The sequence below is a fragment of the Glutamicibacter sp. AOP38-B1-38 genome (assembly GCF_052377485.1).
In the GTDB taxonomy this organism is placed as follows: Bacteria; Actinomycetota; Actinomycetes; order Actinomycetales; family Micrococcaceae; genus Glutamicibacter.
Genome location: NZ_JBQSWU010000015.1, coordinates 57,137 through 105,650, shown reverse-complemented (window position 1 = coordinate 105,650; position 48,514 = coordinate 57,137). Strand labels below are relative to the sequence as shown.

47 protein-coding genes and 2 tRNA genes (1 of these 49 only partly in view) are annotated in these 48,514 nt (G+C 60.1%); 25 read left to right on the top strand and 24 right to left on the bottom strand.

What is annotated here, in order from left to right; translation table 11 throughout:
• Positions 1–142 precede the first annotated feature (142 nt).
• From ACT3TP_RS10735 to ACT3TP_RS10725, 3 genes are all read right to left on the bottom strand, one after another.
• Positions 143–216: transfer RNA gene (locus ACT3TP_RS10735), tRNA-Gly, on the bottom strand.
• 187 nt (positions 217–403) lie between these two features.
• Entirely contained in the window at positions 404–1,372 is a 969-nt protein-coding gene (locus ACT3TP_RS10730) for an Fpg/Nei family DNA glycosylase (RefSeq protein ID WP_444620576.1), read from the bottom strand.
• A 2-nt stretch (positions 1,373–1,374) separates the two neighbouring features.
• Positions 1,375–1,848 carry a ribose-5-phosphate isomerase gene (locus ACT3TP_RS10725; RefSeq protein ID WP_096285078.1) on the bottom strand — a complete coding sequence of 158 codons (474 nt, stop codon included), beginning with the start codon at positions 1,846–1,848 and terminating at the stop codon, positions 1,375–1,377.
• Between the two features lie 268 nt (positions 1,849–2,116).
• Here ACT3TP_RS10725 and pepN point away from each other — a divergent pair, with 268 nt between their 5' ends.
• The 3 genes from pepN to ACT3TP_RS10710 all read left to right on the top strand — a co-directional run bounded on the left by pepN (position 2,117) and on the right by ACT3TP_RS10710 (position 5,773).
• On the top strand, positions 2,117–4,663 hold the full coding sequence (gene pepN, locus ACT3TP_RS10720; RefSeq protein ID WP_444620578.1) for an aminopeptidase N: 2,547 nt from the start codon (positions 2,117–2,119) through the stop codon (positions 4,661–4,663).
• A gap of 125 nt (positions 4,664–4,788) precedes the next feature.
• Entirely contained in the window at positions 4,789–5,256 is a 468-nt protein-coding gene (locus tag ACT3TP_RS10715) for an OsmC family protein (protein ID WP_096285082.1), read from the top strand.
• Positions 5,257–5,272: 16 nt separating this feature from the next.
• Positions 5,273–5,773 (top strand): globin, encoded by a 501-nt coding sequence (locus ACT3TP_RS10710; protein ID WP_444620575.1) that lies wholly within the window; start codon positions 5,273–5,275, stop codon positions 5,771–5,773.
• Positions 5,774–5,821: 48 nt separating this feature from the next.
• Here ACT3TP_RS10710 and ACT3TP_RS10705 read toward each other — a convergent pair whose 3' ends face one another.
• Complete coding sequence (locus ACT3TP_RS10705; protein ID WP_444620574.1) at positions 5,822–6,139, bottom strand: hypothetical protein; 318 nt, start codon at positions 6,137–6,139, stop codon at positions 5,822–5,824.
• Positions 6,140–6,636: 497 nt separating this feature from the next.
• Here ACT3TP_RS10705 and ACT3TP_RS10700 point away from each other — a divergent pair, with 497 nt between their 5' ends.
• Positions 6,637–7,533, top strand: coding sequence for an acyl-CoA thioesterase (locus tag ACT3TP_RS10700; RefSeq protein WP_444620573.1), 897 nt, complete (start codon positions 6,637–6,639; stop codon positions 7,531–7,533).
• 173 nt (positions 7,534–7,706) lie between these two features.
• Here ACT3TP_RS10700 and soxR read toward each other — a convergent pair whose 3' ends face one another.
• Positions 7,707–8,183, bottom strand: coding sequence for a redox-sensitive transcriptional activator SoxR (gene soxR / locus ACT3TP_RS10695; RefSeq protein WP_444620572.1), 477 nt, complete (start codon positions 8,181–8,183; stop codon positions 7,707–7,709).
• 156 nt (positions 8,184–8,339) lie between these two features.
• Between soxR and ACT3TP_RS10690 the strand changes: the two genes are divergently transcribed.
• Complete coding sequence (locus tag ACT3TP_RS10690; protein WP_444620571.1) at positions 8,340–8,846, top strand: flavin reductase family protein; 507 nt, start codon at positions 8,340–8,342, stop codon at positions 8,844–8,846.
• An 86-nt stretch (positions 8,847–8,932) separates the two neighbouring features.
• Here ACT3TP_RS10690 and ettA read toward each other — a convergent pair whose 3' ends face one another.
• From ettA to ACT3TP_RS10675, 3 genes are all read right to left on the bottom strand, one after another.
• Entirely contained in the window at positions 8,933–10,615 is a 1,683-nt protein-coding gene (gene ettA / locus ACT3TP_RS10685; RefSeq protein ID WP_096285090.1) for an energy-dependent translational throttle protein EttA, read from the bottom strand.
• Positions 10,616–10,728: 113 nt separating this feature from the next.
• Positions 10,729–11,202 (bottom strand): single-stranded DNA-binding protein, encoded by a 474-nt coding sequence (locus ACT3TP_RS10680; protein WP_096285092.1) that lies wholly within the window; start codon positions 11,200–11,202, stop codon positions 10,729–10,731.
• A gap of 44 nt (positions 11,203–11,246) precedes the next feature.
• Positions 11,247–12,014, bottom strand: coding sequence for a CPBP family intramembrane glutamic endopeptidase (locus ACT3TP_RS10675; protein WP_217990358.1), 768 nt, complete (start codon positions 12,012–12,014; stop codon positions 11,247–11,249).
• Between the two features lie 278 nt (positions 12,015–12,292).
• On the opposite strand from ACT3TP_RS10675, the gene ACT3TP_RS10670 reads away from it, so the two are divergent.
• Positions 12,293–12,369 (top strand) — tRNA-Arg (locus ACT3TP_RS10670).
• A 542-nt stretch (positions 12,370–12,911) separates the two neighbouring features.
• Here the strand turns inward: ACT3TP_RS10670 and ACT3TP_RS10665 are convergent.
• Entirely contained in the window at positions 12,912–13,181 is a 270-nt protein-coding gene (locus ACT3TP_RS10665) for a hypothetical protein (protein ID WP_176484130.1), read from the bottom strand.
• 61 nt (positions 13,182–13,242) lie between these two features.
• Here ACT3TP_RS10665 and ACT3TP_RS10660 point away from each other — a divergent pair, with 61 nt between their 5' ends.
• Entirely contained in the window at positions 13,243–14,160 is a 918-nt protein-coding gene (locus ACT3TP_RS10660; protein WP_176484131.1) for an MFS transporter, read from the top strand.
• Here the strand turns inward: ACT3TP_RS10660 and ACT3TP_RS10655 are convergent.
• Positions 14,157–14,603 carry an Lrp/AsnC family transcriptional regulator gene (locus ACT3TP_RS10655; RefSeq protein ID WP_096285098.1) on the bottom strand — a complete coding sequence of 149 codons (447 nt, stop codon included), beginning with the start codon at positions 14,601–14,603 and terminating at the stop codon, positions 14,157–14,159. The genes ACT3TP_RS10660 and ACT3TP_RS10655 overlap by 4 nt on opposite strands.
• A 154-nt stretch (positions 14,604–14,757) precedes the next feature.
• Here ACT3TP_RS10655 and ACT3TP_RS10650 point away from each other — a divergent pair, with 154 nt between their 5' ends.
• From ACT3TP_RS10650 to ACT3TP_RS10625, 6 genes are all read left to right on the top strand, one after another.
• Complete coding sequence (locus tag ACT3TP_RS10650; RefSeq protein ID WP_096285100.1) at positions 14,758–15,486, top strand: LysE family translocator; 729 nt, start codon at positions 14,758–14,760, stop codon at positions 15,484–15,486.
• A gap of 148 nt (positions 15,487–15,634) precedes the next feature.
• Complete coding sequence (locus tag ACT3TP_RS10645; protein WP_096285102.1) at positions 15,635–16,324, top strand: energy-coupling factor ABC transporter ATP-binding protein; 690 nt, start codon at positions 15,635–15,637, stop codon at positions 16,322–16,324.
• Positions 16,321–16,926, top strand: coding sequence for an energy-coupling factor transporter transmembrane component T family protein (locus tag ACT3TP_RS10640; RefSeq protein WP_444620570.1), 606 nt, complete (start codon positions 16,321–16,323; stop codon positions 16,924–16,926). The genes ACT3TP_RS10645 and ACT3TP_RS10640 overlap by 4 nt, the downstream gene beginning before the upstream one ends.
• 43 nt (positions 16,927–16,969) lie before the next feature.
• Complete coding sequence (locus tag ACT3TP_RS10635; protein WP_444620569.1) at positions 16,970–17,545, top strand: biotin transporter BioY; 576 nt, start codon at positions 16,970–16,972, stop codon at positions 17,543–17,545.
• A 4-nt stretch (positions 17,546–17,549) separates the two neighbouring features.
• The gene (locus tag ACT3TP_RS10630; protein ID WP_444620568.1) at positions 17,550–19,019 is read left to right on the top strand and encodes a class I adenylate-forming enzyme family protein; all 1,470 of its coding nucleotides are present in this window, start codon (positions 17,550–17,552) and stop codon (positions 19,017–19,019) included.
• Complete coding sequence (locus ACT3TP_RS10625) at positions 19,016–20,188, top strand: thiolase family protein (RefSeq protein WP_444620567.1); 1,173 nt, start codon at positions 19,016–19,018, stop codon at positions 20,186–20,188. The genes ACT3TP_RS10630 and ACT3TP_RS10625 overlap by 4 nt, the downstream gene beginning before the upstream one ends.
• 115 nt (positions 20,189–20,303) lie before the next feature.
• Here the strand turns inward: ACT3TP_RS10625 and ACT3TP_RS10620 are convergent, their stop codons facing one another.
• The 5 genes from ACT3TP_RS10620 to ACT3TP_RS10600 are packed head-to-tail and all read right to left on the bottom strand — an operon-like array spanning position 20,304 to position 24,993.
• On the bottom strand, positions 20,304–20,648 hold the full coding sequence (locus tag ACT3TP_RS10620) for a metal-sulfur cluster assembly factor (RefSeq protein ID WP_096285112.1): 345 nt from the start codon (positions 20,646–20,648) through the stop codon (positions 20,304–20,306).
• 13 nt (positions 20,649–20,661) lie between these two features.
• On the bottom strand, positions 20,662–21,420 hold the full coding sequence (gene sufC / locus ACT3TP_RS10615) for a Fe-S cluster assembly ATPase SufC (RefSeq protein ID WP_096285114.1): 759 nt from the start codon (positions 21,418–21,420) through the stop codon (positions 20,662–20,664).
• 47 nt (positions 21,421–21,467) lie between these two features.
• The gene (sufD, locus tag ACT3TP_RS10610; RefSeq protein WP_444620566.1) at positions 21,468–22,748 is read right to left on the bottom strand and encodes a Fe-S cluster assembly protein SufD; all 1,281 of its coding nucleotides are present in this window, start codon (positions 22,746–22,748) and stop codon (positions 21,468–21,470) included.
• Between the two features lie 2 nt (positions 22,749–22,750).
• Entirely contained in the window at positions 22,751–24,211 is a 1,461-nt protein-coding gene (gene sufB, locus ACT3TP_RS10605) for a Fe-S cluster assembly protein SufB (RefSeq protein WP_096285118.1), read from the bottom strand.
• On the bottom strand, positions 24,208–24,993 hold the full coding sequence (locus ACT3TP_RS10600; RefSeq protein WP_444620565.1) for a helix-turn-helix transcriptional regulator: 786 nt from the start codon (positions 24,991–24,993) through the stop codon (positions 24,208–24,210). Before ACT3TP_RS10600 ends, sufB begins: the two co-directional genes overlap by 4 nt.
• 191 nt (positions 24,994–25,184) lie before the next feature.
• Between ACT3TP_RS10600 and ACT3TP_RS10595 the strand changes: the two genes are divergently transcribed.
• Genes ACT3TP_RS10595 through ACT3TP_RS10585 form a run of 3 tightly spaced genes read left to right on the top strand, consistent with a single transcriptional unit; the run spans position 25,185 to position 27,932 of the window.
• Complete coding sequence (locus ACT3TP_RS10595; protein WP_444620564.1) at positions 25,185–26,138, top strand: ABC transporter ATP-binding protein; 954 nt, start codon at positions 25,185–25,187, stop codon at positions 26,136–26,138.
• Positions 26,135–26,896, top strand: a complete 762-nt coding sequence (locus ACT3TP_RS10590) for an ABC transporter permease (RefSeq protein ID WP_444620563.1) — start codon at positions 26,135–26,137, stop codon at positions 26,894–26,896. Before ACT3TP_RS10595 ends, ACT3TP_RS10590 begins: the two co-directional genes overlap by 4 nt.
• Before the next feature lie 28 nt (positions 26,897–26,924).
• Positions 26,925–27,932: a COX15/CtaA family protein gene (locus ACT3TP_RS10585; protein WP_255248394.1), complete on the top strand. Its 1,008-nt coding sequence runs from the start codon at positions 26,925–26,927 to the stop codon at positions 27,930–27,932.
• Between the two features lie 371 nt (positions 27,933–28,303).
• On the opposite strand, the gene ACT3TP_RS10580 is transcribed toward ACT3TP_RS10585, so the two are convergent.
• Complete coding sequence (locus ACT3TP_RS10580; protein WP_444620562.1) at positions 28,304–29,281, bottom strand: heme o synthase; 978 nt, start codon at positions 29,279–29,281, stop codon at positions 28,304–28,306.
• Positions 29,282–29,980: 699 nt separating this feature from the next.
• Here ACT3TP_RS10580 and tkt point away from each other — a divergent pair.
• The 9 genes from tkt (at position 29,981) to ACT3TP_RS10535 (ending at position 41,299) form a co-directional block, all read left to right on the top strand.
• Entirely contained in the window at positions 29,981–32,083 is a 2,103-nt protein-coding gene (tkt, locus tag ACT3TP_RS10575; protein WP_096285130.1) for a transketolase, read from the top strand.
• Positions 32,084–32,100: 17 nt separating this feature from the next.
• Positions 32,101–33,204 carry a transaldolase gene (gene tal / locus ACT3TP_RS10570; RefSeq protein WP_444620561.1) on the top strand — a complete coding sequence of 368 codons (1,104 nt, stop codon included), beginning with the start codon at positions 32,101–32,103 and terminating at the stop codon, positions 33,202–33,204.
• On the top strand, positions 33,205–34,779 hold the full coding sequence (locus ACT3TP_RS10565) for a glucose-6-phosphate isomerase (protein ID WP_444620560.1): 1,575 nt from the start codon (positions 33,205–33,207) through the stop codon (positions 34,777–34,779).
• Between the two features lie 9 nt (positions 34,780–34,788).
• Entirely contained in the window at positions 34,789–36,309 is a 1,521-nt protein-coding gene (gene zwf, locus ACT3TP_RS10560; RefSeq protein WP_444620559.1) for a glucose-6-phosphate dehydrogenase, read from the top strand.
• Positions 36,306–37,247 carry a glucose-6-phosphate dehydrogenase assembly protein OpcA gene (locus tag ACT3TP_RS10555; RefSeq protein WP_105552303.1) on the top strand — a complete coding sequence of 314 codons (942 nt, stop codon included), beginning with the start codon at positions 36,306–36,308 and terminating at the stop codon, positions 37,245–37,247. Before zwf ends, ACT3TP_RS10555 begins: the two co-directional genes overlap by 4 nt.
• Positions 37,237–37,977, top strand: coding sequence for a 6-phosphogluconolactonase (gene pgl, locus ACT3TP_RS10550; RefSeq protein ID WP_444620558.1), 741 nt, complete (start codon positions 37,237–37,239; stop codon positions 37,975–37,977). The genes ACT3TP_RS10555 and pgl overlap by 11 nt, the downstream gene beginning before the upstream one ends.
• 73 nt (positions 37,978–38,050) lie before the next feature.
• Positions 38,051–39,031, top strand: coding sequence for an FAD-dependent oxidoreductase (locus ACT3TP_RS10545; RefSeq protein WP_444620557.1), 981 nt, complete (start codon positions 38,051–38,053; stop codon positions 39,029–39,031).
• Between the two features lie 212 nt (positions 39,032–39,243).
• Positions 39,244–40,611 carry a TrkH family potassium uptake protein gene (locus ACT3TP_RS10540; RefSeq protein ID WP_444620556.1) on the top strand — a complete coding sequence of 456 codons (1,368 nt, stop codon included), beginning with the start codon at positions 39,244–39,246 and terminating at the stop codon, positions 40,609–40,611.
• Positions 40,604–41,299 (top strand): potassium channel family protein, encoded by a 696-nt coding sequence (locus tag ACT3TP_RS10535; protein ID WP_217990360.1) that lies wholly within the window; start codon positions 40,604–40,606, stop codon positions 41,297–41,299. Before ACT3TP_RS10540 ends, ACT3TP_RS10535 begins: the two co-directional genes overlap by 8 nt.
• Before the next feature lie 72 nt (positions 41,300–41,371).
• Here the strand turns inward: ACT3TP_RS10535 and secG are convergent, their stop codons facing one another.
• The 8 genes from secG to rapZ all read right to left on the bottom strand — a co-directional run.
• Positions 41,372–41,623, bottom strand: a complete 252-nt coding sequence (secG, locus tag ACT3TP_RS10530) for a preprotein translocase subunit SecG (protein WP_096285146.1) — start codon at positions 41,621–41,623, stop codon at positions 41,372–41,374.
• A gap of 22 nt (positions 41,624–41,645) precedes the next feature.
• Positions 41,646–42,461, bottom strand: coding sequence for a triose-phosphate isomerase (gene tpiA, locus ACT3TP_RS10525; RefSeq protein WP_096285148.1), 816 nt, complete (start codon positions 42,459–42,461; stop codon positions 41,646–41,648).
• A gap of 4 nt (positions 42,462–42,465) precedes the next feature.
• The gene (locus tag ACT3TP_RS10520) at positions 42,466–43,692 is read right to left on the bottom strand and encodes a phosphoglycerate kinase (protein ID WP_444615310.1); all 1,227 of its coding nucleotides are present in this window, start codon (positions 43,690–43,692) and stop codon (positions 42,466–42,468) included.
• A 16-nt stretch (positions 43,693–43,708) separates the two neighbouring features.
• Positions 43,709–44,716, bottom strand: a complete 1,008-nt coding sequence (gap, locus tag ACT3TP_RS10515) for a type I glyceraldehyde-3-phosphate dehydrogenase (protein ID WP_096285152.1) — start codon at positions 44,714–44,716, stop codon at positions 43,709–43,711.
• 199 nt (positions 44,717–44,915) lie between these two features.
• Entirely contained in the window at positions 44,916–45,545 is a 630-nt protein-coding gene (locus tag ACT3TP_RS10510; RefSeq protein WP_096285154.1) for a superoxide dismutase, read from the bottom strand.
• 62 nt (positions 45,546–45,607) lie between these two features.
• Positions 45,608–46,588, bottom strand: a complete 981-nt coding sequence (gene whiA, locus ACT3TP_RS10505; protein ID WP_096285156.1) for a DNA-binding protein WhiA — start codon at positions 46,586–46,588, stop codon at positions 45,608–45,610.
• Between the two features lie 27 nt (positions 46,589–46,615).
• Positions 46,616–47,641, bottom strand: a complete 1,026-nt coding sequence (locus ACT3TP_RS10500; protein ID WP_096285158.1) for a gluconeogenesis factor YvcK family protein — start codon at positions 47,639–47,641, stop codon at positions 46,616–46,618.
• A gap of 6 nt (positions 47,642–47,647) precedes the next feature.
• A protein-coding gene (gene rapZ / locus ACT3TP_RS10495) for an RNase adapter RapZ (RefSeq protein ID WP_096285160.1) crosses the window boundary here: on the bottom strand, positions 47,648–48,514 show its 3' portion. 27 nt of this gene lie beyond the right edge of the window; the window shows 867 of its 894 coding nt (coding positions 28–894); the start codon falls outside the window, past its right edge; its stop codon occupies positions 47,648–47,650.

The window sequence follows — 48,514 nt, the reverse complement described above, 5'->3', positions numbered from 1 at the left end:
GTGAACTGGCGCGGCACTACATGAATGGTGAACTGGATCATGTGGTTCTTGCAGACCCCGAAGGAAATGAATTCTGCGTGGTTTAAGTAGCATTCGACCCTCGGCGCAAAAAAAGGTCCCGCATCAGCGGGACCTTTTTATTTGGAGGGGATGACGGGAATCGAACCCGCATCATTAGTTTGGAAGACTAAGGCTTTACCACTAAGCTACATCCCCACATTTCGTGACTTCATCGCCGCGAACAGAATTTAGTCTAGACCATAAATCTAGGTCCATGCAAATCGGCTGATTTGGGTTCCGACTTGGACGCATCCTCTATAGCACCACGTGGAGCCCGGTGGGGCGATAACGCGCCGAGGGGCCAGGATCTCCTGAGTGATTCCGCACCCACGCATCCAGATGCCTAGCGTGAAGCGTCTTTGCTGCGCGGCAACTTCTGGCACCGCGGACACCAGTACAGTTTCCGACCAGCCACTTCTTCGAGTCTTATGCTCCCTGGGCACTTGCGACAGCCCATCCCCTGACGCTGATAAACGTAGTAGGCGTTGTCCGGCCAGAGCACGCCTTCAGGATCACGATCCTCTTCGCGAGTGGTAATGATCTTTCCATCGCGGACCCCGTCCTCCATGATGGCGACAATATCCCACCACAATCTGTTGGCGGTTCGCCCGGAAAGCTGGTTGGACGGAAGGCTTGGGCAAACACGATTCCGGAATAGCGCCTCGGCGCGATAAATATTCCCAACACCGCTGATCAGGTTCTGATTCATCAACGCGACGCCGATGGGTGTGCTGGTGCGCGCGAGATTGACTCGAAACTCCCTGAGCCCTGCGTCCAAGTATCGCTGGTCTACGCCTGGTTCCACCTGCCACTTGGCAGCTTGAAAACGCGCGGATGCCCCCGCCAGCGGATCCGGCCCAAGCTTCGCTAGCTGCCGTTGCACCTGATCGATGTCCAAGACTTCGCATGCGGTAGGTCCACGTAGATCCGCCCAGCCATGCTTGGATACGATGCGAGCACGGACCGCTCCGATTGGAGCAGGCGGTCCGGAGTACGACGCAGTCTCCTGCATGCTGGCTTCGCGCTCGCCTATGCGTCGTGGAGCGCCGATGGACGATGCACCAGCGAATAGGCTGTCGCCGCCAAAGTCGAAAGCCCCATAGAGGCCTAAGTGCACCCGCAGATATAGGTCGTTGGAGAAGCGGCAAAACAGTTGCTTCCCTTTGGCGAAGGCGTGCTCTAGCTCGTGGCCGTCAATGCGAGCGGCATCCGATGCAAAGCGCCCTTGGGGCGAAGAAACCTGTACCGCCTGTCCACCAAAGACATCGTCGAATTGGCGGGACAGGCGATGCAGGGAATGTCCTTCAGGCACAGTTAGTCGATAACCTCGCCGGTTGTTTCATACGAGGCGATTTTGCCGATGCGGCGCACATGTCGTTCGGCGTCGCTAAAAGGTTCAGCCAGGAATGCTTCGATTAGCTCAGCGGCTTCCACCACCGAGTGCTGGCGTCCGCCAACGGCGATGACATTTGCATTGTTGTGCTCGCGAGCAAGCTTCGCGGTATCAAGGTTCCACGCTAGCGCTGCGCGCACGCCTTCCACCTTGTTCGCAGCAATCTGTTCGCCATTGCCCGATCCGCCGAGGACGATACCCAAGGCGTCTAGCCCCGCGCGCTGATCCGCAACGACAGCTTGGGCCGCGTTAATGCAGAAAGCTGGGTAATCATCTTCTGGATCATAGGCCTCCGGCCCGTGATTGACCATTTCGTACCCTCGGTCCGTGAGGTGCTTGACCAAGAAGTCGCTCAGTTCCAGACCTGCGTGGTCAGTGGCGATATGCACGCGCATGTTTTATTGCCTCATTCATTGGGAGGAAAGCCGGTTTAATGCTCCCTCAAGCTTAGCGACCCCCGGGACATAGAATCTAACTCTGCAATGTTTCGCAGTGTCTGTGACACCTCATATGAGCACGCACTATTTTGCCAGTCATAAAAAAATTTTGCGGTCAAGGACTTGCGTGCTCCCCCGTTGCCAGTGACACAATGGAGGAAGTTATTCAATATTCGTTTCAGAAACTGAGGCGATGTCACTTCATCGCCTGAAGACGGAGAGCCCAATGCCCGGAATGAACCTCACGCGCGCCGAAGCAACCGAGCGCGCGAATCTGATCAATGTCGACAGCTACGAGGTGAGTCTGGACCTAACCCAGGGCGACCGCGTATTCACTTCCCGCACTACCGTACGTTTCACCGCGAGCCCGGGAGCAAACAGCTTCATCGACGCGATCACCGACACCGTCCGTTCGGTGGTCCTCAACGGCACCGAGCTGGATCCAGCAGTCGTCTCCGACGGTGTACGGATCCAGCTTCCAGAACTCGCGGCACAGAACGTGCTGGTGATCGACGCCGATGCGCGCTATATGAACACTGGCGAGGGACTGCACCGATTTGTAGACCCAGTCGACCAGGAGGTATATCTCTACTCCCAGTTTGAGGTCGCCGACTGCCGCCGCATGTTCGCCGTATTCGAACAGCCGGACCTTAAAGCCACCTTCCAGTTCTCGGTGAAGGCCCCGACGAAGTGGAACGTTGTTTCAAACGCGCCAACACCTCAGCCAGTGGTCGATGGCCAGGCCTCACGTTGGGATTTCCCGGCCACTCAACGCATCTCTTGCTACATCACCGCACTGATCGCAGGACCCTACGAGGTTGCAAGGGATTCGCTGGTCTCGTCCGACGGCCGCACCATAGAGCTTGGAGTCTTTGCCCGCGCCTCGATGATGCAGTATTTGGATACCGAAGATATCGTCACCATCACCCGCCAGGGATTCGAATTCTACGAAAAGAACTTCGGAGTGGCATATCCGTTTGAAAAGTACGATCAGCTTTTCGTTCCGGAATTTAATGCCGGGGCCATGGAGAACGCCGGAGCCGTTACCTTCCTCGAAGAATATATCTTCCGCTCCCGTCCGACCCACGCCATGGTGGAACGCCGAGCGATCACCATCCTGCACGAACTGGCTCACATGTGGTTCGGCGACTTGGTCACCATGAAGTGGTGGAATGACCTATGGCTCAATGAATCCTTTGCGGAGTTCATGTCGACCCTTGCCGCGGCGCAGAATACCGAGTTCACCAGTTCTTGGACCACCTTCAACATCATGGAAAAGAACTGGGCCTACCGCCAGGACCAGCTTCCGAGCACCCATCCGATCGTTGCCGAGATCAACGATTTGGAAGATGTGGAAGTCAACTTCGACGGCATCACCTATGCCAAGGGCGCTTCGGTGCTGCGCCAGCTGGTGGCCTTCGTTGGCCAAGAAGAATTCATGGCCGGTGTGCGCGAGTATTTCAAAAAGCATGCATGGTCCAACACCGAGCTGCCAGACTTGCTGACCGAGCTTGAGTCGGCAAGCGGGCGTGATTTGAGCGATTGGGGCACCTCCTGGTTGGAGACGGCCGGCGTGAATACTTTGAAGGCGGACATTTCCACCGATGATTCCGGATGCATCACCGGATTCACCATTAACCAGTCGGCCATCGAACAGTTCCCAACACTGCGCAAGCACCGGCTGGCGGTAGGCTTCTACACCCTCGATGAGCAGGGCAAGCTCGTCCGTGTACACCGCGAGGAGCTCGATGTTGCTGGCCCGGCCACTGAAGTTCCAACGCTTGTAGGAATGCAGCGACCCGATCTGGTCTTGCTTAACGACGATGACCTGACCTACACCAAGATTCGTCTGGATGAGATCTCGCTGGCTACCGCCAGCGAGCATTTGAAGGACTTCACCGAGTCATTGCCGCGCACCTTGGTGTGGAGCGCAGCTTGGGATGCGGTGCGCGATGCTGAGACCCCGGCTAGCGCCTATGTGCAACTGCTGCTCAACAATATCGGACACGAAATTGATTCCTCGGTGATCATGGTGCTGTTGCGCCAGCTGAATACCGCAATGGATTACTACGTATCCGGCGACAAAGCCAAGGAGCTATCGGTGCAAGCCGCCGATCGCCTGTGGGAATTGGCGCAGCGGGCCGAAGCAGGTTCCGATGCCCAGCTTCAGTTCGCCAAGGCCTTTGCGCATCGTTCGCGCACCGCGGCCCAGCTCGACCAGGTGGCCGGCTTGCTCAATGGCACGGTTCTGTTGCAGGGCCTTACCCTCGACACCGATCTGCGCTGGTCCTTGGCGATCGCGTTGTCTGCCGGATCCCGCATGGATGAGAAAGCCCTCGACGCGATGCTCGCAAGCGATGACACCGCTAAGGGCAAGGCAAGCTGGTTCACCGCCCGGGCAGCTCGACCGACAGCCGAGGCGAAGGCCGAGGCCTTTGCCGCAGCGACCTCGGCGACACTATCCAATGATCAGCAAGGCGCGGTGATATCCGGATTCAATATTGCCCACGATAACTCGCTGCTCGAAAGCTATACCGAGGATTACTTTAATCTGCTGATTGATGCGTGGGAGAACTTTTCCCATGAAATGGCGAAGCAGATCGTGCTCGGTTTCTACCCTTCCTCTATGGTCTCCGTGCAGACCATCGAACGCACCGATGCGTTTTTGTCGGCGCTAGGTGAAAAGCATCCGGCCATGCGCCGACTGCTGGTTGAAAGCAAAGCAGATGTGGTTCGGGCGCTGGCCGCACAGGCCACGGACGCCGAAGCCTAACTTTTAGTTTGCACCGGTGGTGTGCGGTGTGGCTCGATGGGGTTATGGTACCTAGTAGGTACGGAAACCAGCCATTGTGCCACACCGCACACCACAAGCATTTTAAAGGGTGGGAGAATAGCAGCATGGACCTCTCGCAGCACAGCTATCGAGTCGACATAGAGTGGACAGGTAATCACGGAGCTGGCACCACCAGCTATCGTGACTACGGCCGTGAGCACATCATCCGCGCGGCCGGGCTACCCGACATCGCGGGCACGGCCGATCCGACTTTTCATGGCAGCCCCGATCGCTGGAACCCCGAACAGCTCTTGTTGGCGGCCTTGAGCCAATGCCATATGCTCTCCTATCTCCATGTAGCCGTGACCCATGGAGTTGTTGTCACCAGCTATCAGGACCAGGCTTCCGGTAGCTTGCGGTTGAACCGAGATAACAGTGGAGAATTTACCGAGGTGATTCTCCGCCCGCAGGTTCAGTTAGCCGATGAGTCCCAACGAGAACTCGCGGATTCTCTCCATCAGCAAGCCAATAAGGTATGTTTCATCGCTAGATCCGTGAATTTTCCGGTTCTCCATGAACCAGTTGCCGCTTAATTTCAGGAAAGTACCCATGAGCGATTTGAACCCACTGCCCCACACCGTGAAGCGGGATCCCATGACCAATCCGGTGGTTACCGGTCCGTCGAGTGAAGAATTCCTGCAATTGGCGCAGGCACCGGTGGATGCGTCCGACTACGCCGGAACCTTCTACGCGGAAGTAGGCGGCCGCGAAGTCTTTGCGCAGCTGAGCAAAAACTTCTACGCCTCCGTTGCAGAAGACGCGGAGTTCCGGGAAATGTATCCGGAGAAGGATCTCTTCCCCGCGCAAATTCGACTACAGCTGTTCCTTGAGCAGTACTGGGGCGGCCCGACATCCTACTCGCAGCACCGCGGGCATCCACGCCTGCGCATGCGCCACATGCCTTACCTCGTCAACCCGCATAATCGAGATGTTTGGCTCGGGCATATGAATAAGGCTATCGATCAGCTGGAGCTGCCAATGCTTCATGCCGAGACGCTGCGAGAATATTTTGATCGCGCGGCGCACTCCTTGCTCAACGCATCAAGCTAAAATCTCGATAGGCAGTCCGCGCCGGGACTACCGGCGCGGATTTCGCCTCTAGGCAAGCAGGGCCGAACGGCGCAGCAGCACATGTCCCAGGCCGTTGCTGAGTCGAATCCAGTTCCCCTGGCGCAGTACACGGCTTTCGCCGCCGGGGGTCAGGAATCCCAAGGCATGCATCGCGAATGCGGCGCCAAGGGGCAGAGGCGGCTCGGTGTTCTCCAGCTCGGAAGACCAAACCCGCTGGCGGATTTGCGCTACGACAGGTTTCCCCGGATTAGCAGGTAAAGCTTGGGCTACCGCGTCAATACCTGTCTGCGTGGCTGCGGATAGAACGTCATCAGGAACGCTCCCAGCATCTTCCCACCCAGACATTGGAACGGTAATACCTGCCCACCTGGGATTTTCTTCCACTGGCGGCAACACGAATTCGGTGGATGCATCGCCCATTCGCGCCAAGCGATCCTGAATTGCGGAGAAAGAATAGCAAGCATTTACCGCGCCCGCCACGGCTAACCGATGCACACGCATACCAAGAATGGTGTAATTGCCCTGGCCTAGCTCGGCCGGGACTAGAACCGGAACATAAACCGCAAGGGCAGTGCCTCTAGCGGTCAGCAAGGCTCCGTCATCTTCAATTGCCTTTGCCCTGCTCAGCAGGTTGGCTAAATCGCTTACTGAATTGGAATCTTCAAAAACAAGTGCGTCACTGACCATAGGCCAATCGTCTCATGACTTGATCCTAATCATCCGGTGCAAGCAAGCATTTTCGTCATATGCCGGCTCCGTCGTGCGGTGCTGTCGCGAGATTCTTGACACTTGTCACGATAGAGTTTTCAAAGTCATCGCAAGCACGTCAAGGAGTCATTATCGTGACAGAGGAACTAGGCACTACTCAGATCCTGCTAGATCTCTTGGATCTAGACGGAGACGACCGGGCGCGTACGGATGAAGATATCTTCATCGGCCATACTCCCAAACAGTCTCGAACCCGAGTCTTCGGTGGCCAGGTCCTGGCCCAATCCGTGGTTGCTGGATCACGCACCGTTCCCGAGGGACGGGCAATTCATTCAATGCATGGTTACTTCCTGCGTCCAGGTGATGCATCGCAGAACATCACCTTCGGTGTCCAGCGGCTGCGTGACGGGCGTTCATTCTCGGCGAGACGAGTCCATGCCTATCAAAACGGCGTGCCCATCCTGTCCATGATTGCTTCTTTCCAGGAACCTGCTTCCGGCCTGGATCATCACGATCCGGTGCCATTTGACGTGCCGGCTCCGGAGACTTTGCGCACAACGGCGGAGATTATCGGCAAGTTCGACCACCCGGTTGCTCGCGAATGGGCCTACGAGAGGCCTTTTGATATGCGTCACATCACCGAACCGGTTTATCTTCCCGGCTATGACCAGCACGAGGCCATGGCAGCGGTATGGATGCGCACCACCGCCCCGATGCCCGATGATCCGATGCTGCACCGCGCCGCTCTGGCCTACGCCAGCGACTACATGCTGCTTGAGCCGGTGCTTCGAGGACATGGAGTCAGTTGGATTCATCGTGGCCTGAGTATCGCCAGCTTGGACCATGCCATGTGGTGGCATCGTGAATTCCGGGCCGACGAGTGGTTGCTCTACGTACTGCGATCACCGAGCGCTTCTTCGGCTCGGGGCCTCGGCACGGGGCAAGTCTTCAATGCTGCCGGTGAACTGGTAGCAACCGTAGCTCAAGAGGGCATGGTGAGACTTCCAGAATTCTTGTCCGAAGACGAATAGCCTCGGTTCGCGCTCGTTCGCAATCAGTCCCCTGGTGCGGCACGCAACGATGGACAGGCTCTTTGGTTACTTGTTCTTTGGCGAGGAGAATCAGACGCGCCAGGAAACGGGCTAGGAATGGGCAGAAGTCGTCGCGTGGCTGTTAATGTCGGCAGAACACCTGAGCTCGTTGCTTAAATATCGCCCTCGGCTTCGCCGGTTTCCAGTCTTCGGGCGCCGGCTCCTTCTTGGGCGAGCGCGTCCTCTGGATTCAGCAGCAAGCATGCTTGCATCGAAAGGCACCCGCAACCGATGCAGCCCATGAGCCTGTCTTCTAATTCTTCGATTGCTCGCCGGCGGCGCTCGAGGACCCGCTTCCATTCGTTGGATGCGCGTTGCCAGTCCTTCTCGGAGGGAATTTTATCCATTGGCACCGGCTCAAGAGCGTGCCGGATGTCCGCCAGAGGAATGCCGAGCTTGCTGCCGACGGTAATCAGCGAAATGCGTCGAAGCATATGGCGTGGGTAACGTCGCTGATTGCCGGATGTTCTGGTCGAACAGATCAATCCAATTTCTTCATAGTAGTGCAGCGCTGATTTTGCCACGCCGGTGCGTTCGCTGACGTGTCCAATCCCGAGCAGCTCCTGGCCGGGTTCTACATGTTCCGCCATGTTTGCTTCCCTATGCCCCTCATCACTGTCCAGTAGCTTGACCTCAAGTTTACTTGAGGTTCTAGGCTAATGGGTAGATGGTGTCCATGCACACAGATACTTTTCGAATAGGAACCATGGATCGCGAAGATTCAGCAAGCGAAGGACTACTTACATATGAAGAATTTGTCGGCTGATTTCCGCGATGCATTTCGCGCACACCCTGCGGGTGTAGCCTTAATCACCGCAACGGTAGCTGGCATTCCCTACGGACTAACCATCTCCAGTCTGGCATCGCTGTCCATCGAGCCTGTAGCGGTTTCTTTTTCACTCACCAAAGAATCCGGAGCCGCAGGTGCGGTACTTTCCGCAAGCTCTTTCATGATTCACATGCTGGGCGAAGACCATTCGGAGCTTGCCGACAATTTCGCCCGCCCCGGCGCTCCTCGCTTCACACCCGAACAGGGTTGGTCCTATCTGCCAACCGGCGAGCCTCACTTCGACCAGGCGCCCGTGTCCATGCGTGCACAGATTCACTCGTCGATTAGCGTCGGCGGTTCGCGGCTGATAGCGGCAGAGATCCTTCAAGTCATCATGGGAGAGCCAGTCCAGCACCTGATGTACCAGAACCGCGAATACCTGAAGCTGCCTTCGCTGCTCGATGCATCGGCACCGCGTAAATAATCAAGGCTTGCGGCGGCAACGTTACTTAGATAGCCCAAAGGCCACCACGAAAATAATTCGTGGTGGCCTTTGGCTTCGACTCAGACTTAGTCGCGAGTCAGGCGACGGTGGGTCACGCGATGCGGCTTAGCTGCGTCGGCCCCCAACCGTTCAACCTTATTGTCTTCGTAAGACTGGAAGTTTCCTTCGAACCAGTACCAGTTCGATGGGTTTTCTTCCGTACCCTCGTAGGACAAGATATGGGTTGCGACCCGGTCCAGGAACCAACGGTCGTGCGAGACGACCACTGCGCAACCGGGGAACTCGAGAAGAGCATTTTCCAGTGACGAGAGAGTTTCAACGTCAAGGTCGTTTGTAGGCTCATCGAGGAGCAAGAGGTTTCCGCCCTGCTTCAGGGTCAATGCAAGGTTCAGACGGTTACGCTCACCACCGGAGAGGACACCGGCCTTCTTCTGCTGGTCTGGGCCCTTGAAGCCGAATGCCGAGACATAGGCACGCGATGGCATCTCAACCTGACCGACCTGAATGTAGTCCAGGCCTTCCGAAACTACTTCCCATAGGGACTTTGTCGGATCAATGTTTTCGCGGTTCTGGTCAACATAGGAAATCTTGACGGTATCACCGATCTTCAGCGTGCCCCCATCGAGTTCTTCCATGCCAACAATGGTCTTGAACAGAGTCGATTTACCAACACCGTTAGGACCGATCACACCGACGATGCCATTTCGAGGAAGTGAGAAGGACAGTCCGTCGATTAGCACACGTTCGCCGAAGCCCTTGTTCAAGTCCTGGGCTTCGATGACGACCTGACCCAAGCGTGGACCAGGTGGAATCTGGATCTCTTCGAAGTCAAGCTTGCGGGTGCGCTCGGCCTCCGCAGCCATTTCTTCATAGCGGGCCAGACGAGCCTTCGACTTCGTCTGGCGTCCCTTGGCGTTGGAGCGCACCCAGTCGAGCTCTTCGGCCAGACGCTTGGCAAGCTTCTGGTCCTTTTTGCCCTGTACCTCCATACGCTCGCGCTTCTTCTCCAGGTAGGTGGAGTAGTTGCCCTCGTATGGGTGCAGGCGACCGCGGTCAACTTCACAGATCCACTCTGCGACGTGATCCAGGAAGTAACGGTCGTGGGTTACGGCCAAAACCGCGCCCGGGTAGGCTGCCAGGTGCTGTTCGAGCCACAGTACGGACTCGGCGTCCAAGTGGTTAGTAGGCTCATCGAGGAGCAACAGGTCTGGCTTCTGCAGCAGCAATTTGCACAGCGCGACGCGTCGACGCTCACCACCGGAGAGGTGGGTGACCATTTCGTCGCCCGGCGGGCAACGCAGGGCATCCATTGCCTGTTCGAGCTGGTTGTCGATGTCCCAAGCATCGGCGGCGTCAATAGCCTCCTGGAGCTTGCCCATCTCTTCTAGCAAGGTGTCGAAATCGGCACCTTCCTGAGCCATCTCTTCTGAGATTTCGTTGAATCGGGTGATCTTTTCATAGATCTCACCGACGCCTTCCTGGACGTTGCCCAGGACGGTCTTTTCTTCGTTGAGGGGTGGTTCCTGCAGCAAGATGCCCACAGAGTAACCAGGTGAAAGACGTGCCTCACCATTGGACGGGGTATCGATTCCCGCCATAATCTTCAGGATCGTTGACTTACCAGCACCGTTAGGACCCACGACACCAATTTTGGCGCCCGGGTAGAAGGACATGCTGACATCGTCAAGGATGACTTTGTCACCAACGGCCTTGCGAGCCTTGGTCATTGTGTAAATAAATTCCGCCATGGTCTTAAGGCTAGTGCCTCAGAGGGTGCAAATCCGAATCCACACACCACTATTTTGCTCCAGTGGTGCCCGGTTTCACACGTTTTCCCGCGACACCACTGAATGCAGAGGATTTACGCTGCGTCGGTGTCCCTTTCAGGCCACGAGCCACCGGTATTCTCGCTCATGGGATGGTTGCGCGATTCGATTTGGGAGGGATGTGGCGAACGTTCAATGTCTCCCGAGGCGGTTCGCACTTTAGTGAAGTGCGAAGTCCCGAACTTCAGGTCATGGCCGAACGAGAAGGCCTCAATATCAGCGCTCGTTCCGCGCGATCCATCCGCCCGTTCGAACTGGCGAATTTGGAGCTTGCCGATGATGACAATGTGGTCGCCCTGCTCCAACGACTCCATCCCATTCTCGGCCAGCCCTCGGAAAGCACTGACGGAGAACCAGTTGGTTCCGGCATCGACCCATTGCCCGGTTTCAGGGTCCTTTTTGCGTTCGTGAGTCACCGCACGAAATTTGAGCACCGCAAGCCCCTGCGGGGTGATACTCAATTGTGGCTCTGTTCCAATTACTGCACGGATGGTCACAAGATCACTCATGACGTTCTTCTCCTTTGGTCCTGCCCCGGGAGCGGCCCCGGGCTTCAGTCCATGCTGAGCCCCTGCCCATTGGATCCAGTACTCTTCAGCTCATTCTGTGGATAACTTGGATCGGTTCTTGCCCGGAAGGCTCCGAATAGCACCATCACCAAAATCACCGCCCCAGGCAAGATCCAACCCGACCAGCCCAGGATTGAGGCCTTGGTCGAATCAAGCATTGACCCCATCATCATGAACAGCGATACCAACCCCACGCTGGCATTGAAGACGCCATGAGCAAATGCGGCAGGCCAGACGGAGCCACTGAACGTGCGCAGCCAGGCAAAAAATGCCCCTACAACGATGCACATTCCGCACATCGCGGCAAGGCCCCACGCGCCCTTGGCGAATGGGTAGTTGTATCCCAATAAGATCAATGGAGCATGCCAGATACCCCAAATAACACCTGAAATCAAAATTGCGGGCACCTGCCCTATTGGCTGCAGTTTTGGCCATAGCCATCCACGCCAACCGATCTCTTCACCCAGGGCAGGAATGAGGTTCATTAATCCGGCAACGAGGATGATTCCTGCCTGGCCAAGCAAATATCTGCCGGGTCCGTCGGTCCCCGCCACGAAGTTCAAGACCATGAACTGGTTCAAGTCTCCGGGGAAGACCCCTAGCCACGTTCCAATGATTGGCGCCTGAACTATCAGGACGATCGGCAATAGGTAGGCAAGCAGCACTGCGAGCAGAAATCGCGTGGGCTTGCCAAGCGGAAGCAGTCCGGATTCCTTCAAGAATTGTTTTCCGCGACGTTGAAGCAAGCTCATACACAGGGCAGCGACAGCGGGCGTCAGCATCATACCCATGGCGATCCACATGAATTGCGGATGATGAAGGCCCGAGCCTTGCCACAACGGCAAAGCGACGAGCCACGCGAGCCCTAAACTTATGGCCGTATAACAGGCGATGCTTTTCAGACCGCCAATTCTCCATCGCTGCATACAAAGATTCCCTACTCAACGCCCAACAAAGCGGTCCTACTACAACACTAGCGTCTCCGGTTAGAGATCTTGCTTGTCAATGGGCTAAACTAATTTTCGGTTACGCCTCCGTAGCTCAGCTGGATAGAGCAAGAGCCTTCTAATCTCTAGGTCGCCGGTTCGAATCCGGCCGGGGGTACCAAATTAAACCGTCGCTCTCTTGGTAAAACAAGTGAGCGGCGGTTTTTCTTTTCGAATCGAGAAAGAGGCCGCCTTAGCGGGCTTTGACCATAGTTTTGTTTTTCAGCCCCAAGCCATGGCATCTTTTCAGATTTGCGCATCACCAAATGAAGTATTCCTCAGACCAGGATTCAGGCCTGCAACAGTCCACCACGTTCGCGATCACATCATGTCGCTTCAGGGCTAATGCGCTTGCCCGCCGAGATTGCACTCCTGCCCGTGGATCGTCACTGGCAGTCCCGCAACAATTTGATTCGAAAACTCCTAGTTTCACCCCTGCCCCAGGCCGCATCGCTTGCATGGCGCCTTCGTGGCGCTTCGCCAATCGCTTTATTGCCGATAGAAATCCTCATGCTCAGCGGCTTAGAACGAACTCCGGCTAGCCGAACACCGGGACTAAAAGTATCCGATACTTAGAGTTTCATCGGAGCCCCCTAAAAGTGCGCTAGCAGTACTCGGAATCGCATAGATTTTAGTTTCAACTTTTTTGAAACTGGGATAAACTCAAGGTGCTGTACAAATCAGGAGGAACCGGTAAATGGCGCTCATCGCCCCCGCTCGAGCAAAGCCGGTATTCGGCGAACGCTTAAGCGTTAACCTGATCTTTTTGATTGCTGGTTTATCCTTTGCCTCCTGGGCGGGCCGACTTTCGATCTTCGCCATGATCTTTGATTTTTCTGGCTCTCGGCTCGGGGCTTTCCTCTTTTGCATGACCGCCGGAACACTGGCCGGCATCACGTTTGCACCGGCACTGAGCCGAAGAATCTCGGCCAAGAACTTGCTCTTGGTGTTGCCGATAATCCTTGCCCTAATACTTGTCGGGCTAGGAATGTCCGTGTCGATACTGCACAGCGAGGTCTTAGCATTCGTCGTGCTTTTCACCAATGGGCTGGTTTTTGGTTGCCTTGACATCACCATGAATGTCAATGGGGCCAAGGTTGAACGAAAACTTGGTAAGAGCATCATGCCTTCCCTGCATGGCTACTTCAGCCTTGGCTCCTTGCTTGGCGCAGGAATCGCGACGACCACCCTCAGCTTGGGCATCACTACGGCATGGCACTTTATTCTGGTCGCCGTCGTGATCATTGCATTGGCACTAGTAGCGCAGACTGGATTCAGGGATTGGAACTACAACTACTCCCGTCCACGAGAAAGCACCCAGCTGAAGGTTTCGGGAGCACGCTCCCACCGGGGCTTATTGCTCTTGCTCGGACTTATGGTGGCTGGACTGAGCTTCGCCGAGGGGGCGGCCAATGACTGGCTGGCAGTGGCCTCGGTTGACGGCCATGGTTTGGACCACCCAACCGGTGCCTTGATGTTCACCCTGTTCGCCGGAGCCATGACGATAGGCCGGTTCGCCGGTGGGCCGATCGTGGACCGCATCGGCACCAAGTGCTCGCTGATGATCATGGGAATGATCGGCCTAATCGGGATCGTGCTATTCATCCTGGGCGAAAACACTGCAACCCTAGGAGCGGGCGCCGTACTTTGGGGTCTTGGAAGTGCCCTTGGCTTCCCTGTTGGCATGTCGATCGCTGCCTCACGTAGCGATCACCTCGGCCCACGAGCCGTGAGCGTGATCAGCGCTTTCGGTTACGGTGCGATGCTCAGCGGACCTCCGGTAATCGGATTCGTAGCGGATGTCACCGGCTTACCGCAGGCGCTATGGATCATTGCGGGTATTTTGGTGATTTCGCTGCTCATTACACCTCGCGCCGCGCAGTCCGGCAACGCGGTTGAAGTCAACCATTAGACCGGCAGGATCGCCCGCTCTTTGATATTTCGCATCACGATCGTGCTATTTAGTTTTTCTACTCCTGGCAGCTCGACTAGCACGTCATCGTATAAGTGCTGATAATGCGTCAGGTCTTTGGCGTACACACGAAGCAGGAAATCCGGTTCGCCAAACAAGCGCTGCGCTTCGACGATGAGTTCGTCCTTCTCTACAGCCGCCTCAAAGGCCTTGAGTTGGGTTCGGTCTTTCAGTGTCACGAACACCAACGCTTCGAAGGCCAGCCCTACGCGCTCAGGGGTGACAACGGCTTGATATCCGGCGATAACCCCCGTGCGTTCGAGTTCGCGAATGCGACGGTGGCATGGCGCCACCGATAGTCCCACCTTGTTCGCCAAGGCGGTTGCACTCATCCGGCCGTCCAATTGCAGCTCAGCGATAATCGCACGATCCAACTTATCCATAGCGCCAGCATACTACGCAAAATAATTGCGCTAAGCGCGGCTATCTCGAATAAATTGCGCTCAAATTTCGTCATTTCAAGCAAAATCGGCAAACACTTTTCGATGAATATTTCCTACGCTTGCCCTAGTACTGCAAGAACCACGAGGAGACACCTTGGATATCGCTCAACTAACCGGATTCCTCCTTGTCTCCGTTACGCTTGCCTGCACTCCGGGTGCCGATTGGGCGTATATCATCTCTTCTGCCATTGGGCCCAAGGGGTATTGCGCAGCGGTTTGGGGGCTCCTCACCGGATATCTGTTTCATACCGTGCTACTGGTCTGCGGTGTGGCGGCACTTGTGGCTAGCTCGCCGCAACTCTTGTTGTGGCTCACCATGGCCGGATCCCTTTACCTTTTGTGGCTTGGCATCATCACCCTCGCGAGTTGGAGATCCGCGAAATTTTATAGCGGCTCATCAGCTACACCTTCCGCGTCCATGACTCCGGTGAGTTCTTCAAGCGATCCCACGGAGCTTCCATTCGCGGCTGCCGCCGTGCTTACCGAAAGCCGTCCGCTGCTGAAAACTGCCGGCCCATGGCGCGGCGCGTTTTTCAAGGGCCTGCTCACCAGCAGCACCAACCCGAAGGCTTTGCTTCTCTACCTTGCGCTCATCCCCCAATTCATTGACCATTCTGCCGCCTGGCCGCTATCGCTGCAGACCGGAGCCCTGGGGCTCACGCACTTCGCCGTTTCAGTCCTTGTGTATTTCTCGATTGCCTTCGCCTCGCGTCTTTTATTACGCTCACGTCCACTGGCCGCACGGATAGTGACTGCATGTTCAGGAATCATCATGATCGGTCTCTCACTAGTGCTTATCTACGAGCAGTTCCTCGGCTTCTAGAAATTTCTTGAACACCGATCAAGACAATTGAACAGTGATCAAGTATGCTCTTTTCTCAGTGGTTCAATCGACCACGAAGAACGCAGCCCTACCGCCAACTAGCCACTGGTGATTTACTGGGCGAACAAGTACGTCGCGATGGAGCATTGTGGAACTACCAGAGATCCAACTTGAGCATGTCACCGTCAGCTTCGAGGACCGGACGGTCTTAGCTGATATTAATCTGACGCTCAACGAACGTCGCATCGGAATCATCGGCGCCAACGGCGCCGGGAAAAGCACCCTGTCCCGATTGCTCAACGCTCTCGTTGTTCCCACCTACGGCACGGTGCATGTAGGCGATTTGAATACCTCCAAGCATGCAAAACAGATACGCCGCGATGTAGGTTTCGTCTTCCAAAACCCTGCAAACCAAATCATCATGCCGCTGGTGGCTGATGATATTGCGTTCGGCCTGAAGAACCTAGGGCTGTCAAAGGCCGACCGCAAGGTCCGGGTCGCGCAAACCCTAGACGAGTTGAACATCAAGCATCTAGCGGACCGGGAAAGCCATACCCTTTCAGGGGGCGAGCAGCAGATGGTCGCGCTGGCCGCCGTGATTGCAATGCAGCCACGCACGATCGTCTTCGACGAGCCAACGACCATGCTCGATCTGCGCAACCGGCTACGATTCCAAGGAGAAATTGCGCAGCTTCCACAGCGCGCGATCGTGATCACGCACGATCTGGAACTGCTCGAAGATTTCGATCGCGTACTGGTCGTCACCGACGGAACCATTGCATTTGACGGCCTTCCAGCGGACGCCATCGCTCACTACCGGCAGTGGAGCCACGTATGATCGCGGCACACAATACCTCTTATCTGGCCAAGCTTCCTGCCGGACTCAAGTTTGGCGCGCTCTTGGCAATCAGCATCGGGTTGTACCTGATCCCGAGTTGGCAAGTGCTCTTCGCGCTGCTCATTGGCAGCCTCCTGCTACTGTTCAGCGCGCGAGTGAAACTTCGGCAGTTGCGCACCGCGTTGATCACCTTGTTGCTGATCCTCGGCTTTGTCTTTATTTCACTGGGAATCCAGACCACTTGGGAAAACGCTTCGGTGTCTGTGCTTCGTTTGCTCACCATGTGCATGTTCGCCTATGCGGTCAGCCTGACCACGACCTTCGACGCCATGCTGGAACTATTTCAGCAGGTAGCCTCTCCCCTGCGTTATGTGGGCGCGAACCCAGCGCAAATTTCCTTGGGTCTATCCCTGGCCATTCGATTCATCCCAGAGCTCAAGCGCGTGTATCTAGAAGTACGCGAGGCGCAGCATGCTCGCGGACTGGCCAACAACCCTGTGGCTGTAGCGGTCCCGCTGGTGATTCGCTCGCTGCGAATTGCCGACGACACCGCCGAGGCATTGGAAGCTCGTGGATACGACTCCGCCGACAAAGACAAATAACCTCTCCCTCAGCTCTCGCAGCATCACTCGATAGGACCCTCCGATGGCAACTGCCACTTCCTCGCAAACCCGAAATACCGTCTACGTAGCTATTTTTGCTGCGATGATCGCCGCCATGGGACTTGTTCCCCCAATCGTGATTGGCATCGTTCCGGTGCCCATCACCTTGCAGACCTTAGGCGTCATGCTGGCAGGCGCGCTGCTGGGTCCCATCAGAGGCATGCTCTCCAGCCTGGTTGTGGTTGTCCTTGCCCTGGCAGGATTGCCGCTCCTAGCCGGCGGCCGCGGCGGACTTGCGGTTCTACTCGGCCCAACCGGCGGCTACCTGCTCGGCTGGATCTTTGGCTCCTTAGTCATTGGCGCATTGTTCAAGTACTGGGTGCTTCGCCAGAAAAGCCAGGGCACACGCATCGTGACCGGACTGCTCTCCATACTGCTGGGTGGAATAGGCATCATCTACCTCTTCGGAATTCCCTGGACTTCCGTGGTGACCGGCCTCGACCTTGGCACCTCTGCTCTCGGTTCGCTGGCATTCATCCCCGGGGATCTGATCAAGGCAGTGGTCGCCACGCTGGTGGCCGTCACCGTTCACCGCAGCTACCAGGGACTCATGCGCTAGATCCATGAATCTCGCCAGCCAGCTGCATCATCACGCGCTCACTCGTCCAGATCACCCGGCGGTCATCAGCCTCACCCAGGTAATCGATTATGCGACCCTGTACGCCTCGAGCCACGATTTGGCTCAGGCGTTGCAACGGGATCCACGCATTGGCCGTAGGGCAGGACTCTACTGCTCGGATCCGGTCGCATTGGCCATAGGATTCCATGCTTGTCTGCTCGCCGGGGTGAGCGCCATGATTCTCGATCCGTCATGGCCTGCCGAAAAGCTCAAGGACACGCTCACGCAATTCGGGTCTCCAACGGTCCTGACGGATCAGCCCGGTGAAAGGTCGGTGACGGAGATTGGCCATACGGCCCTGCGCGTGCGCACGATATCCGATCCAGGCCAGACCCTTCCGCCCCTCGCCACCCAGACCGGCTCCGACTCCGAGCTTTTGCTTATCTTCACCTCCGGATCCACCGGCAGCCCGAAGGCAGTTGTTCGCACCCGTCATTCATGGGAGCAATCCATAAGCCGGTGCGCGACGATTCTAGGGGCCAGCAAAGATTCCAGAACACTGGTTCCCGGACCGCTTGCTCATGGCCTCGGCCTATATGCACTGGTTGAATCGGTCGCGCTCGGCGGCACGCTGGTGGCACCGGGACGTTGGCAGGCCGGGCACGTTCGGCGACTATTGCAGTCAATAAGCTGCAACCGCCTGGTCGCAGTTCCTTCGCTCGTGCGCCTGCTGCTCCAGAAGATTCCACTCCAGCGGCTCTCCGGCCTACGTCATGTGGTCACCGGCGGCGAAGCCCTGAGCCTGGATCTGGCCCAGCAGATCCTGCAACTCTCGAAGGACGTAGATTGCACCGAATACTTCGGCAGCAGCGAGCACAGCCTGATTGCCTACCGCCAGCGCAGCCTTGAAGAGACCGAGGAGAGCCCTTTCATTGGCACGCTCTTCGACGGGGTTAGGGCGCATTTGCACGCGCAGAATCGAACCGATGGGACAGGTCGGCTCATGATTCGAAGTGCCTTCAATGCCACCGGCTACGACCCGCTGGGCTCGGGCCGGCTAGAACGCTGCGAGGAAGCGACCGGAATCGGAGATATTGCCCGCTTGCTACCCGGTGGGCGTATTCAAATCCTTGGCCGCGGGGGCGAGATGATGAACATCAATGGAAACAACATCTACCCGGCCGAGATCACTAGAGCGCTCGAAGCAGCAGGCTTGAGGCAGTCGCTCGTTCTGGCGCACCGCATCGCCCACGGCAAGACGGTGCTGACCGCCTATGTGCAGCATGCTCTTCACCAGCCACTGCCCGATCCACCTGCGGTGTTGGCGGCACTGCGCGAGATTCTGCCCGTTTACAAGATTCCCCACGACGTAGTGTTTTTGCCTTCTTGGCCACTGACCGCCAGCGGCAAATGCGATATTCAGAATCTTCCAGCACCAACAACATCCGGACTAAGAAAGCTGCGCTTGCGATGAATGACGCCCTGATCATAGCCGCCAGGCGTACGCCAGTGGTGCGCTCAAATAAGGAATTCGCTCGCCTCGGAGCCGACCAACTGCTGGGTAAGGTCTTTGACGCCTTGTTGGAGGACACTGGAATCTCCCCCGCTGACGTGGACCACGTCTTCGCGGGGAACGCGGCAGGACCCGGCGGAAACATTGCGCGCGTCGCGACGCAGGTTTCTCGGCTGCCTGACTCCGTGCCGGCAACCACCCTCGATGCCCAATGCGCGAGCGCGTTGGAAGCCATCGCAGCGGCAGCCAGAATGGTGCGCTGCGGCGAGGCACGGGCCGTGATCGCTGGAGGGGTTGAATCGGTTTCCACCGCGCCATGGCGAATGGAGAAGAATGGGGATCCCGTTTCTCCGCCACGGGTCTATTCGCGCGCCCGCTTTACCCCGCACCCGCAAGCCGACCCGGAAATGGGTGTGGCCGCGGAGAACATTGCCGCACAGTTTCAGGTCTCCCGCACCGCCCAGGACGAGTTTGCCCTACGCAGCCACCAGCGCGCGGTGCAAGCGCAGCAGGCCGGACGCTTCAACCAGGAAATCGTGCCGATTGGCACTCCTTCGGGAGTGGTCCAGTCCGATACCTGCCCACGCGAGGGATTGTCGGCCAAGAAACTATCCTCCTTGCGGCCCGCCTTCGTTCCCGGCGGTACCGTGACGGCAGGCAATTCATGCCCCATAAATGATGGGGCCGCAGCCGTGTTGGTTGTCGATGCAGAGTATTTTGCACGACTTGACGCGCGCTTTGCGCTGCGGTATCTGGGCACCGGAACCGGGGCCTGCGACCCACAAATCCTCGGCATGGCAGCGGTGCCCGCGTATCAGAAGCTCGGGCAACTGCTCGGCCTCGACCGGCTCGCCCAGGCGGAACTCATTGAGTTCAACGAGGCCTTCGCCGTCCAGGCCTTGGCCTGCCTCGCCGAGCTGGGCATCGAGGCTTCAACCGTTAATCGAGACGGCGGTGCGCTGGCCTTGGGCCACCCCTACGGCGCCAGCGGGGCCTTGCTGGCCACGCGGCTCTTTTGGCAGGCACGGGCCGCCGCGCGCGGCGATGAACTGTGCCTGGCCCTCATGGCCGCCGCCGGTGGCACCGGCACGGCGATGGCTTTTGAATCGGTACTCACACATAGGCTCTAACTCCAAGGGCTCTCGTGGATAGAGGCATCTCCAGCAGAGAATCGACCTGCGGATTAAGCAAAAGGCACCTTTCGAATCTTGAAAGATTCGAAAGGTGCCTTTTTAGCTCTACAACTTAGATGTTGAACCCAAGGGCCCGCATCTGGTCGCGACCATCATCGGTAATGCGTTCTGGACCCCATGGCGGCATCCAGACCCAATTCAAACGATGCTCGTCGACAACGCTTTCCATCGCTTGGGCGACCTGCTCCTCGATAATATCGGTGAGCGGGCAAGCCGCGGTGGTCAGGGTCATGTCGAGAATAAGTGCGCCGTCTTCCGCGTACTTCAGACCGTAAAGCAGGCCCAAGTCGACGATATTAACCCCGAGTTCCGGGTCAATGACGTCCTTGAGCGCCTCCTCTACGTCTTCCAACGGAGTCGTAGCGGCTCCCGTGCTCTGTTCGGTTGATTCACTCATGGAATTTACCTTACTAGGCCTTGACGTTGAGGAAGCGGTCGTAACCTTCATCTTCCAAACGATCTGCAAGTTCCGGGCCACCCTGCTCGGCGATGCGACCGTCAACAAACACGTGCACGTGGTCTGGCTTGATGTAGCGCAGGATGCGAGTGTAGTGGGTGATCAGCAAGGTGCCCATCTGGTTATCGTCCTGAGCGCGGTTGACGCCCTCGGACACGGTCTTCAACGCGTCAACGTCGAGGCCCGAGTCGGTCTCGTCCAAGATGGCGAACTTAGGCTTGAACAGTTCCATCTGCAGGATTTCGACGCGCTTCTTCTCGCCGCCGGAGAAGCCTTCGTTGACGTTACGGCCGGCGAAGTCCGCATCGATCTTCAGCTTCGCCATGGCTTCCTTGACGTCCTTGGTCCAGGTACGCAGCTTCGGAGCTTCGCCGTCGATTGCGGTCTTGGCGGTACGCAGGAAGTTGGTCATGGTCACGCCGGGGACCTCGACCGGGTACTGCATGGCCAGGAACAGGCCCGCCTTGGCGCGCTCGTCAACGCTCATCTCCAGCACGTCGACGCCATCAAGGGTAATCGAACCCGAGGTGACCTTGTAACGTGGGTGACCGGCGATGGTCGAGGCCAAGGTGGACTTGCCCGAGCCGTTAGGGCCCATGATTGCGTGGGTTTCGTTGGTGTTGATGGTCAGCGAAACACCCTTGAGAATTTCCTTCTCACCCTGCTCGGTGTCGATCGAGACGTGCAGGTCTTTGATTTCCAGAGTAGACATACGTCGTTCCGTTTCTATATCTAAAAGGCTGGTAGAACCGGCACTACCTAGAGGGTAGTGGTTGCCAATTCTTCTTCGATGGTGTCGGTCAGGCGCTCCTGGAGCTGCTCATCACCGATCTGCTGGACGATTTCGTTCAGGAAGCCACGAACCACCAAGCGGCGTGCGGTCTTCTCATCGATACCGCGAGCCATCAGGTAGAACAGGTGCTCGTCGTCGAAGCGTCCGGTGGTGGAAGCGTGTCCGGCACCGTCGATCAGGCCGGTCTCGATTTCCAGGTTAGGCACCGAGTCGGCACGGGTTCCGTCGGTGAGCACCAGGTTGCGGTTCGCCTCGTAGGAATCGGTTCCCACGGCAGCCTTCCGGATCAGCACGTCGCCAACCCAGACGGTGTGTGCGTTCTTACCCTGCAGGGCACCCTTGTACAGCACGTTCGACTTGCAGTTCGGGACTGCGTGGTCGACGAACAAGCGGTGCTCCAAGTGCTGACCGGCGTCGGCGAAGTACAGGCCGTAGAGCTCGATCTCGGCGTGCTCTCCGGCAAAACGAGCCGAAGGGTTCACGCGCACCAGGTCGCCACCGAAGGTGACCACGATGTGCTTGAAGGTTGCGTCCTTGGCCACCGAGGCCTGCTGCGAGGAAGCGTGGATTGCATCCGATTCCCAAGCCTGCAGCGAGACAACGCGCAGACGAGCGCCCTGGCGCACATCGAATTCGATGTTCTGCGCCAGCACTGCCGAGCCTACGTGGTCGATAACGACCATGGCTTCGGAGTTCTCTTCCGCCACGATGATCAGGTGCTGAGCCGCTGGATCCAGCGACTCGCCGGTGATGCGCAGGACGCTATTCACATCTTCGGCGTTAGCCGGGATGGTGAGCACCTGTGCGCCGTTGGAGTACTTCCAGCTGTTGGCCGACACGCGGTCATCAGGGGTGAAAGCGTTGCCGCGGATCGCGTCGTCTGCCGCAACGGTGCGCAGCGAGACGTTTTCGGAACCGGTCAGTTCAACCTTCGGCGCCTTGCCGGTCAGCTCAGCGGTGTGCAAGCCACCGATGCGCTTGAGCGGGGTGAAGCGCCAGTCTTCTTCGCGTCCGGTCAGCTTCGGGAAATCCTCGACGTTGAAGCTGGTCAAACGACCGGCACGTGAAGAATCCGTCACACCTTCGCCGCCGCCGTGGCTGTGGCTCTTGGCCGAGTCGCCGGCAAGTGGGGAGGTGGCGCTGTCGTTCAATGGCGAAAGGTTTTCGCCCTCTTCTGTGAAGCCCGGGATGGAGGGGGCGCCAATGCGCGCCTTCTCATCGGGAATCTGAGTAGTGGTCTCGGACATTCTTAGCCGACCGATCCTTCCATCTGGAGTTCAATAAGGCGGTTCAGTTCCAGCGCGTATTCCATTGGAAGTTCACGGGCGATTGGCTCAACGAAGCCACGCACGATCATCGCCATTGCTTCGTCCTCGGCCAGGCCGCGGGACTGCAGGTAGAACAGCTGTTCTTCGGAAACACGGGAAACCGTTGCCTCGTGGCCCATGGTCACGTCATCCTCGCGGACGTCGATGTATGGGTAGGTGTCCGAACGCGAAATCTGGTCAACCAGCAGCGCGTCACACACGACCGAGTTCTTGGTGCCCTTGGCACCCTCGCGAACCTGAACCAGACCGCGGTAAGCGGAGCGGCCACCGTTACGGGCCACCGACTTGGCGACAATGGAGCTGGAGGTGTTCGGAGCGATGTGAACCATCTTCGAACCGGTGTCCTGGTGCTGGCCTTCGCCGGCGAAGGCGATGGACAGGGTCTCGCCCTTGGCGTGCTCGCCGACCAGGTAGACAGCCGGGTACTTCATGGTGACCTTGGAACCGATGTTGCCATCGACCCACTCCATGGTGGCGCCCTCTTCGCAGACGGCACGCTTGGTCACCAGGTTGTACACGTTGTTCGACCAGTTCTGGATCGTCGTGTAGCGGACGCGGGCGCCCTTCTTCACGATGATTTCCACGACTGCCGAGTGCAGCGAGTCCGACTGGTAGATCGGCGCGGTGCAGCCCTCGATGTAGTGGACGTAGGAGTCCTCGTCGGCGATGATCAAGGTGCGCTCGAACTGACCCATGTTTTCCGTGTTGATACGGAAGTAGGCCTGCAGCGGGATCTCCACGTGTACGCCCTTGGGGACGTAGACGAACGAGCCACCGGACCAGGTCGCGGTGTTCAACGAAGCGAACTTGTTATCGCCCGCCGGGATGACCGAGCCGAAGTACTCCTTGAAGATGTCTTCGTGTTCCTTCAACGCGGTATCCGTGTCGAGGAAGATGACGCCCTGGGCTTCGAGGTCTTCACGCAGCTGGTGGTAGACAACCTCGGACTCGTACTGAGCGGCTACGCCGGAAACCAGACGCTGCTTTTCAGCCTCTGGAATGCCCAGCTTGTCGTAGGTGTTCTTGATGTCTTCGGGCAGGTCCTCCCACGTGGTGGCCTGCTTCTCGGTCGAGCGAACGAAGTACTTGATGTTGTCGAAGTCGATGCCCGAGAGGTCTGGACCCCAGGTAGGCATTGGCTTGCGGTCGAAGTACTTCAAGCCCTTCTGGCGCAGCTCCAACATCCACTCAGGTTCTGACTTGAGGTTGGAAATGTTGGCTACAACATCGGCGTCAACGCCGCGACGTGCATTCGCACCCGCGTCGTTCTTGTCTGACCAGCCGTATTCGTAATTACCGATTCCGTGGAGTTCGGGGTTCTTCTCCAGAATATCGGAAATTACACCTGGGTCGGCAGACTCCTGTGCAATCTGATCCGTCATCGCGGCCTCTCCTGCTTCGTGAACTTAATTCGAGTTCTCTTCTCAGCGCGTATTGGCGCCTTTCCGCGACCCACAGGGATGTGGGTCGTGCACACATGTCCACCGCCGGCCAGCGTCGACAGCCTTCTCACGTCGACACCGACCAGACGGGCAAACATTTCAGTTTCCATGTCGCAAAACACCGGAAACTCGCGTGCCAAATCTTGTATGGGGCAGTGCCCCTGGCACAGCTGAACGCTGCGCATTAGTGCTGTTGAAACCTTCGCTTCAACCTTGCGGGTGTAGCCAACGAAGCCGTCGGAGCTAAGCAATTCGCTGAGCTTCGCCGCCCGTTCCTCCAGCCCTTCAACACCGTCTAATGCTTTCGCATAGCGGCTTTCCATCGTCGCGAAGCGGTCCTGGGCGAATTTGCGAATCGCATCTTCTCCCGCCGCGTCCCCCAGCACTTTGAGTGCCTGGGTGGCGATATCCAGGTAGTCATTGCCCAGTTTCGTCTGTCCCCGGTGCGAAAGTACGTACCGACGGGACGGACGGCCTGCGCCCGACTTCTGGTTGGCTACCAGCTTCACCTCTACCAGTCCGGTTTTGGACAAGGCATCGAGGTGACGCCGAACCGCCGCGGGCGTGAACCCGAGCTTGGTGCCAAGCTCGGCCGCACTAACCGGTCCATCTTCAAGGACTGCGTTCAGAACTCGGTCTCGCGTGCGCTCCTCAGTATCCCCAACCGCGTCAACCGTAGTGCCAGTTGTGGTACTAGCTGTGTCTGAATTAGATGAATACACAACATAAGCATGCCTATATTTTTAGCGTACGTCTAGTAAGGAAGGACTTACTAAGGTAGAGCTTGTCACCTTGTGAATCTCGCGGATTTTCTCTTCCGCTACAACCATCATCCTCCGCACGCAAACCTAATTCGAGTCTTCGTGACAAAGGACTCAGGGCCCTTGACTTCGACATGACGTAGAATGCTGTGGTGTCTTCAGTTACTCCCAGCCTCATCATCAATGAGCTGAGCAAGGATCTGGGACCGGTTCCTGCGCTGAATAATCGCATGCTCAGGGTCCTGGATTCCGTCTCCCTCAAAGCCTTCCCCGGGCAGGTCACCACGCTTCTCGGCTCCAATGGCGCCGGCAAATCAACGACCCTCGCCTGCGCCCAGGGGCTTATGCGCCCGGAAAGCGGAACGGTGCAATTGCTCGGCCAGGATCCCTATGGGGACAATCCAGACCTCCGCTCGCGTGTCGGCGTCATGCTGCAGGACGGCGGGCTGCCACCCTCGATGCGCCCGGTTCCCTTGCTGCGCCATGTCGCGGCCATGTACAAGAACCCAATAGATATTAACGCGCTGATAACGCGTCTAGATCTCGAATCCTTCGGCAGCCGCACCATCCGCCGGCTTTCCGGCGGCCAAAAACAACGCATCGCCCTGGCCCTGGCGCTGGCCGGGGACCCGGAGGTCCTGTTCTTGGACGAGCCAAGCGCGGGACTGGACCCGCAGTCGCGCCAAGTAGTTTTCGACCTGATCAGCGAACAGCGCGACGCCGGCAAGGCGATCGTGCTCACCACCCATCTGATGGATGACGCGCAACGCCTCAGTGATTACGTGTACATCATCGACAAGGGCCGCACCGTTGCGCAGGGCACCGTCGCCGAATTGACGACACTGGCCGCCGCCGAACATGAGACCCGCCCGGTGAGCTTTGGGGCGGCACCTGGCCTCGCGCTACCGCACCCGCCGGCAGGCCTGCACTTGAGCGAAACGGCACCCGGCGAGTACCACCTGACCGGAGTGAGCGCCGCGGAGCATCTGCACTGGCTCACCAGCTGGTGGGCACGCGAGGGAATCCTGCCTAAGCATATGAATCTGCAGGCACGCAGCCTCGAAGATGTTTTTCTGGAATTCGCGCAAAAGGAGGTACCGGCATGAGCCAGACAGCCGCCAAATCCAACGCGGTTTCCACACCCAAGCGCATCGCGCTCCAGGGCAAATACGAAACGATCATGATGCTCAGCAATGGCGAGCAACTGGTACTCGCGGTGGTACTGCCCATCATCGCCTTGTTCGGTCTCACCTTAACCGATTTGCTCGAAGGCGTTGCCCCGCGCAGCATCGATGCAGCCGTCCCCGGCGTATTGGCCCTGTGCGTGATCTCCACGGCCTTCACTGGCCAAGGCATTGGAACTGGCTTCGACCGCCGATATGGCGTGCTGCGGATGTTCTCCACTACTCCCCTGGGAAAGACCGGATTGATCTTCGGCAAGGTCATTGCGGTGCTCACCGTGCTGGCCATCCAGGTAGTCCTCATCACCCTTGTGGCCTTGCTGCTCGGATGGGAGCCAAACCTGTTTGGAATCCTTCCGGCGATCCTGTTCTTGCTGCTCGGGGCAGCGGCCTTCACCGCCCTGGGGCTGTTGATTGCCGGCACAGTTCGCCCCGAAGCCACATTGGCAATCACGAATTTGGCGTGGATCCTGCTCGCCGGAGTGGGCGGGGTGCTCTTCCCGCTGAGCATGGCGCCGCATTGGATCCAGCCGACCCTGGACGCCTTGCCCTCTGCCGCACTCGGCGATGCGATGCGCTCGGCGCTCATAGAAGGCCGGTTCAGCATCGCGAGCGTGATCTTCTTGGTGCTTTGGGCCGCAGCTGGTTCATTTGCTGCCATCAAACTATTCAAATGGAACTAACCAGAACACCAATGAAGGGGAGATTTCCATGTCTTCAGACCTAGCTAAACGAAGCTGGGCTTCCAGGATGCTCGCCAAGATCGGTGACCTCTTCGGAATCATTGTCGCTGCCGCCAATACATGGCTAGGCACTATGCCGCCGAAGGTCACCGGCATCGTCCACGGCCTGGCAATCGCCTCCTTGGTTTCGCAGATCGGGATCATCGTGACCGGCGGTGCGGTGCGGCTGACCAAGTCCGGGCTCGGCTGCTCCCACTGGCCTAACTGCGTCCCGGGGTCGATGACTCCGGTTCCAGAAATGGGTTACCACGGGCTGATCGAGTTCGGGAACCGCCTGCTGACCTTTGTCCTGCTTGCCATCGCGGTGGCGTTCTTGATTTCGATCTGGAATATGCGCAAGAGCCACCCTTCGATCTTCAAGCTCGCAGTGGTGCTGCTGGCAGGCATTCCGGCTCAAGGCGTGATCGGCGGCATTACCGTCTGGACCGATCTGAACCCCTGGGTAGTTTCCCTGCACTTCATACTCTCGGGCACGCTGGTGTGCCTGGCCACAATCCTGGTCAACCGAACCCGCCGCGAGCTGAAGCATGACATCACCCCGCCAACGACGAAGACCATTGGGCAATTCGCGACCGCCGCTTGGGTCCTGTCGATGCTTGCCGTCATCATGGGAACGATCGTAACCGGAACCGGTCCGCACGCCGGGGATGCCACCGCTCCCCGGCACCTCTTCGACCCCTTGCTGGTCACGCGCATGCACACCGCCCCGGTGTACCTGCTCGTCCTTGCCACGGTGATCGTCTTGGTACTGGCCTACCGCACCGGAGGCAACGCCAAGCTCCGCGCAGCCAGCTGGTGGCTGGTCGTCGTTATTGCCTTGCAGGCGGCTCTGGGTTACATCCAGCACTTCACCGGTCTACCTATCGGCTTGGTGCTTCTGCACATGCTCGGCGCGAGCCTGCTAATGGTCGCCTCCACGAACCTGTGGGATCGTGCGGCCAGACTGCCGAAGAGCGAGCGAGTCGAGCAGCACTAACATCGGACTCGGCATGGCAAAAGGCTGGAAACCAAGGATGGTTTCCAGCCTTTTGCCTTCCCATATGGGCTAGCGCATGTTGTGCGAAGCAGGCTCGCCAGCAGCCCCTAGCGCAGCAGCACATAGCGCCCGAAGGCAGGGACCAGTCCCCCGGACAGCCAGCAGAGCGGCGACGAGCGTTCCTCCGTCGAATGCCGCACCGTAGAATGAATCGCCGCGTAATTGAGCGCGGCCAGTCGGAAATCTCCGTTGAGCTCCACCGATGGCAAGCACCTGCGGGAGCAGCATCAGGGGCACTCGGGTCGAGTCCATCCAAGGAGACAAAAATCCCCGCCTCCAACTCAATGGAAGCGGGGATTTCAGAGTATTACTTAGCCAAACAGCGGGCTGCCGACGAACGGGTCAATGGCCAGCGCCAAGAACACGACCGATAGGTAAGTGATCGAAATATGGAAGACCTTCATGGCCTTGCGATTCATCTCAGCAGGGCTGTGATCGCGCTGAGCCTCGCGGTAGAGCACATGTGATTCGTAGACGAACCAAACGCCTGCCCCGCCGGCGATCGCGGTGTAAACGATGCCCGCATATCCCATGGGCAGCAGCAGCAGGGAGCAGACCACCGTGGCCCAGGCGTAGAGAACTACCTGCACCGACACACGGCGGGCATTGGCGATCGCTCCAAGCATCGGCACCGAGGCGGCGTTGTAGTCATCTGCATACTTCATGGACAGCGGCCAGTAGTGCGGCGGGGTCCAAAGGAAGATCACCAGGAATAGGATGATCGCTGGCCATTCCACGGTCTCGGTGACCGCCGCCCAAGCGATAAGTACCGGCATGCAACCGGCAATGCCGCCCCAGACAATATTCTGCGAGGTGCGGCGCTTGAGAATCATCGTGTAGAGGACTACGTAGAGAAGGATCGCGGCAAGCCCCAGGGCTGTGGCCAGCGGATTGGTGCCGAACCAGAAAACTACGAGCGATGCAATCGCCAGGACCCACGAGAAGATCAGCGCCTCGCGCGGGGTGACGTCACCGGTAACCAAAGGCCGCCCCTTGGTGCGCTTCATCAGCTTATCCATGTCGCGGTCGATGTAGCAGTTGAATGCGCTTGCCGCACCGGCGGCCATGGCGCCGCCAAGAATGGTAGCAACCATCAACCAGACGGCGGGGAAACCGCGCTCTGCGAAGATCATTGTCGGCAAGGTGCTCACCAGGAGCAGCTCTACGACGCGAGGCTTGGTGAGCGCCAGATAGGCACGGGCCTTGCGCTTGGCAAAATCCCCAGCATTTTCGTCAGGTTGGCGCGATGAGCGCGGTACTAACGATCCGGCGACGCTAAGAGTCTTCAATTAAACGCACTCAGTTCTACACGGGTACAAGACAGACACCACTTATTCTACGACGAATAGAACTCAGACGGTAGTTGCTTGATGTAAGTATTCAAGGCCAACTCCGTGATTCCGGTCATCTTTACCCCTCTGCCATCACCGGGGAGCAGCCTCGCACGCTTCGCAATGCTGGACGACCTCCGCCAGCCGGCACCCGCGCCGCGCGGCGGCACCGCCACCCCGTCCCGAATAAACAATCTTCAAAGTTTGTGATTCTAAGACAAACAAGAATATAACGTTGTTGACCAAGGGTTTTCCCAAGCTTCAAACGCAACCTCGCCTGGATGTCCAGTGCGCTCCGCGCGATAACCATTTCTCCACGGCCCCCGCCCGGCCACGGCGCGGCATTCGCGCCGCGCCGGAGCGCAGCAGAAGGTCCCTAATTCAGCTCGCCCGGTCATTGCCGCAACCCGGGCCGCGGGAGGCTCGCCCTCCGGTTGCGCTCTCGGCAATGTTCGATGGGTCAAAGATTGATGCAAAATGTGCGTGTCATGTTTGTTCAACCCATACAGTCATAGAGCGATTCGCGATACAGTGGACACTAATCGCGCCGTCGCCACCTGATACCCCAAAAAGCTCGACTACGGGTAGCAGGGTCGACGGCGTATTGCGTGTCAGCGGGATAAACCCCGTCCAAGCCTGAATGGAAGGAACGCCGCAGTGGCGATTGAATCCTTAGTAGAAGAGTTCTCACTTACCGAGTTGGATCGTAAGGCCATCGACACCACTCGTGTCCTGGCAGCCGACGCAGTAGAAAAAGTTGGCAACGGCCATCCCGGTACCGCCATGAGCTTGGCTCCGGCTGCGTACCTGATCTTCCAGAAGCACCTGCGTCACGACCCGAAGGATCCGAACTGGATCGGTCGCGACCGCTTTGTGCTCTCCCCCGGTCACACCTCGCTGACCCTCTACCTGCAGCTCTTCCTCTCGGGCTACGGCCTGGAGATGGAAGATATCGAAGCGCTGCGCACCTGGGGCGCGAAGACTCCGGGCCACCCGGAATACGGCCACACCGCCGGCGTAGAGATCACCACCGGCCCCTTGGGCCAGGGCCTGGCCTCGGCCGTTGGCTTCGCTTACTCCCAGCGCCGCATGCGCGGCCTGCTGGATCCGGCAGCAGAAGCCGGCACCAGCCCGTTTGACCACACCGTGTACGTCATCGCCTCCGATGGCGACCTGCAGGAGGGTGTCACCTCCGAGGCCTCATCGCTGGCTGGCCACCAGGAACTGGGCAACCTTGTCGTTATCTACGATGACAACAAGATCTCCATCGAAAACGACACCGACATCGCGTTCACTGAAGACGTGCTGGGCCGCTACGACTCCTACGGCTGGCACACCCAGCGCGTGGACTGGACCGTGACCGGCGAATACATCGAAGACATGCATGCCCTGGACGCCGCAATCCGCGCCGCCAAGGCCGAGACCTCCCGTCCCTCGATGATCGCGCTGCGCACCATCATCGGCTGGCCTTCGCCAACCAAGCAGAACACCGGCGGCATCCACGGTTCGAAGCTCGGCGGCGAAGAAGTCGCAGGGCTGAAGAATGTCCTGGGCTTCGACCCTGAGCAGTCCTTCCACATCGATGAGGAAGTACTCGCCCACGCCCGCGAGGTAGTGACCCGCGGTGCGGAGCTGCACGAGTCGTGGAACGAGACCTTCGAAGCGTGGAAGCGCGCCAACCCCGAAGAGGCAGCGCTGCTTGAGCGCCTGCAGGCAGGGGAACTGCCGGAGGGCTGGACCGAAAAGATCCCGACCTTCGAACCAGGTTCCACCATGGCTACGCGCGCCGCTTCGGGCAAGGTCATCAACGCGATCGCCGATGAGCTGCCGGAACTGTGGGGCGGCTCCGCGGACCTCGCCGGTTCGAACAACACCACCATCGCCACCGCGAAGTCCTTCGCACCCGAGCGCCGCTCCACCGATTCCTGGGATGCCAGCCCCTACGGCCGGGTGCTGCACTTCGGCATCCGCGAGCACGCCGCCGCGTCGATCGTGAACGGCATCGTGCTCTCTTCCCCGACCCGCGCGTTCTCCGGAACCTTCCTGATCTTCTCGGACTACCAGCGTCCGGCCATCCGCCTGGCCGCCCTGATGGGCATCCCGTCGATCTTCGTCTGGACCCACGACTCGATCGGCCTGGGCGAGGACGGCCCGACCCACCAGCCGGTGGAGCAGCTCGCTTCCTTGCGCATCATCCCGAACTTCGACGTCGTCCGTCCGGCCGACGCCAACGAGGTCGCCTACGCCTGGCGCGGCATGCTGGAGTTGACCGGCACCCCATCGGGTATCGTGCTCTCCCGGCAGAACCTGCCGATCTATGACCGTTCGGCGCCAGGCTTCCGCGGTGCCGAAGGCACCCTGAAGGGCGGCTACATCCTGGCCGAGGCCGTCCGCGAGGGCGCCGAGACCACCCCGGATGTCATCTTGCTGGCCACCGGCTCCGAGGTCGAGCTGGCCGTCGAGGCCCGCGAGGCACTGGCCGCGAAGAACATCGCCGCCCGCGTCGTCTCGCTGCCGAGCTTCGAGTGGTTCGCCAAGCAGGACGCCGCCTACCGCGAAGAGGTGCTCCCGGCGGCCATCACCGCCCGCGTGTCGGTGGAAGCCGGCGTAGCCCAGGGCTGGCGCGAGCTGGTCGGCGCCGCAGGCGAAATCATCTCCCTGGATCACTTCGGTGCATCCGCAGACTACAAGAAGCTCTACAGCGAATTCGGGATCACTACCGATGCAGTTGTCGCAGCCGCCGAAAAAGTTGTTAAGTAAAGGAACTGGCACACATTATGAGTAACCCGAATACCCAGGCCCTGTCCGACGCCGGCGTTTCGATCTGGCTGGACGACCTTTCCCGCGAGCGCCTGACCAGCGGTTCGCTGGCCAAGCTCATCGAAGAGCAGAACGTCGTTGGCGTGACCACCAACCCGTCGATCTTCGCCGCGGCACTGACCAACGCAGCGGTCTACGGCGAGGCCATCGCCGAACAGCGCCACAAGTCGGTCGAAGACGCGATCACCGAGATCACCAGCGACGACGTTGCCGCCGCCTGCGACCTCTTCCGCCCGATCTACGACTCGAGCAACGGCTTCGACGGCCGCGTGTCCATCGAGGTCGACCCGCGTCTGGCCCATGACACCGCGCAGACCATCGTCCAGGCCAAGGCCCTGCACGAACGCGTAGCCCGCGAAAACGTGCTCATCAAGATCCCCGCCACGCTGGCCGGCCTGGAGGCCATCACCGAAACCATCGCGGCGGGCATCAGCGTCAACGTCACCCTGATCTTCTCGCTGGAACGCTACCGCGAGGTCATCAACGCGTACCTGATCGGCCTGGAGAAGGCCAAAGCCAAGGGCTTGGACCTGTCCAAGATCCACTCGGTCGCCTCCTTCTTCGTCTCCCGCGTGGACTCGGAAATCGACAAGCGCCTGAACGCCATCGGCACCGAGGCGGCACTGGCACTGCGCGGCCAGGCCGGTGTGGCCAACGCCCGCCTGGCCTACCAGGTCTTCGAGGAGACCTTCGCCTCGGCACGCTACGAAGCGCTGGCAGCCTCCGGGGCCAATGTGCAGCGTCCGCTGTGGGCTTCGACCGGTGTGAAGGATCCTGCCTACCCATCCACCCTGTACGTCACCGAACTGGTGGCACCGCAGACCGTGAACACCATGCCGGAAAAGACCCTGGAGGCCACCGCCGCAGAGGCCGAGGTCCGCGGAAACGTGGTTTCGGGCAGCTACGCCCAGGCCAACGGCGTGCTCGACGCGCTCGCGGCCCAGGGCGTGGACTACAACGAGGTTGTGTCGCTGCTCGAGGTCGAAGGCGTTCAGAAGTTCGACGTCGCCTGGAACGAACTGCTCGAGGACATGTCTGTGGCTTTGAAAGAGGCCAAGTAGATGGAGTTGGGCTTAGTTACTTCCGGCGCGGCCCTCGCCTCGGTCGACCGGCTGCTTCCGCAGCTCATCGAGGCTAAGGTCGGCAGCCGCATCGCCGGCCAGGACCCCACCGTGTGGGGTGCCGAGGCCGAAGCCGAGTCCGCCATGCGCCTGGGCTGGACCCAGCCCTTCGAAGCCGCCGCAAAGCTGCTTCCGCAGATCCTTGAGCTGCGCGAGCAGCTGCTGGCCGAGGGCCTGACCCGGATCGCCCTGTGCGGCATGGGCGGCTCCTCGCTGGCACCCGAGGTGATCGCCGCGCATGACGAGGTTGACCTGGTCATCTGCGATACCACCGACCCGCAGATGGTTTCCGAGATCGTGAACACCGAGCTGGAGCGCACCGTCGTGGTCGTCGCCTCCAAATCGGGGTCCACCGTGGAAACCGATTCGCAGCGCCGCGCCTTCACCGCGGCCTTCGAGGCCGCCGGCATCGATCCGGCTACCCGGCTGGTGCTCGTCACCGATCCGGGTTCCCCGATGGACAATCCCGAAGGGGTGCGCGCGGTCTTCAATGCCGACCCGAATGTGGGCGGGCGCTACTCGGCGCTGACCGCCTTCGGACTGGTGCCTTCGGGCCTTGCCGGGGCCGATATCGAAGCGCTGATCGAAGAGGCCGGGTTGATCTCGGACCTGCTCAGCGGCGACGACGAGGACAATATTGCGCTGCACCTGGGCGCCGCGCTGGTTACCGCCGGCCGCGACAAGCTGGTGATCGCGGAAATCGGCGACGCCCTGCCGGGCTTCGGGGACTGGGCCGAACAGCTCATCGCCGAATCCACCGGCAAGCTCGGCAAGGGAGTGCTCCCGGTGGTGGCCCACGCGGACGCGCCCGAGCTGGAGCAGGTGGCCGCCGATGTGCTGCCGCTCTACCTGCACGAGCAGCTGCCCGCGGAAATTGATGAGGAGGCCACCACGATCCACCTCAGTGCACCGCTGGGCACCTCGTTCATGATCTTCGAGTACGCAACCGCCGTGGCCGGCTACCTGCTGGGCATCAACCCGTTTGACCAGCCCGATGTCGAGGCCGCCAAGATTGCCGCGCGCTCGCTGCTCGACGCGCCGACCGCCGGATCCCCGGATGCGGTGGACGGCAGCGTCGAGCTGTTCGGCACGCAGGCCGCCGATCTGGCCGGCGCGCTCGATGCGCTGACCGCGCAGCTGGGCGAGGATGGCTACCTGTCCATCCACGCCTACCTGGACCGCCACGGCGACAAGGATCTGGAGGCGCTGCGCGACCTGCTGGCCGAACGCACCTCACGTCCGGTGACCTTCGGCTGGGGGCCACGCTTCTTGCACTCCACCGGCCAGTACCACAAGGGCGGCCCCCGCCAGGGGGTCTTCCTGCAGGTGACCGCGAACCACGAGCAGGACCTGGAGATCCCGGGCCGCGCCTACAGCTTCGGCGGTTTGATCACCGCCCAGGCTACCGGCGACGGTGCGGTGCTCGCGGACGCCGAACACGGCCGTCCGGTGCTGCGCGTGAATCTAACCGATCGCGCCGCGGGTATCGCGGCGCTGCTTGAGGCTGCGAGCTAAGAACAAAATATGAGCAATCCACTTCGCGACGCCCGCGACCGGCGGCTTAACCGCATCGCCGGTCCGGGCGCGCTGGTGTTCTTCGGAATCACCGGCGACCTGGCCCGCAAAAAACTGATGCCCGCGGTCTATGACCTGGCCAACCGCGGCCTGCTACCCCCGAACTTTGCCATCGTCGGCTTCGGCCGCCGCGACTGGTCCGCCGAGGACTTCGCCAACCAGGCCCGCGAATGGATCCTGGCCAGCGCGCGCACCCCGTTCAACGAGACGGTGTTCGACCAGCTGGCCTCCGGAATGCGTTTCATCTCCGGGGCCTTCGACGACGACAACGCCTATGAGCAGCTCTCCGCCACCCTGGACGAGCTGGCCGATTCGCGCTCCACCGGACGCAACCACGCCTTCTACCTGTCCATCCCGCCTAGCTGGTTCGACGTGGTCTGCCAGAAGCTCTCCGAGCACAAGCTCGCCAAGGATGAGAATCCCGGCTGGGAGCGCGTGGTCATCGAGAAGCCCTTCGGCCACGACCTGGAAAGCGCCCGCGAGCTCAACGAGATCGTCGAGTCGGTCTTCCCGCCCGATGCGGTCTTCCGCATCGACCACTATCTGGGCAAGGAAACCGTGCAGAACCTGCTGGCGCTGCGTTTCGGCAACCAGATGTTCGAGCCATTGTGGAACAACAAGTACGTGGACCACGTGCAGATCACCATGGCCGAGGATATCGGCATCGGCGGGCGCGCCAGCTACTACGACGGGGTGGGCGCGGCCCGCGACGTCATCCAGAACCACCTGCTGCAGCTCCTCGCGCTGACCGCCATGGAAGAACCCATCTCCTTCGACGCCGATCACCTGCGCGCCGAAAAGGAAAAGGTGCTCACCGCGGTGCAGCTGCCCGAGGATCTCGGGGCCGCCAGCGCCCGCGGCCAGTACACCTCCGGGTGGCAGGGCGGCGAAGAGGTGGTCGGCTTCCTCGACGAGGAGGGCTTCAACCCGAAGTCCAAAACCGAAACCTACGCGGCGGTGCGGCTGAACATCAACACCCGCCGCTGGGACGGGGTGCCCTTCTACCTGCGCGCCGGAAAGCGCCTGGGACGCCGCGTCACCGAGATCGCAGTGGTCTTCAAGCGCGCACCGAACCTGCTGTTCACCGACCACGCGGACGACGAATTCGGGCAGAACGCCTTCGTGATCCGCGTGCAGCCCGATGAGGGCGCGACCATCCGCTTCTCCTCCAAGGTGCCCGGCACCCAGATGGAGATCCGCGACGTGACCATGGACTTCGGCTACGGCAACGCGTTCACCGAGTCCTCCCCGGAGGCCTACGAACGCCTGATCCTCGACGTGCTGCTCGGCGAACCGCCGTTGTTCCCGCGCCATGAAGAGGTCGAACAGTCCTGGCGCATCCTGGACCCATTCGAAGACTACTGGGCCGCACAGCCCGAACAGCCAGATCCCTACCTGCCCGGCTCCTGGGGCCCGGCCAGCGGCGATCAGCTGATGGCCAAAGACGGAAGGACGTGGCGACGACCATGATGATCGATCTTCCCAACACCACCACCTCGAAGGTGGCCAAGAAGCTGCTCTCCTCGCGCCGCACCCACGGCGTGGTGGCCCTGTCCCGGGTGCTGACTCTGGTGGTCATCACCCGCGAGGGCTTCGCGGAGAACGCCATCGAGGCGGCCAACCTGGCCAGCCGCGAACACCCCTGCCGCATCATCGTGGTGGTGCGCGGCTCGGAGAAGGGCGAGAACCGGCTCGACGTGCAGATCCGCGTCGGCGGGGACGCCGGCGCCTCCGAGGTCATCGTGATGCGCACGCACGGCCCGGATATGGCCGCCGACGAGGCGCTGATCTCCGCGCTGCTGCTGCCCGACGCGCCGATCGTCGCCTGGTGGCCGCACGGGGTCCCGGCCGACCCGTACAACACCGCGCTGGGCAAGCTGGCGCACCGGCGGATCACCGACTCCAACGAGACCAAGGATCCCACCGAGGCGCTCTTCCAGCGCGCGAGCACCTACCGCGCCGGGGACACCGACCTGGCGTGGACCCGCATCACTCTCTGGCGCGCCCAGCTGGCGAGCATTATCGATTTGATCGGTACCGAGGGCCTGAGCGGCATCACCGTGAAGGGTTCGGAGAACTCTCCGTCCACCTCGCTGCTGGCGGCCTGGCTGACCATGCGCCTGGACGTCCCGGTGACCATCGCGGCGGATAAGTCCACCGGCGGGCTCTCCAGCGTGCGGCTGGCCCGCGAGGATGGCGACGTGGAGCTTTCCCGTCCCTCCGGAGCCGTGGCCCACCTCTACCTGCCCGGCAGCGCGCCGCAGCGCATCTCGCTGCCGCGCCGCTCGGTGGCCGAATGCCTGGCCGAGGAGATGCGCCGCCTGGACGCGGACGATGTCTTCGGCGAGGTCATCACCCGCGGGCTGAACCTGACCAACCTAAGGAGCATCATTCCCAGTGATCGCTAGACAGATTGTCATCCATGAAGACACCGCCGCCACCGCGCACGGGGTCGCAGCCCGGCTGATCACCTCCATCGCCGATGCGATCGCCGCCCGCGGGGTCGCCCACGTGGTGGTGACCGGCGGCACGCTGGGCATCGCGGCGCTGGTGGCCGTGGCGCAGAACCCGGCGAAGGCTTCGGTGAATTGGTCCCAGGTGCACTTCTGGTGGGGAGATGAGCGCTTCGTCGCCGCCGGCAGCACCGAGCGCAACGCGGTGCAGGCCGAACCGCTGTTCGCCGCCCTGGACGAGCTGGGCCTTGAGCGCGGCACCGTCCACGTGATGGGTGACAGCGACGCCTACGCCAGCGCCGAGGACGCGGCGGCCGCCTACACGCAGCTGCTCGCCGAGGAGGCCGGCGACGGCGCGGCGAACCCGGTCTTCGACGTGCTGATGCTCGGCATGGGCCCGGATTCGCACGTCGCCTCGCTGTTCCCGGACCACACGCGCTCCACCGAGCTCGGGGCGATCGCGGTGCACGACTCCCCCAAGCCGCCACCGCACCGGGTGTCGCTGACCATGAGCACCATCAACACGGCCCGCGAGGTCTGGCTGCTGGTCTCCGGCGCGGAGAAGGCGCCGGCCCTGGCCGCCGCCCAGCACGAGGTCAACGAGGCCAAGGTGCCGGCAAGCGCCGTGCAGGGCACCGAGGCTACCCGCTGGCTGATCGACCGCAGCGCCGCGACGCTGCTCTAAGCCTCACCGCAGACCGGTGCCGCCCAAAAGCCATGGGCGGCACCGGTCTTTGTGATTTGAAAGGACCCTGGACATGACCGCGCAGCAACAGCCGGCAGAGGCACGGCGCATCACGGTGATCGGTGCCGGAGTGATCGGGCTGTCCACCGCCCACGAGCTGGCCAGCGCCGGCCACCGCGTCACCGTAATCACGGATCAAGACCCATTGGAGACCGTCTCCGCGGTGGCCGCCGCCATCTGGTTCCCCTACCACTCGGAGAACTCCCCCGCCGCGGATCTGCTGCTGGCACGCTCGCTGGCGCGGTTCGAAGAACTGGCGTCCATCCCCGAAACCGGAGTGGATCTGCGTTCGGGCTTGAACGTCGATCATCTGCCCGGGGCCGACCGCTCCTGGACCAGAATCGTTGCGAAGACAATCGAAGCGCCAAAGGCAGATTTGCCCGAAGGCGCCCACGCCGGAGTCTACGCGCGCCTGCCGATCATCGACATGACCACCTACCTTTTGTGGCTGCGCAATGAGGCCGAAGCACTCGGGGTGGTTTTCATCCACGGTACGGTCATGGATCTTAGGGAGCTGCAGGGCGGCGCAGATCTTGTAGTCATCGCCGGCGGGCTGCGCGGTGGACAGCTATTGGGCGATGATGAGTCCGTCTACCCGATCCGCGGCCAGGTGGTACGCCTGGCCAATACGAAGAAGCTCACCGACTGGCTGTGCGACGACGATTACCCCGGCGGGGTCAGCTACATCATTCCCCGGCGCGAGGACATCATTGTCGGCGGCACCGACACGGCCAATGATTGGAACCGCGAGGTCGAGCCGGACACCGCGGCGGCGATTCTGCGCCGCGCCACCGAGCTGGTTCCAGAACTCGAAGGCCTGGAAGTCCTCGAGCACAAGGCGGGACTTCGCCCGGCGCGCGATGCCATCCGCCTCGAACGCGTTGCGGGACACCAGCTTCCGGTGATTGCCGCCTACGGCCATGGCGGCGCGGGTGTCACCCTGTCGTGGGGTACCGCGCAGCGCGTCGTCGAGCTGGTCGACGAGATTCACTAGCGCGACGCGATCCCTCAAGATCCTCGAAGGCAAATCCCGACTATGCGGTTTGACTTCGGGGTTCAACGCTTTAAGCCCGATGGCCGATGCACCGGGCGGCCCAATTAGATGAGATGCATATCACGGATTAATACCTTGAAGGCAGGCGTAGTATTTCATTCGTTACTCGCGCTCGCGCTTCCGCACGGCGTTACTACGACCAATGTGAAATCATGCTCGCAAAGAAGTCCGGACTCCAAGTGAGCCCTCGCCACAATCCCCTGGCCCGGCCAGCGCAACTGGTCGCCCTGGGGTTCCTAGGCGCCATCCTGATCGGTGGCCTGCTGCTCGCCACGCCGTGGGCACACACCGATGGAAAATTCACCCCGCTGATCGACGCGCTGTTCACCGCCACCTCGGCGGTCTGCGTCACGGGGCTGACCGTGGTGGACACCGCAACCCATTACACGCTCTTCGGCAAGCTCATCATCTTGGCGCTCATCCAGCTCGGCGGGTTGGGCATCATGCTTGTCGCCTCCCTGCTGAGCATGCTGCTCATGGGCAAGATCGGGCTGCTCACCCGGCAGTCCTCCCAGCGCGAAAGCAAGGCCCTGAGCGGTCAGGACGTCCGCACAGCCACGAAAACCATTCTGCTCTTCTCCCTGTCCCTCGAAGCGGTCACCGCGGTGCCACTGGCCCTGCGCTTCTGGCTGGGCTACGACTACGATGTGCCCTCGGCCCTATGGCACGCGGTGTTCCATGCGGTGTCCGCGTTCAACAACGCTGGATTCGCGCTCTATTCGGACAGCCTCATGGGTTTCGTGGACGACCCTTGGATCAGCTTGCCGGTCAGCTTCGCGATCATCCTCGGCGGACTCGGCTTCCCGGTACTCGTTCAGCTGCGCCGCTACGGACGCAACACGCTCAAATGGAGCATGAACACCCGACTCGTGCTGCTCATGACCGGCCTGCTGCTGCTCGGCGGTACGGTGTTCATCACCGCCATGGAGTGGAATAATCCGGAAACCCTTGGCACCTTGGACCCGGCGGCACGCGTGCTCGCCGGCTTTTTCCACTCGGTGCAAACTCGTACCGCCGGGTTCAACTCCATCGATATCGGCGCCATGCACCCGGCCTCGTGGCTCGGCATGGATGTGCTCATGTTCATCGGTGCCGGCCCTGCCGGTACCGCCGGTGGCATCAAGGTCACCACCGCGGCGGTGCTGCTATTTATCATTCTCACCGAGCTGCGCGGCGAAACGGCCGTCAATGTGCTGGGCAAACGGCTTTCGCGGTCCATTCATCGCCAAGCGCTGACGGTCACGCTCTTGGGCGCCGCCGCGGTCTTCGCGGGAACCATGGGATTGTTGCTGCTGACGCCGTATTCGCTGGATCGTTGCCTCTTCGAGGCCACCTCGGCCTTCGCCACCGTTGGCCTGTCCACCGGCATCACCCCCGACCTGCCCGATGCCGGCAAGAGCATCCTGATCGCGCTCATGTACTTAGGGCGCGTCGGAGTGCTCTCGCTCGGCTCGGCCCTCGCCTTGCGCGACCGCAAGGCCCTCTACGAACTTCCAAAAGAAAGGCCCGCAATTGGGTAAGCTACTGAATTTCCGCTCAGACTCGAAGCACATTGCCGCCGCGGACTCGGTCGCGGTGATTGGCTTGGGGCGCTTTGGCGCTTCGCTCGCCATGGAATTGATGAAATCGGGCACCCATGTACTGGGCATCGACTTGAACGAGGATAATGTCCAGGCGTTGAACGGTGAGCTGACCCAGGTGGTGCGGGCGGACGCCGCACGCCGCGAGGTGCTCGAGCAGCTCTCAATTCAGGACTTTGACCGCGTAGTGGTCGCCGTAGGCAGCCATCTGCAGTCCTCCATCCTATGCTGCTCGCTGCTGGTCAGCATGGACATTCCATTGATTTGGGCGAAGGCTCAGGATGACCGGCACGGGCTGATCCTCGAACAACTTGGGGTGCACCACATTGTCTACCCCGAAAAGGATATGGGCCGGCGCGTAGCCCATCTGGTGCGCGGCTCGATCATGGATTACGTGGAGGTCGATCCGGGCTACGCCCTGGTGAAGATGACCGCACCGGCAAGCCTGCATGGGATGCGGTTGAGCGAGATGGGAGTCCGGAAGAAGTACCGGGTGACCATCGCAGCGAAGGCCAACGCCTCCGGCATTTGGCAGAATACCGATGCGGACACCGTGCTTGTCGAAGGGGACCGCGTGCTGGTGCTCGGATCCACCGCGGACACCGATCGCTTCGGCCAGCTGCGCTAGGCGGCGCAAGCGAATCGAGGCTTAACTAGGAAAGGGGACCCACTGTCGTGGGTCCCCTTTCCTAGTTGTCTGCTATGACTCGATGCTGAAGCGCATGACCAGGGCTAGGCCAATGATGACCGCGCCCCAGACCAGACCAAGAACAATGGTGATGCGGTTCAGGTTGCGCTCGGCAACACCGGACGAACCCATCGAGCTGGTCATGCCGCCACCGAACATGTCGGACATACCGCCGCCTCGACCCTTATGGAGAAGGATCAATAGGGTGAGCAGGACACTGGTGATACCCAGCAGTACCTGCAGAATGATCTTGATGATATCCAAGTCGACGGTTCCTTAATTAGATTCAGTCGGTGACGAGATGGTGCTCGAACCTAACAATATTAGCAAACTCTTCGGCGTCCAAACTAGCACCGCCGACCAGCAGGCCATCAACATCGCGTTCACGCATGATCTGCGCGGCATTTGCGGCCTTGACGCTTCCGCCATAGAGCAGGCGTGCCTTCTGCGCAATCTCCTCGCCGAAGCGCTCGATCAATGCTCCGCGAATCGCGGCGCACATTTCCTGCGCATCGGCCGGGCCCGCCACTTCGCCGGTTCCGATAGCCCACACCGGCTCGTAAGCGATGACGAGGGTTTCGGCCTGTTCGGCGGTGACGCCTTCCAGGGACTCGGCAAGCTGGTTCAGCGTGTAGGCAACATGCTCGTTCGCCTGGCGCACCTGGAGCCCTTCGCCGACGCAAAGCACCGGGGTCAGCTCGTGGCGGTACGCGGCGGCAAGCTTCGCGGCAATCACAGCGTTGGACTCGTTGTGGTATTCGCGGCGCTCCGAGTGGCCGACCAGCACGTAGCTGCAGCCAAGCTTATTCAGGAACTGGCCGGAGATCTCCCCGGTATAGGCTCCCGAGTCCTGTGCGGACAGGTCCTGTGCGCCGTAGACGACGTCCAGCTTGTCGCCCAGGGTCAGGGTCTGCACACCGCGGATGTCGGTGAACGGCGGGAACACCGCAACCTCGGCACGGTCGTAATCGTGCTGCGCATCCTTCAGCGTCCACGCGAGCTTCTGCACCAGGGTGATGCCCTGGACGTGGTCCATGTTCATCTTCCAGTTGCCCGCGATCAGCGGCTGGCGCACGTAGGCGCCGTTATTCGACATCGTCATAAATTTAGCCTTCCAAAGCGGCAACACCCGGCAGGGTCTTGCCTTCAAGGTATTCGAGCGACGCTCCGCCACCGGTAGAGATGTGGCCGAAGTCGTCCTCCGAGAAGCCCAAGGCACGTACCGCGGCGGCTGAGTCGCCACCGCCTACGACGCTAAACGCCTCGGAACCTGCCAATGCCTGGGCCACCGTGCGGGTGCCCTCGGCGAAGGCCGGGATCTCGAAGACGCCCATTGGGCCATTCCAGAACACGGTGTTTGCGCTCTTGATGTAGCTTGCGAACAGCTCGGCGGACTTCGGTCCAATATCCAGGCCCAATCCGTTCGAGCCGAAGCTGGCTTCTTCGATCTTGTCGGCGGCAAGCACCTCGTGCTCGGCGTCTGCCCCGAACTTGCTGGCCACGACGACGTCCGATGGAACGATGATGTCGCAACCGAGCTTTTCGGCGCGGGCCAGGTATTCCTGGCAAACCGAGATCTGGTCTTCTTCAAGCAGCGAGCCGCCGATGGCGTATCCCTGGGCCTTGAGGAAGGTGAATGCCATGCCGCCACCGATCAGCAGCTGATCGGCCTTGCCTAGCAGGTTGTCGATGACCGCGAGCTTGTCCGAAACCTTCGACCCACCCAGGACGACCACGTAGGGACGCTTTGGCGCTTCGGTCAGGGTCTTGAGAACCTTGACCTCGGTTGCCACCAGGTCACCCTGGTAGCTCGGCAGCAAGGCAGCGATGTCGAATACCGAGGCGTGCTTGCGGTGCACTGCACCGAAGGCATCGTTGACGTAGGCGCCGTTGTCGCCGGTCAGTGCGGCCAGCGCCGTGGCGAATTCTTCACGCTCGGCGTCTACCTTAGAGGTCTCGCGGGCGTCGAAGCGCACGTTCTCGAGGACCAGTACCGCACCCTCGGCCAAGGCGGCGGCGGATTCGCGAGCCGAAGCTCCTACTACATCCGTTGCCACGGTGACATCGAAGTCTGCAAGTTCGTTCAAGCGGTGAGCGGCAGGCTCGATGGAGTACTTCGAATCGACCTGGCCCTTAGGGCGACCCAGGTGTGCCATCACGATGACCTTGGCGCCAGCCTCGGTCAGTTTAGTGATGACCGGAAGGGACGCGCGCACGCGTCCGTCATCGGTTACGGTCGCCCCGTCGAGCGGTACGTTCAGGTCGCTTCGGACCAATACGTACCGCCCGCGGACACCGTCAGCGAGTAATTCGTCGAGAGTGTGAGAAGACATGTCTCTAGGTTATCGACTAGAGGCTTGATCCCACGAATTCAACAAGGTCAACAAGTCGCGAGGAGTAGCCCCACTCGTTGTCGTACCAAGCCACAACCTTGACGGTGTTGCCAATCACGGAGGTCAGGCCGGAGTCGAAAATGGCGGAGTGCTTGTTCGTCACAATGTCGGAGGAAACCAGCGGATCGGTCGAGTACTCGAGGTAGTCGGCCAGCTTGCCTTCGGTGGCAGCCTTTTCGAAGGCGGCGTTGATTTCTTCAACGGTGGCGGTGCGAGCCAGGTTGACGGTCAGATCGGTGGCCGAGCCGGTTGGTACCGGTACGCGCATTGCGTAACCGTTAAGCTTGCCCTTCAATTCCGGAAGCACCACGCCGATGGCCTTGGCGGCACCGGTGGAGGTCGGGATCAGGTTCAGCGCAGCGGCGCGGGCACGGCGTGGGTCGCTGTGCGGTGCATCCTGCAGGCGCTGGTCGGCGGTGTATGCGTGGATGGTGGTCATCAGGCCGTCAACAATGCCGAATTCATCGTTCAAAACCTTGGCCATTGGGGCCAGGCAGTTGGTGGTGCACGATGCGTTCGAAATGATGTTGTGCGTAGCCGGATCGTACTTGTCGTGGTTGGCGCCCATCACGATGGTGATGTCTTCATCGCTGGCCGGAGCCGAGATGATGACCTTTTTTGCACCGGCGGTGATGTGCTTGCCAGCGTCGGCAGCCTTGGTGAAGAATCCGGTCGATTCGATGACAACGTCGACGTTCAATTCGCCCCATGGCAGGTTTGCCGGGTCGCGCTCCGAGAGCACCTTGATGCGGCGTTCTCCGACGACGATGGTGTCGCCATCTACGGATACTGCTTCGCCGACTGGGCCCAGAACGCTATCGAACTTCACCAGGTGCGCCAGTGCATCGATGGAACCGAGGTCGTTGACTGCAACGATTTCGATGTCTGCCTTGTGCGCCAGAGTGGCACGCAGGAAGTTGCGTCCGATACGACCGAAACCATTGATTCCAACACGAGTAGTCATGTGGCTATCTCCTCTAAATGGGATGATTGCGCCACTGCCGTGCTTTTCACGGAAGTGGCCTGCTTATCTAAGAGGACACTCCGTTGTGTCGTGAGTTGCAGACCTCGTGAAACACGAGGTCTGCAACACACCTGATACATCCTACGCGAAATTCGCACAGAATGTGAGCTGAATTACCAGAAGGTTAATTCGGCAATAATTACTTACCTGGAACCACCAGCGAAGCAGCGCCATTGCGAGCGGCTTCGAAGCGAGCCTGGACATCAGCCCAGTTCACGATGTTCCAGAAGGCCTTGACGTAGTCGGCCTTGACGTTGACGTAGTCCAGGTAGAAGGCGTGCTCCCACATGTCCAGCATCAGCAGTGGGATGGTTCCCACTGGGACGTTGCCCTGCTGATCGTACAGCTGCTCGATGACCAGCTGGCCACCTAGCGGCTCGTAGGCCAGAATTGCCCAGCCCGAGCCCTGCAGGCTCATTGCCGAAGCGGTGAAGTGACCGCGGAATCCGTCGAAGGAGCCGAAGAACTCGTCGATGGCCGCTGCCAACTCGCCTACTGGCTTGTCGCCGCCCTCTGGGGAGAGGTTGTTCCAGAAGATCGAGTGGTTGGTGTGTCCACCCAAGTGGAACGCCAGATCCTTCGAAAGCTTCGGAATGTTACCGAATTCGCCCTTTTCGCGGGCTTCTGCCAGCTGCTCCAACGCCGAGTTAGCGCCTGCAACGTAGGTTGCGTGGTGCTTCGAGTGGTGCAGCTCCATGATGCGAGCCGAGATGTTCGGCTCCAGTGCAGCGTAGTCATACTGCAGTTCTGGCAGTGAATAGACAGCCATGATTCTCCTCAATCTTCTCAATTGGTTGAATCTCCGCGGAAGGCCTCCCGCGGGGACACTTTTTACTGTTCCAGTTCATCTACTGGAACACTGGACTCGGTTCCAGGTATTCCCAGATCACCAGCTTTTTTATCCGCCATGGCTAAAAGCCGGCGGATCCGGCCGGCAATCGCGTCCTTGGTCATTGGAGGTTCGGCCATGCGGCCCAATTCATCCAGCGACGCTTGCTTGTGCTCCAGGCGAAGCACCCCGGCATAACGCAGGTGCTCAGGCGCCTCGTCGCCAAGAATCTCCAGTGCGCGCTCCACGCGCGCGCCGGCAGCCACAGCAGCTTGGGCGCTGCGGCGCAGGTTTGCATCGTCGAAGTTCGCTAGCCGATTTGCGGTGGCGCGGACTTCTTTGCGCATGCGGCGCTCTTCCCACACCATCAGCGCGTCGTGTGCGCCCATGCGTGTCAAAAGTTGGGCGATGGCATCGCCATCGCGAATCACCACACGGTCCACGCCGCGTACCTCACGCGCCTTGACCGTCAGGTCCAGGCGCCGAGCAGCACCGACTAGGGCGAGTGCGGCCTCTGGGCCGGGGCAAGTAATTTCAAGTGCCGAACTGCGTCCCGGTTCGGTGAGTGAACCGTGGGACAAGAACGCGCCGCGCCAAACCGCTTCGGCATCGGCAGTGGAACCGTTGACGATCACCGAGGGCAGTCCGCGTACCGGACGTCCGCGCTGGTCGAGAAGCCCGGTTTGGCGTGCCAAAACTTCGCCGTCCTTTGCGACGCGCACGATGTATCGGCTGCCCTTGCGGATGCCGGAACCGGAGACCATGACAATCTCCGCGTCGTGTCCGTAAAGCTCGCCAATGGCGACCTTGAGCCTGCGAGCGGTCGCAGCCAAGTCAACCTCGGCCTCGATTACTATTCGCCCGGAGACAATATGCAGTCCGCCGCTGAAGCGGAGCATGGTCGAAACCTCGGCCTTGCGTACCGATGGCTTGCGAATCTCAACCCGCGACAGCTCGTCTTTGACGGAAGCCGTCAATGCCATGAATCAAACTCCCTTACATAGATCCGATCAGGATCCTATTGCGGTAAACACCTCATGATAGGCCGCCGCTAAGCGCAACGGGTCGTGCTCGGCACGACCGTCAGATACACCTACTCTACTAAAGAAGACACGTGCCCCGAGTTTTTGCGCTGCCAGCTCAAATCTCTCCTTGTTACGAACCCGTGATTCATCAGCGATAATCGCGTCAAATTGCACGTTCGGGGCGTAACGTCCTAAAACCTCCAGATGCGCTGCGGCATCCATTCCCGAGGTTTCGGCGGTGTCAACGGATAGATTCATGGTCAGCAGTTTTTTCGCCGTGGTATCAGCAATGGCTTGACGCATATCGGGCAACAGCAGATGCGGAAGCACCGAGGTGTACCACGAGCCTGGGCCCAGAATGATCCAGTCAGCCAATTCGATCGCGTCCAACGCCTCGGGGCAGGCAGGAGCTCCGTCTGGTTCCAAATACACCTTGGAGACCAGTCCCCCACCTCCCGCTGCGGCTAGCTGCGCCTGGCCATCTATCCGACGCTTGATCAGGGTATCGGTGACTTCGTCGGCTTCAAGAACTTCACCGTGGATCGATAGCGGAACGGTGCTCATGGGCAGCACCTGACCGCGGGCGCCAAGCAAGGCGCCGGCCCAGCGCAGTCCGGCTACCGGACTGTCAAGCAGTTCCCAGAGCGCGAGAATCAGCAGGTTGCCCACCGCATGGCCGTTCAGCGGCTCTTCTGGATGCTCGTCGGATTTGAACCGGTGCTGCATGACATCGCGCCAGGTGCGGCCCCAGTCGTTGTCGTCGCACAGCGCGGCCAGTGCCATGCGCAGATCCCCCGGGGGAAGCACATCGAAGGAACCGCGCAGCCTTCCGGAACTTCCACCGTCGTCGGCCACGGTCACCACGGCCGTCAGTTCGGTGGTGAGCCGGCGCAGCGCCGAAAGCGAAGCAGACAGGCCATGTCCACCACCCAGCGCAACCACCGAGGGGTTGCGCATATCATCGGGCCGGGTAAGGCCTTGAATCGGGATTGGTCCCGTTGCGAATGCCATCGAGGACTACTCCCGGCCTAAGTCACGGTGCGTGATGTTCACACGCACATTGGGCAGCTGCGCCAGGCGGCGCCCCAATTCGATGGTCGTGGCTACCGAACGGTGCTTGCCGCCCGTACAGCCAACGGCAATCGTCGCGTAGTGCTTATTCTCTCGGCGGTACCCCTCGAAGACTGGTTCCAGTGCCTTGAGGTAGTTTTCGATAAATTCGTTGGTTCCCGGCTGGCGCAGGACGTAGTCCGAGACTTCCTTGTCCTTGCCGGTTTGCGGACGCAATTCCGGAACCCAGTGCGGGTTCGGAATGAAGCGCACATCGGCCACGTAGTTGGCGTCGGTGGGCAGACCGTATTTGAACCCGAAGCTCATCACGTTGATCCGCAAGATGATCGGGCCCGATTCGGCAAATAGCTCATTCGCCGAACGCGCCAGGTCATGCACCGACATGGATGAGGAGTCCAGAATAAGTTCAGCGGCTTCACGCAACGGTCCGGTCACGTCCCGCTCCCGCTTGATGCCGTCGACGATCCGCCCGTCGCCCTGCAATGGGTGCGGGCGGCGGCCCTGTTCAAAGCGCCGCACGAGGACCTCATCGCTGGCATCCAAATAGACCAGGCGGTATTTCACCCCGCCGCTGGTGAGCAGCGCCAGGGATTCACGAATTTCTGGAAAGAGATCTTTGGAGCGCACATCCATGACCACTGCCAATCGTGGAATGGTTCCCTGGGAACGGCTCATGAGCTCGGTCAGCATACCCAGCATGGAAGGCGGCAGGTTCTCCACCACATACCAGCCCAGGTCTTCGAGTGCGTGGGCCACGGTGGTTCGACCGGCGCCTGACATGCCGGTGACGATCACGAGCTCGGATTCCGGAGG

Coding starts and splice junctions, on each gene's coding strand:
- ACT3TP_RS10655 (WP_096285098.1), bottom strand. CDS start 14,603: ATGGATAAGTTGGATCGTGCGATTATCGCTGAGCTGCAATTGGACGGC.
- ACT3TP_RS10620 (WP_096285112.1), bottom strand. CDS start 20,648: ATGAGTGAATCAACCGAACAGAGCACGGGAGCCGCTACGACTCCGTTG.
- whiA (WP_096285156.1), bottom strand. CDS start 46,588: ATGGCATTGACGGCTTCCGTCAAAGACGAGCTGTCGCGGGTTGAGATT.
- pepN (WP_444620578.1), top strand. CDS start 2,117: ATGCCCGGAATGAACCTCACGCGCGCCGAAGCAACCGAGCGCGCGAAT.
- ACT3TP_RS10710 (WP_444620575.1), top strand. CDS start 5,273: ATGAGCGATTTGAACCCACTGCCCCACACCGTGAAGCGGGATCCCATG.
- ACT3TP_RS10630 (WP_444620568.1), top strand. CDS start 17,550: ATGAATCTCGCCAGCCAGCTGCATCATCACGCGCTCACTCGTCCAGAT.
- tpiA (WP_096285148.1), bottom strand. CDS start 42,461: ATGACGATGTCGAATAACGGCGCCTACGTGCGCCAGCCGCTGATCGCG.
- ACT3TP_RS10640 (WP_444620570.1), top strand. CDS start 16,321: ATGATCGCGGCACACAATACCTCTTATCTGGCCAAGCTTCCTGCCGGA.
- zwf (WP_444620559.1), top strand. CDS start 34,789: ATGAGCAATCCACTTCGCGACGCCCGCGACCGGCGGCTTAACCGCATC.
- ACT3TP_RS10675 (WP_217990358.1), bottom strand. CDS start 12,014: ATGAGCTTGCTTCAACGTCGCGGAAAACAATTCTTGAAGGAATCCGGA.
- ACT3TP_RS10555 (WP_105552303.1), top strand. CDS start 36,306: ATGATGATCGATCTTCCCAACACCACCACCTCGAAGGTGGCCAAGAAG.
- ACT3TP_RS10565 (WP_444620560.1), top strand. CDS start 33,205: ATGGAGTTGGGCTTAGTTACTTCCGGCGCGGCCCTCGCCTCGGTCGAC.
- ACT3TP_RS10680 (WP_096285092.1), bottom strand. CDS start 11,202: ATGAGTGATCTTGTGACCATCCGTGCAGTAATTGGAACAGAGCCACAA.
- ettA (WP_096285090.1), bottom strand. CDS start 10,615: ATGGCGGAATTTATTTACACAATGACCAAGGCTCGCAAGGCCGTTGGT.
- sufD (WP_444620566.1), bottom strand. CDS start 22,748: ATGTCCGAGACCACTACTCAGATTCCCGATGAGAAGGCGCGCATTGGC.
- ACT3TP_RS10520 (WP_444615310.1), bottom strand. CDS start 43,692: ATGTCTTCTCACACTCTCGACGAATTACTCGCTGACGGTGTCCGCGGG.
- sufC (WP_096285114.1), bottom strand. CDS start 21,420: ATGTCTACTCTGGAAATCAAAGACCTGCACGTCTCGATCGACACCGAG.
- ACT3TP_RS10590 (WP_444620563.1), top strand. CDS start 26,135: ATGAGCCAGACAGCCGCCAAATCCAACGCGGTTTCCACACCCAAGCGC.
- ACT3TP_RS10635 (WP_444620569.1), top strand. CDS start 16,970: ATGGCAACTGCCACTTCCTCGCAAACCCGAAATACCGTCTACGTAGCT.
- soxR (WP_444620572.1), bottom strand. CDS start 8,183: ATGGCGGAACATGTAGAACCCGGCCAGGAGCTGCTCGGGATTGGACAC.
- ACT3TP_RS10540 (WP_444620556.1), top strand. CDS start 39,244: ATGCTCGCAAAGAAGTCCGGACTCCAAGTGAGCCCTCGCCACAATCCC.
- ACT3TP_RS10545 (WP_444620557.1), top strand. CDS start 38,051: ATGACCGCGCAGCAACAGCCGGCAGAGGCACGGCGCATCACGGTGATC.
- ACT3TP_RS10585 (WP_255248394.1), top strand. CDS start 26,925: ATGTCTTCAGACCTAGCTAAACGAAGCTGGGCTTCCAGGATGCTCGCC.
- ACT3TP_RS10715 (WP_096285082.1), top strand. CDS start 4,789: ATGGACCTCTCGCAGCACAGCTATCGAGTCGACATAGAGTGGACAGGT.
- ACT3TP_RS10500 (WP_096285158.1), bottom strand. CDS start 47,641: ATGGCATTCGCAACGGGACCAATCCCGATTCAAGGCCTTACCCGGCCC.
- ACT3TP_RS10725 (WP_096285078.1), bottom strand. CDS start 1,848: ATGCGCGTGCATATCGCCACTGACCACGCAGGTCTGGAACTGAGCGAC.
- ACT3TP_RS10705 (WP_444620574.1), bottom strand. CDS start 6,139: ATGTCTGGGTGGGAAGATGCTGGGAGCGTTCCTGATGACGTTCTATCC.
- gap (WP_096285152.1), bottom strand. CDS start 44,716: ATGACTACTCGTGTTGGAATCAATGGTTTCGGTCGTATCGGACGCAAC.
- ACT3TP_RS10625 (WP_444620567.1), top strand. CDS start 19,016: ATGAATGACGCCCTGATCATAGCCGCCAGGCGTACGCCAGTGGTGCGC.
- sufB (WP_096285118.1), bottom strand. CDS start 24,211: ATGACGGATCAGATTGCACAGGAGTCTGCCGACCCAGGTGTAATTTCC.
- tal (WP_444620561.1), top strand. CDS start 32,101: ATGAGTAACCCGAATACCCAGGCCCTGTCCGACGCCGGCGTTTCGATC.
- ACT3TP_RS10510 (WP_096285154.1), bottom strand. CDS start 45,545: ATGGCTGTCTATTCACTGCCAGAACTGCAGTATGACTACGCTGCACTG.
- ACT3TP_RS10690 (WP_444620571.1), top strand. CDS start 8,340: ATGAAGAATTTGTCGGCTGATTTCCGCGATGCATTTCGCGCACACCCT.